The 56,008-nt window shown below is 56.6% G+C and carries 45 protein-coding genes, 1 tRNA gene and 2 pseudogenes (1 of these 48 only partly in view); 20 read left to right on the top strand and 28 right to left on the bottom strand.

Annotated features, from left to right (window positions below; all coding sequences use genetic code 11):
* A protein-coding gene (locus tag GHN86_RS06690) for a SpvB/TcaC N-terminal domain-containing protein (RefSeq protein ID WP_153386276.1) crosses the window boundary here: on the top strand, positions 1-885 show its end. It extends 3,606 nt beyond the left edge of the window; only the last 885 of its 4,491 coding nucleotides appear in the window; the start codon falls outside the window, past its left edge; the stop codon is at positions 883-885.
* 87 nt (positions 886-972) lie between these two features.
* Here GHN86_RS06690 and GHN86_RS06695 read toward each other — a convergent pair whose 3' ends face one another.
* Complete coding sequence (locus GHN86_RS06695) at positions 973-3,819, bottom strand: RHS repeat-associated core domain-containing protein (RefSeq protein ID WP_323369958.1); 2,847 nt, start codon at positions 3,817-3,819, stop codon at positions 973-975.
* A 342-nt stretch (positions 3,820-4,161) separates the two neighbouring features.
* Between GHN86_RS06695 and mexE the strand changes: the two genes are divergently transcribed.
* The 4 genes from mexE to GHN86_RS06715 all read left to right on the top strand — a co-directional run bounded on the left by mexE (position 4,162) and on the right by GHN86_RS06715 (position 11,248).
* Positions 4,162-5,406, top strand: a complete 1,245-nt coding sequence (mexE, locus tag GHN86_RS06700) for a multidrug efflux RND transporter periplasmic adaptor subunit MexE (protein ID WP_153378276.1) — start codon at positions 4,162-4,164, stop codon at positions 5,404-5,406.
* A 15-nt stretch (positions 5,407-5,421) separates the two neighbouring features.
* Positions 5,422-8,601 (top strand): efflux RND transporter permease subunit, encoded by a 3,180-nt coding sequence (locus GHN86_RS06705; protein ID WP_153378277.1) that lies wholly within the window; start codon positions 5,422-5,424, stop codon positions 8,599-8,601.
* Positions 8,598-10,007: an efflux transporter outer membrane subunit gene (locus tag GHN86_RS06710; protein ID WP_153378278.1), complete on the top strand. Its 1,410-nt coding sequence runs from the start codon at positions 8,598-8,600 to the stop codon at positions 10,005-10,007. Before GHN86_RS06705 ends, GHN86_RS06710 begins: the two co-directional genes overlap by 4 nt.
* 185 nt (positions 10,008-10,192) lie before the next feature.
* Positions 10,193-11,248 (top strand): tetratricopeptide repeat protein, encoded by a 1,056-nt coding sequence (locus GHN86_RS06715; protein WP_153378279.1) that lies wholly within the window; start codon positions 10,193-10,195, stop codon positions 11,246-11,248.
* Positions 11,249-11,282: 34 nt separating this feature from the next.
* Here GHN86_RS06715 and GHN86_RS06720 read toward each other — a convergent pair whose 3' ends face one another.
* The 5 genes from GHN86_RS06720 to GHN86_RS06740 form a co-directional block, all read right to left on the bottom strand.
* Positions 11,283-12,431, bottom strand: coding sequence for a PQQ-dependent sugar dehydrogenase (locus GHN86_RS06720; protein WP_153378280.1), 1,149 nt, complete (start codon positions 12,429-12,431; stop codon positions 11,283-11,285).
* Between the two features lie 18 nt (positions 12,432-12,449).
* A complete protein-coding gene (locus GHN86_RS06725) occupies positions 12,450-12,794 on the bottom strand; it encodes a hypothetical protein (protein ID WP_153378281.1) in 345 nt (114 codons plus the stop codon).
* 303 nt (positions 12,795-13,097) lie between these two features.
* Positions 13,098-13,610: a hypothetical protein gene (locus GHN86_RS06730; protein ID WP_122785950.1), complete on the bottom strand. Its 513-nt coding sequence runs from the start codon at positions 13,608-13,610 to the stop codon at positions 13,098-13,100.
* Between the two features lie 188 nt (positions 13,611-13,798).
* Positions 13,799-14,113 carry an acid-activated periplasmic chaperone HdeA gene (gene hdeA, locus GHN86_RS06735; RefSeq protein ID WP_153378282.1) on the bottom strand — a complete coding sequence of 105 codons (315 nt, stop codon included), beginning with the start codon at positions 14,111-14,113 and terminating at the stop codon, positions 13,799-13,801.
* Between the two features lie 260 nt (positions 14,114-14,373).
* Positions 14,374-15,411, bottom strand: coding sequence for a zinc-dependent alcohol dehydrogenase family protein (locus tag GHN86_RS06740; protein WP_153378283.1), 1,038 nt, complete (start codon positions 15,409-15,411; stop codon positions 14,374-14,376).
* A gap of 446 nt (positions 15,412-15,857) precedes the next feature.
* Between GHN86_RS06740 and GHN86_RS06745 the strand changes: the two genes are divergently transcribed.
* The 3 genes from GHN86_RS06745 to GHN86_RS06755 all read left to right on the top strand — a co-directional run bounded on the left by GHN86_RS06745 (position 15,858) and on the right by GHN86_RS06755 (position 19,413).
* On the top strand, positions 15,858-17,444 hold the full coding sequence (locus GHN86_RS06745; RefSeq protein ID WP_153378284.1) for an ABC-F family ATPase: 1,587 nt from the start codon (positions 15,858-15,860) through the stop codon (positions 17,442-17,444).
* A 161-nt stretch (positions 17,445-17,605) separates the two neighbouring features.
* Entirely contained in the window at positions 17,606-18,793 is a 1,188-nt protein-coding gene (locus GHN86_RS06750) for an MFS transporter (protein ID WP_153378285.1), read from the top strand.
* A gap of 224 nt (positions 18,794-19,017) precedes the next feature.
* Positions 19,018-19,413 (top strand): tail fiber domain-containing protein, encoded by a 396-nt coding sequence (locus GHN86_RS06755; protein ID WP_153378286.1) that lies wholly within the window; start codon positions 19,018-19,020, stop codon positions 19,411-19,413.
* Between the two features lie 33 nt (positions 19,414-19,446).
* On the opposite strand, the gene GHN86_RS06760 is transcribed toward GHN86_RS06755, so the two are convergent.
* Together GHN86_RS06760 and GHN86_RS06765 are read right to left on the bottom strand one after the other, a co-directional pair.
* A complete protein-coding gene (locus GHN86_RS06760) occupies positions 19,447-20,478 on the bottom strand; it encodes an alpha/beta hydrolase family protein (protein WP_153386280.1) in 1,032 nt (343 codons plus the stop codon).
* 162 nt (positions 20,479-20,640) lie between these two features.
* Positions 20,641-21,252, bottom strand: coding sequence for an FMN-dependent NADH-azoreductase (locus tag GHN86_RS06765; protein ID WP_153378288.1), 612 nt, complete (start codon positions 21,250-21,252; stop codon positions 20,641-20,643).
* 126 nt (positions 21,253-21,378) lie between these two features.
* Between GHN86_RS06765 and GHN86_RS06770 the strand changes: the two genes are divergently transcribed.
* Both GHN86_RS06770 and GHN86_RS06775 read left to right on the top strand, forming a co-directional pair.
* The gene (locus GHN86_RS06770) at positions 21,379-22,287 is read left to right on the top strand and encodes a LysR substrate-binding domain-containing protein (protein WP_153378289.1); all 909 of its coding nucleotides are present in this window, start codon (positions 21,379-21,381) and stop codon (positions 22,285-22,287) included.
* A 14-nt stretch (positions 22,288-22,301) separates the two neighbouring features.
* Positions 22,302-22,646: pseudogene (locus GHN86_RS06775) on the top strand (MmcQ/YjbR family DNA-binding protein).
* Positions 22,647-22,649: 3 nt separating this feature from the next.
* Here the strand turns inward: GHN86_RS06775 and GHN86_RS06780 are convergent.
* Positions 22,650-23,009, bottom strand: coding sequence for a DUF1294 domain-containing protein (locus GHN86_RS06780; RefSeq protein ID WP_153378290.1), 360 nt, complete (start codon positions 23,007-23,009; stop codon positions 22,650-22,652).
* Between the two features lie 68 nt (positions 23,010-23,077).
* Positions 23,078-23,908 carry an undecaprenyl-diphosphate phosphatase gene (locus GHN86_RS06785; RefSeq protein WP_153378291.1) on the bottom strand — a complete coding sequence of 277 codons (831 nt, stop codon included), beginning with the start codon at positions 23,906-23,908 and terminating at the stop codon, positions 23,078-23,080.
* A 358-nt stretch (positions 23,909-24,266) separates the two neighbouring features.
* Here GHN86_RS06785 and GHN86_RS24015 point away from each other — a divergent pair.
* Positions 24,267-24,953: pseudogene (locus tag GHN86_RS24015) on the top strand (cache domain-containing protein); the annotation flags it as partial.
* A 123-nt stretch (positions 24,954-25,076) separates the two neighbouring features.
* Positions 25,077-25,811 (top strand): methyl-accepting chemotaxis protein, encoded by a 735-nt coding sequence (locus GHN86_RS24020; protein WP_397462824.1) that lies wholly within the window; start codon positions 25,077-25,079, stop codon positions 25,809-25,811.
* A gap of 38 nt (positions 25,812-25,849) precedes the next feature.
* Here GHN86_RS24020 and GHN86_RS06795 read toward each other — a convergent pair whose 3' ends face one another.
* The 4 genes from GHN86_RS06795 to GHN86_RS06810 all read right to left on the bottom strand — a co-directional run bounded on the left by GHN86_RS06795 (position 25,850) and on the right by GHN86_RS06810 (position 29,728).
* Positions 25,850-27,034, bottom strand: coding sequence for a sugar transporter (locus GHN86_RS06795; protein WP_153378293.1), 1,185 nt, complete (start codon positions 27,032-27,034; stop codon positions 25,850-25,852).
* A 332-nt stretch (positions 27,035-27,366) separates the two neighbouring features.
* A complete protein-coding gene (locus GHN86_RS06800; RefSeq protein WP_153378319.1) occupies positions 27,367-27,903 on the bottom strand; it encodes a DUF4174 domain-containing protein in 537 nt (178 codons plus the stop codon).
* A 183-nt stretch (positions 27,904-28,086) separates the two neighbouring features.
* Positions 28,087-28,653 carry a DedA family protein gene (locus GHN86_RS06805; RefSeq protein WP_153378294.1) on the bottom strand — a complete coding sequence of 189 codons (567 nt, stop codon included), beginning with the start codon at positions 28,651-28,653 and terminating at the stop codon, positions 28,087-28,089.
* A gap of 28 nt (positions 28,654-28,681) precedes the next feature.
* A complete protein-coding gene (locus tag GHN86_RS06810; RefSeq protein ID WP_153378295.1) occupies positions 28,682-29,728 on the bottom strand; it encodes a DMT family transporter in 1,047 nt (348 codons plus the stop codon).
* A 320-nt stretch (positions 29,729-30,048) separates the two neighbouring features.
* On the opposite strand from GHN86_RS06810, the gene GHN86_RS06815 reads away from it, so the two are divergent.
* A tRNA-Leu gene (locus tag GHN86_RS06815) sits at positions 30,049-30,135 on the top strand.
* A 186-nt stretch (positions 30,136-30,321) separates the two neighbouring features.
* Here the strand turns inward: GHN86_RS06815 and GHN86_RS06820 are convergent.
* From GHN86_RS06820 to GHN86_RS06865, 10 genes are all read right to left on the bottom strand, one after another.
* The gene (locus GHN86_RS06820) at positions 30,322-30,624 is read right to left on the bottom strand and encodes a Dabb family protein (RefSeq protein WP_153378296.1); all 303 of its coding nucleotides are present in this window, start codon (positions 30,622-30,624) and stop codon (positions 30,322-30,324) included.
* Between the two features lie 36 nt (positions 30,625-30,660).
* Entirely contained in the window at positions 30,661-31,851 is a 1,191-nt protein-coding gene (gene mmsB, locus GHN86_RS06825) for a multiple monosaccharide ABC transporter permease (protein ID WP_153378297.1), read from the bottom strand.
* Complete coding sequence (gene mmsA / locus GHN86_RS06830; RefSeq protein ID WP_153378298.1) at positions 31,848-33,383, bottom strand: multiple monosaccharide ABC transporter ATP-binding protein; 1,536 nt, start codon at positions 33,381-33,383, stop codon at positions 31,848-31,850. The genes mmsB and mmsA overlap by 4 nt, the downstream gene beginning before the upstream one ends.
* 53 nt (positions 33,384-33,436) lie before the next feature.
* Positions 33,437-34,507 carry a multiple monosaccharide ABC transporter substrate-binding protein gene (chvE, locus tag GHN86_RS06835; RefSeq protein WP_153386284.1) on the bottom strand — a complete coding sequence of 357 codons (1,071 nt, stop codon included), beginning with the start codon at positions 34,505-34,507 and terminating at the stop codon, positions 33,437-33,439.
* Positions 34,508-34,611: 104 nt separating this feature from the next.
* Complete coding sequence (locus GHN86_RS06840; RefSeq protein WP_153386286.1) at positions 34,612-35,703, bottom strand: Gfo/Idh/MocA family protein; 1,092 nt, start codon at positions 35,701-35,703, stop codon at positions 34,612-34,614.
* A 50-nt stretch (positions 35,704-35,753) separates the two neighbouring features.
* A complete protein-coding gene (gene iolG / locus GHN86_RS06845) occupies positions 35,754-36,749 on the bottom strand; it encodes an inositol 2-dehydrogenase (RefSeq protein ID WP_153378301.1) in 996 nt (331 codons plus the stop codon).
* Between the two features lie 70 nt (positions 36,750-36,819).
* Positions 36,820-37,461, bottom strand: coding sequence for a sugar phosphate isomerase/epimerase family protein (locus GHN86_RS06850; protein ID WP_228389599.1), 642 nt, complete (start codon positions 37,459-37,461; stop codon positions 36,820-36,822).
* A 272-nt stretch (positions 37,462-37,733) separates the two neighbouring features.
* Positions 37,734-38,630, bottom strand: coding sequence for an intradiol ring-cleavage dioxygenase (locus tag GHN86_RS06855; RefSeq protein WP_153378303.1), 897 nt, complete (start codon positions 38,628-38,630; stop codon positions 37,734-37,736).
* A 56-nt stretch (positions 38,631-38,686) separates the two neighbouring features.
* Positions 38,687-40,120, bottom strand: coding sequence for a sugar porter family MFS transporter (locus GHN86_RS06860; RefSeq protein WP_153378304.1), 1,434 nt, complete (start codon positions 40,118-40,120; stop codon positions 38,687-38,689).
* A gap of 223 nt (positions 40,121-40,343) precedes the next feature.
* Complete coding sequence (locus GHN86_RS06865; protein ID WP_153378305.1) at positions 40,344-41,258, bottom strand: LysR family transcriptional regulator; 915 nt, start codon at positions 41,256-41,258, stop codon at positions 40,344-40,346.
* 171 nt (positions 41,259-41,429) lie between these two features.
* On the opposite strand from GHN86_RS06865, the gene GHN86_RS06870 reads away from it, so the two are divergent.
* The 3 genes from GHN86_RS06870 to GHN86_RS06880 are packed head-to-tail and all read left to right on the top strand — an operon-like array spanning position 41,430 to position 43,794.
* Entirely contained in the window at positions 41,430-42,263 is an 834-nt protein-coding gene (locus tag GHN86_RS06870; RefSeq protein WP_153386288.1) for a dioxygenase, read from the top strand.
* Between the two features lie 39 nt (positions 42,264-42,302).
* Positions 42,303-42,752: a nuclear transport factor 2 family protein gene (locus GHN86_RS06875; RefSeq protein ID WP_153378307.1), complete on the top strand. Its 450-nt coding sequence runs from the start codon at positions 42,303-42,305 to the stop codon at positions 42,750-42,752.
* The gene (locus GHN86_RS06880; RefSeq protein ID WP_153378308.1) at positions 42,727-43,794 is read left to right on the top strand and encodes a maleylacetate reductase; all 1,068 of its coding nucleotides are present in this window, start codon (positions 42,727-42,729) and stop codon (positions 43,792-43,794) included. Before GHN86_RS06875 ends, GHN86_RS06880 begins: the two co-directional genes overlap by 26 nt.
* 86 nt (positions 43,795-43,880) lie before the next feature.
* Here the strand turns inward: GHN86_RS06880 and GHN86_RS06885 are convergent, their stop codons facing one another.
* The 4 genes from GHN86_RS06885 to GHN86_RS06895 all read right to left on the bottom strand — a co-directional run bounded on the left by GHN86_RS06885 (position 43,881) and on the right by GHN86_RS06895 (position 49,065).
* Positions 43,881-46,157, bottom strand: coding sequence for a membrane-bound PQQ-dependent dehydrogenase, glucose/quinate/shikimate family (locus GHN86_RS06885; protein WP_228384928.1), 2,277 nt, complete (start codon positions 46,155-46,157; stop codon positions 43,881-43,883).
* A complete protein-coding gene (locus GHN86_RS23855; protein ID WP_267129103.1) occupies positions 46,158-46,289 on the bottom strand; it encodes a hypothetical protein in 132 nt (43 codons plus the stop codon). It lies immediately after the preceding gene.
* A 277-nt stretch (positions 46,290-46,566) separates the two neighbouring features.
* Entirely contained in the window at positions 46,567-47,580 is a 1,014-nt protein-coding gene (locus GHN86_RS06890; protein WP_153378309.1) for a LacI family DNA-binding transcriptional regulator, read from the bottom strand.
* Positions 47,581-47,724: 144 nt separating this feature from the next.
* On the bottom strand, positions 47,725-49,065 hold the full coding sequence (locus tag GHN86_RS06895; RefSeq protein ID WP_194286541.1) for an MFS transporter: 1,341 nt from the start codon (positions 49,063-49,065) through the stop codon (positions 47,725-47,727).
* Between the two features lie 164 nt (positions 49,066-49,229).
* Between GHN86_RS06895 and GHN86_RS06900 the strand changes: the two genes are divergently transcribed.
* The 4 genes from GHN86_RS06900 to GHN86_RS06915 form a co-directional block, all read left to right on the top strand.
* Positions 49,230-49,817, top strand: coding sequence for a flavin reductase family protein (locus GHN86_RS06900; RefSeq protein ID WP_153378311.1), 588 nt, complete (start codon positions 49,230-49,232; stop codon positions 49,815-49,817).
* Positions 49,818-50,033: 216 nt separating this feature from the next.
* Positions 50,034-52,067, top strand: coding sequence for a type VI secretion system tip protein VgrG (locus tag GHN86_RS06905; protein WP_153386292.1), 2,034 nt, complete (start codon positions 50,034-50,036; stop codon positions 52,065-52,067).
* The gene (locus GHN86_RS06910) at positions 52,057-52,797 is read left to right on the top strand and encodes a DUF4123 domain-containing protein (RefSeq protein WP_323369243.1); all 741 of its coding nucleotides are present in this window, start codon (positions 52,057-52,059) and stop codon (positions 52,795-52,797) included. Before GHN86_RS06905 ends, GHN86_RS06910 begins: the two co-directional genes overlap by 11 nt.
* Positions 52,794-56,008, top strand: a 3,215-nt coding sequence (locus GHN86_RS06915) for a DUF6531 domain-containing protein (RefSeq protein WP_194286542.1), incomplete at its 3' end; no start/stop codon positions are given. The genes GHN86_RS06910 and GHN86_RS06915, both read left to right, overlap by 4 nt.

Here is a 56,008-nt window from a genome sequence, read left to right on the forward strand (position 1 = left end):
TACAGATTATTGCTGCCCATCAAGATTATCGATCCTCAGGGCAGCATTCAGCAGGCGCTATATGACGCATTCGGGCAGCTGCAGGCGACCAGCATTTACGGGCATGAACGCGGTAAGCCCACGGGGTTCGCCCCTCTTACGCAGTACAGGCGTCCTGCTGATGACAGCCCGCCAGCAGCTATCCAGGCTCCTGAAGCAGCGCTGTTAAATGCAGCCAGCGCTTGTTTCTATTCCCCCTTTAGCTGGATGGGGCAAATTCCTGTATCCCCTCAACGTGCGCAATGGATAGCAGAGGGCTATTTAACCCCTGAGGGACATATCCGAGCCAGCGGGCGCACACGTGTGGCCACACTGGACTTAATGCAGCCCGATAACCGTTTGTTCAGCGAGCAGATCCGCCTCGCGCGTCGAGAGCCGGTTTACAGTGCTGTATTACAGGCAGATACCTACACCACCAGCGACCCGGATATTACCCGACACATCCATATCAACCTGACGTGTAGCGATGGTTTTGGCCGAGTTTTACAAACCAAACAAAAAACCTCCGCAGGAATGGCCTACGTGGTCGACTCATCGGGACGACTGAGTCAGGACAGCCAAGCGAAGCCCCTGAGTCAACACAGCGAAAAACGATGGCGCGTCAGCGGCCGGGTTGAATACAACAACAAAGGCCTGGCTATACGTAGCTACCGACCTTACTTCGCAGATCAGTACGGATACATCGAAGACGATGCATTACGAAAAAACGGACTCAGCGATCAATTGTTTTATGACCCGCTCGGACGCCTGACGAGCAAAATTAACGCCAAGGGTGATTTAAGTCGTCAGACTTATCACACTTGGTACACCGTCAGTGAAGATGAAAACGATACCTTTGAGGAATAAGCAGTACGCTTGCACGTAACAGAAGCTGAGCGAGCCTGCATCTATAGCAGGCTCGCACTGCTCCGGGGCAACGGGCGCAAATTGCTCTCAATGTGGATCGCGTATGCCGGCAACTCGGTAGGTACGAGCACCGAGGTGCTCAAACATCAATCGATATGCACTGCGCCGTTTCCCGGCACCTGGAAACCCATGAAGATCCGCAGACCACAAGTCACCGTCGTCGCGGTGTTTGTGCCAATGCACCGCAGCCATCCGGCCTTCATTCAGATGACCCAGCGTGATTGCGATGCTGCGACCCTCACGACCACTCATAAGATGCGCGACCTCAGATGTATCAACACTGAAAGCCGATGTACTTGAGCCCGTAGCAAGGGCCTGCTTGCGGGTGCTCGCAGGAGCACTTTCACCTTTCACCACTTTTCGCTTGGCCAGCGGCGTGGAACCCTGGACGTCGAATCGGCTAAGCCCGCTTGTAGCTGAGCTTTGGGCCACCACCTCTCGAGCAGGTTCGCGTAGCAAAATATGGCTATAGCCCAGCTGACGCAGCTCTTTGCCCATTGGCCTATCAAGCTCAATCAACTGGTTCAAGCGCTCTTGAGAGGTCGCTGGTCCAATAAAAGCATAAATTTTGCCTTCCGCTGTCGTGTGTGACTGAATCGAAAGCTTTTCGTCATCATGTTGTTGTTGATAAAAAAAATTGACCAGCCGATTCGTCTCTTCGTGGGTCAGGCCCCGAGACTCGGCAATGTATACAGCACATTCAGACAGCCACTTAGCTACTGTTCTTTGCCTGTGGTCCGGGGAGTTAAGCAAGGCACGCCTGCTTTCTCTCTGATAGCCTTCATGAAGCAACAAAGCCAAAATGCTCACTCCGAGCAAGGCACCCAGGCTTGCTCCAATGGCGGGTTCACCTGCCACTGCCCAGCCCAAGCCCGCCCCCAGTCCTGCGAGTATCGGAATAAAAGCAAGCCCCAAGAGCACGCGTTGAGTCATTCCAACCCCCTGACGCCCGTCCATATCACGCAAGGTCATCGGATTGTTGTTCACCATCCTGTAAAGATTAAGCCCATTGATATCGTAGCCGGGGTCAGGGCTTATCCAGCGCTGCAACCAAGGCGCGTAATATCTCAAACCGTAGTAGTAGAGCCCCGTTGCGTCCCGCTCTTTACCCGAATAGCGAAAGGTCTTGAACGTCACCTCAATTGAATTTTTCGCTGCACACCATGCAGTGGCCCCATAGGGGTAATACCCTTCCTGACTGAGAAGCGCGGCTTGCTCATCAAGTTCCAGCGAACAACTGCCAAGGGGATCCGACAGGCAGAATCGAAGTTGCTCGTCATCTACCGCTCGGGGTCTGCCCTTCTCCCATAGCAATGCCTTGACCGTCGCACGCCCGGTGTCGACTGACACGACCGTGAACCACTGACCCAGCGCATGGTCACGGCGTAACTCGAGCCCTGGCAAATAGATAACTTCACGCGTATGGGTCAGGCTCATGGCTTTGCTCGACCGGCATTTGAGAACACGCATCCCGCCCGCATCGTATGTATAGGTCTCCATGTCGTCTTCAGCGTCGTCGCGAAGGACTTGGTTAACCCGAGTCAGTTGGTTGCGCACGTTCCACTCCATGCTCTGGCTCTGTGCCAACATTTGCTGGTTGCCACAACGGTCAAAACTACTGTCCGCGAACGGGCTCTTTGCGTAGAGGATGCTTCGATTACTGTTTAGCGCCACATGCATGCGCTGGGTGTAACCCTGTCCTGACGAGGGTACATGCCGCATTTGTAATAGATTACCGCCCGCATCGTACTGATACTGGCGAGTGTAGTTACGCCACAGATTACTTTGGGGAGCACCGAACATCACCCATCCCGGCAATGCCGGACCACCGTTGTGCTGCGCATTTTCGCGCCCGGTGGCGTGGATCAACTGGTAGAGGGTGTCGTACTCATACAGGCTTATGGCATTGACCTTCGCATTGCTGGTCCAGGTGGTGGGCTGTGCAGCATCATTGATGCTGCATACATTGCCCACCCGGTCATAGCCATATGTGAGGTCCTGGAGTGCATGCTCCCGGCGCTCGGAACGGTAGCTTGCCAGCCGCTGTAAGCTGCCATCAGCCTCGTTGTAACTGACCTCAGTAATCATGCCGTTGCCTGCGCGCTCCTTGATCACAAGTCCCATTGCGTTATAGATCCTGTGGTCCAGCACAACTTTGCGCTTACCACTATTTAACAGCAGTGAAACCTGTGTCAGTTCACCTTCCGGGCCGTATTGCGAGAGATGACGATTACCTTTGGCGTCGATCTGCTCACGCACAGCGCCCAATGCAGTGTATTGCCAGCTACTGCTAAAGCGCTCGGAACGCAACGCTGACTCGCGAAGGCTCTGCACCACAGACCAATTGATTTCACCGGGCACCAGCGCAAAACGGCGGGACTCACCGCTAATGCTCCCCATGAGTGCGTAATGATCGTAGTTCACGCATCCCGCTGTATCGTCATGACGCGTCAGCCGACCACAACAATTATTCTCAGCCAGTTCAGAGGTCACAGCACCGTAGGTTAAACGCTCAACGCAACGCTCCTGTTGGTCGTTACTGGCCTGTTCAAATAGCGCAATGGGCCTGAGCAATGAATCATATTCATGGCGTGTTCTGGCACCGCGACCGTCCCAGCGCTGAATGGGCTGCCCGCCACTGCCAAACAGCGCCACGCTGCGCCCGGCATCAATGGAATCGGTGCTCAATGCCAGTCCCGATAGACTGTAACGGTGGCTAATATTAGGAAGTACAGAAGGATCGCCCAGCTGCAGTGCATAAAAGCGCGGATCCCATTGTTCAAGCAAGTATCCGGATGCACTCCACACATTGCGGGTGATGCGTGCCTTGGGCGTATCCCCGCTGCGCAGCCGGTGGTAAGCCACCGAACGCACTACGGCTCTCCGGGGGTCTATAGCAATGAGTGAAGGTGTATGACGGTGTAGGGAAGGCATAAATAACTGACCTGCTTGGCACAATAATTGGTCCAAACTAAACAGTCACTCTGCTTCTTGCGGGGTATTTATTCGTTGTTTTTTGCGCCGGCATTAGCGTGTATCGAACGCTTTAACTTCAGCCATTTATTGATAGCATGCTAATAAAAACCGCAAGCTAGACAGCTCGCTTCGACTTTCTATCATTCCCAGTGATAGTAACCTTTGCTGGGTTCGATTCGTTTGCCAGTACGCGCGCCAGCATTATCCGCCCATCTCAACAAATTGGCGGATACACCCCTCATGGAACAGTCACTGAAACATTTGCGCTTCCCACTGGCGGCTTTGGCCATCGTGGTGATGAGTGCATGCGGAAAAACGCCACAAGCGACTGCTCCTGCTCCCGCAGCAAAAGTCAGTGTGGCCAAAGTGCTGGAACAGCCGGTCAACGAATGGGACGAATTCACCGGGCGCCTTGAAGCGCCAGAAACGGTTGAAATACGTCCGCGCGTGTCGGGCCAGATTGATCAGGTCGCCTTTACCGAGGGCGCCCTGGTGAAAAAGGGCGACTTGCTGTTCCAGATTGACCCGCGTCCGTTCCAGGCCGCCGTACGCCAGCTCGAAGCACAAGTGCAACAAGCTCGTGCCAACGCCAGCCGTACTGAAAACGAAGCTCAACGCGGTGAGCGTCTGCGCCAGAGCAATGCCATTTCTGCAGAACTGGCGGACTCGCGCACCACCGCAGCACAGGAAGCTCGCGCCGGTGTCGCGGCAATTCAGGCGCAACTGGATCTGGCCAAGCTCAACCTGAGCTTTACCCGTGTTACATCGCCCATCAGTGGCCGTGTCAGCCGTGCTGAAATCACCGCTGGCAACATCGTCACCGCTGATGTCACCCCCCTGACCAGCGTGGTTTCGACAGACAAGGTATACGCCTACTTCGACGCCGACGAACGCGTATTCCTCAAGTATTCGCAACTGGCCCGTCAGGGGCAGCGCGGCCAGACCACCCCGGTCTATCTCGGCCTGTCCAACGAAGAAGGTAATCCTCATCTCGGTCAGATGAACTTCGTCGATAACCGGGTTAATCCGCAAACCGGCACCATCCGCGGTCGCGCGGTATTCGACAACGCCGATGGCAGCTTCACGCCCGGCCTGTATGCACGCCTGAAGTTAGTGGGCAGCGGCACCTACTCTGCGGTACTGATCAATGAAGAGGCGGTCGGGACTGATCTGGGCAAGAAATTTGTACTGGTGATGGATGCGGACAACAAAACCACCTACCGCACGGTTGATCTGGGGCCAAAAATCGAGGGCTTGCGCATCGTTCGCAGCGGCCTGAACAAGGACGACACCATCATCGTCAAAGGCTTGCAGAAAGTACGTCCCGGTTCGCCGGTAGCACCTGAAGTGATCCCGATGGCCAACGAACAAACCCTCGCCGCACTGGCACAACAACGACAAGCTCTGGAAGCCAGCAACCTGCCACAGGTGAAGCCCGCCGCCAGCGCGCCGAAGCTGGCCAGCGTTGCGACTCCGCGCGGTTAAGGGACGATAACTCCGATGAATTTTTCCCAGTTCTTTATTCAGCGGCCGATTTTCGCGGCTGTGCTTTCCTTGCTGATTCTGATTGCGGGCGGCATTTCGCTGTTCCAATTGCCTATCAGTGAATACCCCGAAGTCGTGCCGCCAACCGTAGTGGTGCGTGCCAGCTTCCCCGGTGCTAACCCTAAAGTGATTGGCGATACCGTTGCCGCTCCACTGGAGCAAGCCATTACCGGCGTGGAAAACATGCTGTACATGTCTTCGCAATCCACCGCCGACGGCAAAATCACCCTGACCATTACGTTTGCACTGGGCACTAATCTGGACACCGCCCAGGTGCAGGTGCAGAACCGCGTGACGCGGACGCAGCCCAAGCTGCCCGAAGAAGTGACGCGTATCGGTATCACGGTGGACAAGGCCTCGCCCGACCTGACCATGGTTGTGCACTTGACCTCGCCGGATCAGCGTTACGACATGCTCTACCTGTCCAACTACGCCATTCTCAATATCAAGGACGAACTGGCGCGTCTGGACGGTATCGGTGATGTACAGATGTTCGGCATGGGCGACTACTCACTGCGGGTATGGCTCGATCCCAACAAAACCGCATCGCGCAACCTGACCGCGACGGACGTGGTCACGGCTATCCGTGAGCAAAACCGTCAGGTCGCCGCCGGTGCTCTGGGCTCACCGCCTGCACCCAACGCGTCCAGCTTCCAGCTGTCGGTTAACACCCAAGGCCGTCTGGTCACAGAAGAAGAGTTCGAAAACATCATCATTCGCTCCGGCGATGATGGCCAGATCACGCGCCTCAAAGACATCGCCAGGGTTGAGCTGGGTTCCAGCCAGTACGCGTTGCGTTCGTTGCTGGACAACCAGCCGGCTGTGGCACTTCCCATTTTCCAGCGCCCCGGCTCCAATGCAATCCAGATCTCGAACGACGTTCGCGCCAAAATGGCCGAACTGAAGAAGAGCTTCCCGCAGGGCATGGACTACCAAATTGCCTACGACCCGACCATCTTCGTCCGTGGCTCGATTGAAGCGGTGGTTCATACCCTGTTTGAAGCCCTGATTCTGGTTGTACTGGTCGTCATCCTGTTTCTGCAAACCTGGCGCGCCTCGATTATTCCGCTGGTGGCCGTTCCCGTATCGCTGATCGGTACGTTTGCAGTGATGCATATGTTCGGCTTCTCGCTCAACGCCCTGTCGCTGTTCGGCCTGGTTTTGGCCATCGGTATCGTGGTGGACGATGCGATCGTGGTGGTGGAAAACGTCGAGCGGAATATCGAACTGGGGCTCAACCCCGTCGATGCGACCAAGCGGGCGATGCGTGAAGTGACCGGGCCGATCATTGCCACGGCATTGGTGCTGTGTGCGGTGTTCATCCCGGCCGCCTTTATTTCCGGCCTGACAGGCCAGTTCTATAAGCAGTTCGCGTTGACCATTGCCATCTCGACAGTGATCTCTGCCTTCAACTCGCTGACGTTGTCGCCTGCGCTGGCAGCGGTATTGCTTAAAGGCCATCACGCACCCAAAGATCGTTTCACCCGACTTTTGGACCGTCTGTTTGGTGGATGGCTGTTTGCTCCATTCAACCGTTTCTTCGTCAAAGCCAGTAACGGCTATGTCGGTACGGTGCGTCGGATCATTCGTGGCAGCGGGATAGCCATGTTGATTTACGCTGGCCTGATGGTGTTGACGTGGGCCGGATTTGCTCACACACCGACCGGCTTTGTACCGCCGCAAGACAAGCAATACCTGGTGGCCTTTGCTCAACTTCCGGATGCGGCCAGTCTGGATCGCACTGAAAGCGTGATCAAGCGCATGTCCGAGTTGGCCCTCAAGCAGCCAGGTGTGGCCAATTCGATAGCCTTCCCCGGACTGTCGATCAACGGCTTCACCAATAGCCCCAACAGCGGCATTGTGTTTGTCGCACTGAAATCGTTTGACGAGCGTAAAGACCCTAGCCAGTCCGCTGCTGCTATTGCCGCCACACTCAATGGTGAGTTCGCCGATATTCAAGAAGCCTATATCGCTATCTTCCCGCCGCCGCCGGTACAAGGTCTGGGCACCATTGGCGGGTTCCGCCTGCAAGTCGAGGACCGTGGCGGTCTGGGTTACGACGAGTTGTACAAGGAAGTGCAGAACGTCATCGCCAAAAGCCATGACGTGCCGGAACTGGCCGGCCTGTTCACCAGCTATCAGGTCAACGTTCCGCAAGTCGATGCCGCGATTGACCGTGAAAAGGCTAAAACCCACGGCGTGGCGATCAGCGACATCTTCGACACCTTGCAGATCTATCTAGGTTCGCTGTATGCCAACGATTTCAACCGCTTCGGACGTACTTATCAGGTAAACGTTCAAGCTGAGCAGCAGTTCCGTCTGGAGCCTGAGCAGATTGGCCAATTGAAAGTGCGTAATAACAAAGGCGAGATGATCCCGCTGGCGACCTTTATCAAGGTCAGCGATACCGCAGGCCCTGACCGCGTCATGCATTACAACGGTTTTGTCACTGCTGAAATCAACGGCGGCGCAGCACCGGGTTACAGTTCGGGTCAGGCCGAAGCAGCAATGGAAAAACTGCTTAAAGAAGAACTGCCTAACGGCATGACCTACGAATGGACTGAGCTGACCTTCCAGCAAATCCTCTCGGGCAATACCGCACTGTTTGTCTTCCCGCTCTGCGTACTGTTGGCGTTCCTGGTACTGGCCGCTCAATACGAAAGCTGGAGCCTGCCACTGGCAGTGATCCTGATCGTCCCGATGACGCTGCTATCAGCCATTACCGGGGTGATTCTCTCAGGCGGTGACAACAACATCTTCACTCAGATTGGCTTGATCGTTCTGGTGGGGTTGGCGTGCAAGAACGCCATTCTGATTGTCGAGTTCGCCAAGGATAAACAGGCAGAAGGGCTCGACCCGCTGGCTGCGGTACTGGAAGCTTGCCGCTTGCGTCTGCGGCCGATTCTGATGACTTCGTTCGCCTTCATCATGGGTGTGGTGCCTTTGGTACTTTCCAGCGGTGCCGGTTCAGAGATGCGCCACGCCATGGGTGTTGCGGTGTTCTCCGGAATGCTCGGGGTGACCTTCTTCGGCCTGCTGCTGACACCGGTGTTCTATGTATTGATTCGCCGCTATGTGGAGCGCAGTGAAGCACGCAAAGCCGCAAAACACCTGAAGTTGGAGTCGCAGCAATGAGCTTGAAAGTCTTTATGCCGAGCCTGTTGATGTTGGCCTTGAGTGCTTGCGCCGTTGGCCCGGACTTTAAAACCCCGGACACGGCACCAGCACAGATCAATGCCGACTATTTGAAGGGGTTTGACCGCGCCCACTTTGAAGGCATCTGGTGGCAGCAGTTTGACGACCCGACGCTGAATCAGTTGGTGACGCAATCACTTGACGGCAACCGCGAGTTGCGTGTGGCATTTGCCCGCCTACGGGCAGCGCGGGCCATTCGCGATGACGTCAGTAACGACGCCATGCCAACCATTACCAGCCGAGCCAGCAGTGATGTAGGCAAAGGACAAATACCGGGTCAGACCGAAAAGCGGGTCAACAGTGAACGCTACGATCTGGGTCTGGATATGGCCTGGGAAATCGACCTGTTTGGTCGTATTCAACGCGAACTGGAAGCCAGCGACGCTGACGAACAGGCTGCCGCGGCTGATCTTTACCAACTGCAAGTCACCATGATTGCTGAATTGGTGTATGCCTACGGCGAGCTGCGCGGCGCACAACTGCGTGAGCGCATCGCCCTGGACAACCTGAAAAACCAGCAAGACTCCAAGGCCATCACTGAAAGCCTGCGCGATGCGGGCGTGGGCGATCAATTGGACGTGGTGCGTGCGGACGCTCGCTTGGCTTCTGTTGAAGCCAGCGTCCCGCAGCTGCAAGCCGAGCAAGTGCGCGAGCGCAATCGTATCGCCACCTTATTGGGGCAACGGCCTGAGCAATTGAGCGTCGATTTGAGCCCTAAACAACTGCCGGCGATTGCCAAGGCATTGAACATCGGCAATCCCGGCGATCTGTTACAGCGCCGGCCGGACATCATGAGCGCCGAACGCAAACTGGCAGCCGCCACGGCTCGTATTGGCGTGGCCAAAGCCGATTTGTTCCCACGGGTCAGTCTGAGCGGATTCCTGGGATTTACCGCCGGGCGCGGGTCACAAATTGGCTCGGCGGCAGCCAATGCTTGGGCACTGGGCCCTCGTATTACTTGGCCGGCATTTGATCTGGGCAGTGTACGCGCCCGTTTGCGTGGCGCTGATGCCGAAGCTGAAGGCGCGTTGGCCAGTTACGAGCAGCAAGTTTTGTTAGCACTTGAGGAGTCAGACAACGCCTTCAGTGACTATGGCAAACGCCAGCAACGTCTGGTGTCGTTGATTCGTCAAAGTGAATCGAGCCGCACCGCCGCAGATTTGGCAGCGATACGCTATCGCGAAGGCACAGTGGACTTTTTAGTCCTGCTCGATGCCCAGCGCGAGCGTTTGGCCGCTGAAGACAGCCAGGCGCAGGCCGAGGTAGAACTTTATCGCGGCGTAGTGGCCATTTACAAAGCGTTGGGTGGCGGCTGGCAACCTGAGACCCTGGCCCGCGCGCACTGATTTAACGGCTGTACCCAAGAGCTCCTTTGGTTGGCCGCAACCAACCAATTTTTAGCCCTGCGCTCATTCGGTCGCGGGGCTTTTTTTTGGGTCCGAATCCGCCCGCTGTCGCCCCCGCCGTTTGACTCCAGCGCCAGACTGTCCCAATCTTGCAGCTCATACGCTCGCTTGTTTCTGGATATTGCATGGTTCAGCCTCGCCGTTACCTGTTTATCAGTTTGGTGTCTGCACTGATCGCAGGCGGTCTCTGGTATGGGATGCGCACCGTTCCTACGGTAGCTCCCGCCACCACTAGCCACAGTTACTCCGCTGCGCTCGAACAAGCTCATAACGGGCAGCCCGGTGCTGCGCGGGTTTTGTATCAGCAACTGGCCCGCACCGACCTCTCCGATATACGTCGTGCTAGCTTGCATGCCGAACTGCCTAACTATCCAAGCCCTCAAGCCTTGAAACTGGCAGATGCCGATCTGCTCAACTCCTCGCCTTTAGTGCGTCAGGCGGCGATCCAAAGCATTGTCGGCCTGGTGCCCAACGCTCAACGCACACTGCTGCTTGGCCCGTTACTGGACGACCCTGAACAAAGCGTACGGTTTGCGGCAGCCAATGCTTTGCTGGGTTTGTCGGCGGATGAACAAGGTCTGTACTTCGGACCGTTGCAACAAGTCATCGACGAGTATGAACGCGACCTCATGACTCGACCTGACGACGCGCAAGCACAAGGTCAGCTCGCTCGGTTGTACCTGCATGAAGGGCAATTGGATCAGGCTCAGGCAGCGCTTGAGAAAGTCACGGCCCTGGAGCCCGATAACCTGCGCGCGGTAGTCGCACAAGTAGAGTTGCTGGAGAAGCGCGGGCACGCTGATCAAGCACGGCAACTGTTGGCCAAGCAACTGCAAGCGCACCCGGACTCGGCTTACCTGCAACATGCCCTTGGGGTATGGCTGCTCAACCACGGCCAGACAGAATACGCATTGCTCGGCCTGGCTAAAGCCGTGGAGCTGGAACCTGATAACAGTGACTACCGGTACAAACTGGCGGTTGCCCTGCACGACCTTGAACAACTGGAAGCGGCGCAACGCCAACTTGAAGAACTGTTGCAGCGCCAACCCGCCAATCGCAAGGCCCGCATCCTGTTGATCCGCTACTGGAAGGAAACCGGGCAGCTACAGAACGTGCAGGTGTTACTGGCACAGCTTGAACAAATGAACCCCGATGATCCGGCTTTGCAGCAGGGACTTTAAAAGGGACTCACGGTTAGCACAAGCAGGCTGCCCGCTACTTCAGGCCCACGCGATAAAGCGCGCCATTCTCATCATCGGTCAAGACATACACATACCCGTCAGGCCCCTGGCGAACGTCGCGAATACGCGCGTTCAAGTCACCTAACAAGCGCTCCTCATGCACCACCTTGTCGCCATCGAGCTGTAGCCGTATCAAACCTTTATCTGCCAGCGCGCCAATAAACAAGCTGTGTTGCCAGGGCTTGAAGCGGTCTGCGTCGTAGAACGCCATGCCGCTGATGCCCGGCGATTTCTCCCAGACGTGATGAGGAACAACGGTGCCATCCAGCGTCTTGCCCTTGGCCTCGGGGATTGGCTGGGATGAATAATCAATGCCATGGGTCGCCAACGGCCAGCCATAGTTTTTGCCGGGCTCAATTACGTTGATTTCATCCCCGCCTTTGGGGCCATGTTCATGGGTCCAGAGCGCGCCCGACCATGGATTAAGTGCCGCCCCCTGTTGATTGCGATGACCGTAGGACCAGATTTCCGGCCGCACGCCTGACTCTTTCACAAAAGGGTTGTCGGTCGGGATTTTTCCGTCGGGGAAGATGCGCACAATTTTGCCTTGCAACTTGTCGAGATCCTGGGACGTGGGCCGCTGATTATTCTCGCCAAGCGCGATAAACAGATACCCATCGCCGTCGAAGACCAGTCGAGAACCAAAGTGATTACCCGTGGAGAGTTTGGGTGTTTGTCGAAAAATCACCTCAAAATTGTCCAGCTCGGTCAAATCATCCGATAAACGAGCGCGGCCAACCGCAGTACCTGCTTTACCTTCGTCGCCACCCTCTGCATACGACAAATACACCAGCCGGTCTTTAGCAAAAGTCGGCGACAGGACGACATCAAGCAATCCACCCTGCCCCTTGGCCCACACTTGCGGAACGCCTGACAGCGGCGCCGAGAGTTTGCCTTCAGGGCTTACTACCCGCAATTGTCCTGGTCGCTCGGTAATCAACATACCTTTATTGTTCGGCAGAAAAGCCACAGCCCAGGGATGATCCAGGCCTTGCACCACGGGTGTGACTGTCACGGTTCCCGCTTCGGAAGAAAAGCTCTTCTGCTCGTCGGCATGAACCGATAGTGCAACATTGAGCATTGACGAGGCGCACACAACAGCCAAAAGCGTTTTTCTCAACATGAGCTATTCCTTATTCGATTAACGGTTGTCTCGCGGTTGCAGCGACGGTGCTGTCGGCTTGACGGTCGCGGGCAACGACGGATTACGCGGATAGCCATTGCCCACTCCGCCATTTTCAAGGGTCGGGTTTTTCACCCTGGGCATGGTCGAAGGGCCTCTCGGCACTGGCGTGGAAGGAACGCTGCCTTGGCGGCTATTAGGATTGATACGCCGGATTGTGTTGTTGGTGCTGCCGGGCTGGGAGCCTTGTGCGATCCACTGGCTGCCGGGCGAGTCGGTAGCCGGAAACGGGTGTGCATTCGCGCACGTGACCGTGGCAAACCCTAATAGCAACAAGACGAGTTTGGATCGACAACTGTTCATCACGTTCTCCTTCTCTGCGCACCCTATATCTTTGAGGGACTCTTGGGCTGCAGGTTCGGTTTAAAACGTTAATACGCTCAATTTAAAGAGTCAAAATGTCACTCAATGTTGCTACGGGGCAGCGATAGCCTGGGAGCTTGCTGGGCGCTGATCACCCCGCAATCGGTGCATGTAGGCGTCTCAGCCATAGGCATCTGCTATGACGGACGCAAGCACTCTGAAGGCAGGGTGAAACCGATCTGGATGGCCACGCCGTCGGTTAGCACTGGAGGCGGGAGTCGCGGGATACACATGAGCGTGTAATCAAGGATAAGGATCAGGCCCGATTTCTATCACGGTCGATTCGCGAGCCTCTGCAATCAGCGCTTCGCGGCAGACCTGGTAGCAGTCCTCGATATGGCCGTTACCCACCATTTTCATCACGCCAAAGCTGATGGTGGCGGCCACTGCCTGACCGACAAAAGGCACAAACCGAATGACCGATTTGGTGGCTACCTTGGTGCCCATTTTGCGAACCAGCGACATGACTAACGTCCGACTGATGAATTTGCCGATGACTTCACTGCCAATGCCTGACACTGCGACCACGATGAGACGTCTGGATCGCGTGTCCATTTGTTCAATCTGTTGAGGAGTCAAACCGAATTTACTGTTGATTGCCGGCAGCATTTCAACCAGCAGCGCCACATCCGTTCCAATGTCCAGCCCTGGTATCGGAATGGCCGCTGCGCCAGCCGATACGGCAGAACGCTTGGTGACCATGGCTTTACATTCGTCACGAATGCGATCCAGCTCAGCTAATGATCTGATTAACATAGGATTCCCCGACTCAATAATAAATCCGACGCAGTCTACTACGCCCTTCAGCCACTCATGTCTGGCTTGCTTTAAATGTAGAGGGGATACGAGGCAAGAAATTCAGAAGAAGTATGAAATTTAGCCGCATGCGGGCTTTGGCGGGAGGGAAATCAGCCTGTACTCGCCAGGAGTACAGGCTTGGGGTGTTACACGTCTTTTTTAACTTTTGTCCACTCGGACTTGATTTTCTGAACGAAGGAATCTTTCGGCGCTTCTTTACAGGCGGTAATCACCAGAGGAGTGAGGGTTTCAACACCGTCGACGTCCAGCACAGCGTCTTCTACCTTGCCGCTTTTGTTAACGGCTTCACCCAGACCCACAGCAGTCGGCTGGAAGGTGTCTTTGACTGCCAGAAAGTCTTCGCACGTCCATTTCGAAACGGGCTTGGCATCAGCGGCCTGAGCCATTGAAGTCATGGCCACCAAACTTGCTGCGCCAATCATCAGGATGTACTTCTTCATATCAATATTTCCCTATTATCGAAAGAATGTGAGTGACATTGGTTATACCGCCAAGAACATAGTTGCCAAAACCGACCCTGTCAAAGAAGTAACGAAGGCGCTTCAGCCTGTGAACACGCTGTTGTAGATATCCAAAAGGCACACGAAATCATGGGACGAATTGATCTGTAAATCCGACCCTGTCTCTGTCGTCTCAGTTACCTCAAAGTGCCTGGAAAGCGTTCTTCCTGGCACTTGTAGCCGTCAGTTGGCCAATCTGATCATTGCGAAAGAATCACTTTCATCGCCTTCTCTTTAGCCGCATTACCGAATACTTCGTACGCTTCAAGAATGTCATTCAGGGCAAAGCGGTGAGTGATCAATTGACCGGCGTCAACTTTGCCGGACTGCACCGTTTTCATCAGCATGGGAGTGGTATTGGTATTCACCAGCCCGGTTGAAATCGTGACGTTCTGGATCCACAGTTTTTCCAGATGCAACTCAACACTTTTACCGTGTACGCCTACGTTGGCGATACTGCCGCCGGGGGCAACCACCGACTGGCAGGTGTCAAATGACGCAGGAATGCCCACAGCCTCAATAGCCACGTCCACCCCTACCCCTTGGGTCAGCTCAAAAATTCGCTCAACAGCATTTTGCGTGTTGATGTCGATTACGTGGGTTGCGCCAAACCGTTGAGCCACTTCCAGTCGGTTGGTATCACCATCGACCACGATCAACATGGCGGGTGAATAAAACTGAGCCGTCAGGAGCGCAGCCATACCGACAGGCCCAGCGCCTACAATCACGACACTGTCTCCCGGCTTGACCTTGCCTGCCAGCACGCCGATCTCAAAACCAGTGGGTAAAATATCGCTCAGCATCACCAGCGCTTCCTCGTCCGCTCCGGCGGGAACGGGATAAAGGCTGTTGTCGGCATGGGGAATACGCACATATTCAGCTTGGGTACCGTCAATCAGGTGCCCCAGAATCCAACCGCCGTCAGCACAATGGGAATACATCTGGCGGCGACAGTTCGGGCAACTGCCGCAGGACGTTATGCAAGAGATCAAGACATGATCACCCGGTTTGAAGTTGCGTACAGCCGAACCTACCGACTCAATCACGCCCACGCCTTCATGGCCCAATACGGTACCTTTAGCAACTTCCGGGACATCGCCCTTGAGGATATGCAGGTCCGTGCCACAGATGGTCGTGTGGAGGATACGAACGATAGCATCGGTCGGTTTATCGACGACCGGTGTTGGAACCTCGGCCCAGCTCTTTTCGCCCGGCCCCTGATAGGTGAGTGCTTTCATGATGGCTTTCCTTTCTCCGATCAGAATCAACAGCGATTGGCGCGCCATGCCTCTGCAACGCCCCCCTAAAGTCGTTCGATGGAGTAAAGCAGCCTTTGACCAATGCGCATTGCCGCAGGTCATAAAACCCGATGACTGCGTTCTTGCGCTCAAGGCGTATCGGAATCAACCGCGCCCGCTCCCGCGAATCAAACCCAAATCACCTGTTTTATCGCCTAGCAGACTTGAATCAGACGCTCTGCGGCGTACACCTGTTGTCACACCTATGCGACAATGCCCGCCATATCCGGCATGATTCCCGCCTTTTTTGCTCAGCAACCTGGACAAAACGTCCACGGGTTGCTCTCTACAAATGCGCGCTGGGTCAACTCACGCTCAGACTGGAGAGTCTTCGAATGGGCCCAAGCCCAAATCCGCGCTCTCTAAGCTATTGATAGGTAAAGTAATTGATCTCCACAGCTAACATCACCATGCAGTTCGGCGCAAAGCCGCTCTTTGAGAACGTTTCAGTAAAATTCGGCGCGGGTAACCGTTATGGCTTGATCGGCGCTAACGGTTGCGGCAAATCCACCTTCATGAAAATCCTCGGCGGCGACCTTGAGTCCTCCGGCGGTCAGGTCATGCTGGAGCCGAACGTGCGCCTGGGTAAGCTGCGCCAGGACCAGTTCGCGTACGAAGAATTCACCGTGATCGACACGGTGATCATGGGTCATGAAGAGCTGTGGAAGGTCAAGGCTGAGCGTGATCGCATCTACTCGATGCCCGAAATGACCGAAGCCCATGGCATGGCCGTCGCAGAGCTTGAAACAGAATTTGCTGAAATGGACGGCTACACCGCCGAGTCCCGTGCCGGCGAGTTGCTGCTGGGCCTGGGTATCGGCATTGAGCAACACAACGGCCCGATGAGCGAAGTCTCTCCGGGCTGGAAGCTGCGCGTATTGCTGGCTCAGGCACTGTTCTCCGATCCTGAAGTGCTGCTGCTCGACGAACCTACCAACCACTTGGATATCAACACCATCCGCTGGCTGGAAAACATTCTGACTCAGCGTAACAGTCTGATGATCATCATCTCTCACGACCGTCACTTCCTGAACAGCGTGTGCACCCACATGGCTGACCTGGACTACGGCGAGCTACGTCTGTTCCCGGGCAACTATGACGAATACATGACAGTCGCCACTCAGTCGCGCGAGCAACTGCTGTCGGAAAACGCCAAGAAGAAAGCACAGATCAACGAACTGCAATCGTTCGTCAGCCGTTTCTCGGCCAACGCCTCGAAATCCAAGCAGGCCAGCTCCCGTGCCAAGGCGATCGACAAGATCACCCTGGCCGAGGTCAAGCCTTCGAGCCGCGTCAGCCCGTTTATCCGTTTCGAGCAGACCAAAAAACTGCACCGTCAGGCGGTTATCGTCGATCAGATGGCCAAAGGCTTCGACGGCAAAACGCTGTTCAAGGATTTCAGCTTCACTGTTGAGGCGGGCGAGCGCGTAGCGATCATTGGCCCGAACGGTATCGGTAAAACCACCCTGCTGCGTACGCTGGTCAATGAACTGACGCCGGACGCCGGTACGGTCAAGTGGACAGAAGCCGCTGAGTTGGGCTATTACGCCCAGGATCATGCTCACGACTTTGAAGACGACATGACCCTGTTCGACTGGATGGGCCAGTGGACTCAAGGCGAGCAAATGGTGCGTGGCACCTTGGGCCGCATGCTGTTCTCCAACGATGACATCCTGAAGTCGGTGAAGGTGATTTCCGGTGGTGAGCAAGGCCGTATGTTGTTCGGCAAGCTGATCCTGCAAAAACCGAACGTACTGATCATGGACGAACCGACCAACCACTTGGACATGGAGTCTATCGAAGCGTTGAACCTGGCGCTCGAGAACTACCCTGGCACCTTGGTCTTCGTGAGTCATGACCGTGAGTTCGTGTCTTCGCTGGCCACTCGTATCATCGAGTTGAGCCCAAGCGGTGTAATCGACTTCAGCGGCACTTACGACGACTACCTGCGCAGCCAAGGCGTCGTGTTCTGATATCAGACACCGTCAATGACAAGCCAAGTGTCATAACAAATACCCCGTCCCGTTGACGGGGTTTTTTGTTTCAATGTCTGGACTTAAATAGTTAGCCTGCTTTCATTTATCCCCTCGTCACGCCATCATGCATGCCTCGACCGCCATTCGGACCGCTTGTCATGCCTGCGCAACACCCCTCGCCTGCTCATTCGCGGTCGGTCATGCTGCAAATTCTTTCAATCGTGATGTATACCTTCATCGCATTCATCTGCATCGGTTTACCGATTGCCGTATTGCCCGGCTATGTCAATGACCACCTGGGCTTCAGCGCAGTCGTAGCGGGGCTGACAATCGCTTCGCAATACCTTGCGACCTTGTTAAGCCGACCTTCTGCCGGGCGTCTGGTAGACAGCGTCGGAACCAAACCCGCCATTGTCTATGGATTAATCGGCATTGCCGTCAGCGGCGTTCTCACATCACTGGCAGTGTTGCTGGAGAACTGGCCATTACTCAGCCTGGCTGTGTTGCTGGTCGGTCGGGTGTTTCTGGGCGTTGCCCAAGGGCTAATCGGTGTCGGGACCATTAGCTGGGGGATTGCTCAGGTCGGCTCGCAACATACAGCGCGTGCCATCGGTTGGAACGGTATAGCCTCTTACGGTGCTATTGCTTTAGGCGCACCGCTGGGCGTGGTGATGATTGACGTTGCCGGTTTTTTCAGCCTGGGTATTGCCCTGCTGGGGTTGGCGTTATTGGCCTTAGTGCTGATCCGCAATAAACCCTCCATCCCGGTCATTCGAGGCGTGCGCATGCCCTTCTGGTCGGTGTTCGGCTTGATTGCACCTTTTGGCATCAGCTTGACGCTCGCTTCTATCGGCTACGGCACACTCACCACCTTCGTGACGCTCTTTTATATTGACCGTGGGTGGAACGGAGCGGCGTATTGCCTCTCCGTTTTTGGTGTTTGCTTTATTCTGGCCCGACTGATCTTCACCAATAGCATCAACCGTTTTGGTGGCTACAGCGTGGCGATAGCCTGCATAACCATCGAAACCTGCGGCCTGATATTACTTTGGTTGGCCCCTTCGGCTGTGTATGCCTTGATCGGCGCAGGCATGACCGGTTTTGGCCTGTCACTGGTGTACCCGGCCCTGGGTGTGGAAGCTGTGAAGCAAGTGCCCATCTCGAGCCGAGGGGCAGGCCTTAGCGCATATGCCGTATTTTTCGATCTGGCACTGGCTATCGCGGGTCCGGTCATGGGCGCTATTGCCTTGAATATGGGTTACCCGTCGATATTCTTCAGTGCTGCGGCATTGAGTGTGCTTGGAGTGCTAATTGTTGTAGGGCTTTCCTTACGCAAAACAGCTTAGTTACTAAAAAACACAACTAAAAACACATACACAACTTTCTTTCCAGGCCATGCAAAGCGGCATTTATCATGCATGGCTTATCACCTTGCAACATCAAGCATTAAAGGTGCCCTAAAGCCATTATTGCGCATTAATTATTTTTAGCCAGTATACGCCGCGCCGACCAGACTCGGTACCAAGTGCCCGATACCTACAATTGAAAGTTCTGACTGAGTAATAATAAAATGCGCTTCTTGATCAAAGCTTTGACCCTGCCCGTTTTAATCATCGGCCTGCAAAACGTTGCATTGGCAGATTACAAAATTGATTCCGGCCCTCCTGGCGGCTGGCCATGCTGCCCTTTCAGTGATGCCATGCTGAAAACCGATGTGCTGCCGATTACCAACGCCACTCAAAAACTACTGCAAATACAGGGGGTCACGTTTAACTGGAAAGAAGGAAATCGCGCCGATGTTGGCGTTATTGCGCAAGATGTACAAAAGGTTTACCCGCAATTAGTCCGACAGGACAAACAGTACCTTCGCGTGGACTACGAAAAGTTGGTGGGCCCGCTGATTGAGTCCGTTCGAGAAATGGACGCCCGCATCAAACAACTCGAAGCAGTCCAAAAGACTCATTAAATTCGACATCTATATAACGGTCATTTGCACAGACTACTGGCCGTTGTATACAGTTCTTGTATTGAATACTGACTTTAACGTCTGATTAAAAAAACGCCCCGCTTCACTGATCAGACTTCGATGTATATCCTCTCGATCAACGCCTTGCGCATCGGTACACACTTCAGGCATCAGCGCCTTTTGTTCATCATTACAAGGCGCCATAAATACAAAATGCCCTGCACCGGTAATCACGTTGAACTCAGGTTCTACCGGTAACTTACGTGCCAGCGCATCGGCGTTTTTGTCAGGGGCAACCAACTGATCCTTCTCACCGCTATACAGCAATACCGGCACATGCACCTCGGCCAGGGTCTGACGGCCAAACATCAAACCCAGCGGTGCCATTAATAAAAGCGCTCCGACCCGCGGGTCGGCTATTGGCACAAGATCATCTCGATCGGCAATCAGCTCGCCCTGGTTGTTACACGCGTCTCGGTCATCCGGACGTTCCTGGCAATAATTGCGCAATCGCTGCAGGTCGGGTTGGGCACCCGCTAAAATCAAGGCCGTTTCACCACCGGCCGAATAGCCGATAACCCCTACTTGATCGTCATGCACATACGCCGATAAACGTGGGTCAGCCAAGGTTGCAGTGATGGCTGCTGAAATCTGCATCGGTCGTCCGTACAAGTTACTCAACGTACCCAGACGGCTGTGGTCTTTGTAGTTATCGCCGGGATGTAGAACCGCCACCACCACAAAACCCTCGCGCGCCAACGAAGTTGCCAGATCATGCAACGCCATCGGCGTGCCTGTATTGCCATGAGACAGCATCAACATCGGGAAATGACCCAAGGCAATCTTTGCCTCTTCAGTGGCTTGAACGGTGTAGTTGCCCAAGTGAGTCACCCCGTCCGGATCACTGGAGGGATAGAAGGCGATAGCGTGCATCGGCTGATCATCCAGGGGGTCGAGAAAACTCAGACGATGAAAGCCCGCGCTCCAATGATGGGCAGGCTCGGCTTGCACCATGAAGGGGCACCCAGCCAATAAAAGGATAAAGACAGCGCACAGTCGCGTCATGGGTGCCCACCTTTTTATGCACACAACGTGAAAATAACGTCACTGCATCTTTTAGGCCCGGTTTGCGGGCAGTGGCATTGTTGATATACAGAGCAGACGAAAAAAACTCCGTATCCCGGCGTTGTAGAACGCCAGCATACAGAGCTTAATTCGTGAGGTTGCTTACGCTGCGCTGAACAACTCCTGATTGATCTGCGCGTGAGCATCATTCATGGCTTTACTGCGCAGTTCATCCCCATACGCCAAACCGTGGGCACGAACAAACTCAACATCAGTGATGCCCAAAAAGCCCAGCACTACCTTCAAGTAATCCTCATGAGCCACACCGGTAGCCTGGCCGGAGTGCAGGCCGCCCGAGGTCGATACCACGATGACTTTCTTGCCGCCGCAAAGGCCTTCAGGGCCGTTTTCGGTGTAACGGAAGGTCTGACCTGCTACCGCAATGCGGTCAATCCAGGCCTTGAGCTGAGTTGGAATGGTGAAGTTGTACATCGGTGCGCCAATCACCACCGCGTCGGCAGCCATGAATTGGGCCAATGTGTCCGCACTCAGTTGTGCTTCGTGCTTCTGTGCAGCGTCACGCAATTCAGCAGGCGTGCCCGCAGCCACTAGAGTCGCCGCCGAGAAATGCTCGATGGCTTCAGCCGCTACGTCGCGATAGCTGACGTCCAGGCCTGAATCTGCGGCCTGCCAGGCTTTAACCACTTCACCGCTCAGCTGACGCGAAGCCGAGTTGTCGCCCAGAATGCTCGAATCGATGTGCAAAAGTTTCATGCTGTTCTCCAGTGAGGACCGCTGCGGGGCGATCTGATGGCAGCGATACTACGGGTGAAAGCAATCGACGATAAGTCCGCTCTCGTGCGATAGTTCGTTCTACTTGTAGGACAGTGAGACTTCAGCATGCAGGATCTTAACGATCTCTATTATTTCGCCAAGGTTGTCGAAGCCGGTGGGTTCGCGGCCGCCGGTCGCCTGCTGGGCATTCCCAAATCGCGCCTGTCACGACGGGTCGCTGAACTTGAGGAGCGCCTTGGCGCTCGCCTTCTGCAACGTACCACGCGGCAACTTAAGCTGACCGCCGTCGGTGAGCGCTATCTGAGCCACTGCCAGGCCATGCTCTTGCAAGCCGAAATGGCCGATGAAGCGGTGGCCAGCATGTCCAGTGAGCCCCGTGGCCGCCTGCGTGTTTCTTGTCCTGTAGGGCTGGCCCATGAATTTATGCCCGAGGTGATCAGCTCATTTTTACGCGCCTATCCCCATGTTCAACTGGAAGTCATCCTGCTCAATCGCCGTGTCGATTTGATCACCGAAGGTATTGATGTGGCCTTGCGCGTACGCGAGAAAGGCGATGAAGACCCGTTGCTCGCCACCCGCTGGTTGCGCCAGGCGCGGACAGCGATGGTGGCCAGCCCTGAGTTCGCCCGGCAATGGCCGATCAATAGCCCCGAAGACTTGAAAAACGTGCCGTTGCTGGGTGCGCTGGAGCCTGATCGCATGGTGCATTTGCGCATGCTCGATGCACAGGGCAAAGCCTGTGAACTGACAATGGAGGCACGGTTGGGCATCGATGACTTTGTGGTGCGCAAGGCCTGTACGCTCTCGGGGCTGGGCTTTACCGTGCTGCCCATGATGTATTGCGAGCAGGAACTGGAAAGTGGTCAGCTAGTGCAAATCCTGCCTGACTGGTCATTGCCTGGGGGCTGGTTGCATGCCGTGTATCCGCATCGACGCGGAGTGATGCCAGCCGTGCGGGCCTGGATTGAACACTTGGTTGAAACCTTTGAACGATGTGGGGACAAGGTGCTATGAACCAGAACAACACCATGACCAAACACCAGGTCGCCGCGTTCTGTCGCAGCCTGCCGGGGGTGAAAGAAGACGTGAAATGGGGCGGGGTCGAAGTGTTCTACATCGACCAGAACAAGATGTTTGCCCTGTTTAACCTGAACAGCAACGGCCTTTCGTTCAAAGTCGAAAAAGACCTGTTCCTGGGCTATATCGATCGCCCCGGCATACGCCCGTCGCCATATCTGGCGCGTGCGTAATGGATCAATATGCAAGCGCCCTACCCGATGGGCGCTGACGAACTGCAAGACTTGCTGCGACGTTCCCACCAACTGGTAGTCAACAAACTGCCGAAAAAGCGCCAAATCGGCTTGCTGCTTTAACGTTTAGAACTTGAAGTATTTCAGGTACAGCACGTCTATCCACAGCGCTTGATGCACGGCCACGATCAACCAGAACCACAGTTGATACGACAGCTTGCGAGTTTTATGGCGAAACACCTGCTGGGCCAGCAACGCGCCCGGCCAACCACCCAGCAGCTCAATGGCATGCAGAACCTTTTCGGGGATTCGCCACTCGCCCGCTTTTGCCTGTCGTTTGTCGTAGCCATACATCCCGAACGCCAACCCACTGGCGAGTACATACGCCAGTAGTGGCAAGCCTGTCGAACCCGACACATACAGGTTCAGTGCCCCACCCAGCGGCAAGGCGCAAAGCAGCACAAAGATAAGGAGCTTGCGTTTCATGCCACGAATCGGCGCATCCGCCAGCCCTGCCCCATCCTTTGCCGTACGCCGTGGCTGTGCGTTTTTTTTCACGCTGAGGCCGCAGACCAGTCAATCCAGCCAAACTGCCAGGTCGCCAGAATTAACAGACCAAAAGCAATGCGATACCAAGCAAACGCGGCGTAGCTGTGGTTGGAAATAAACTTGAGTAATGCCCGCACGGCAATCATCGCGAAGATAAACGAGGTGATGAAACCGATGGCAAACACCGGCAAATCATCCGGCTGGAATAGATGACGGTATTTGTAACCCGAGTATACCGCCGCGCCCACCATGGTCGGCATTGCCAGAAAGAATGAAAACTCAGTGGCGGCTTTGCGCGACAAGCCAAACAGCAGCCCACCAATAATGGTTGAGCCGGAGCGCGACGTGCCGGGGATCATGGCCAGACACTGGGCAAAACCGATCTTCACCGCGTCTTTCCAAGTCATGTCGTCCACAGTTTCTGCGCGAATCACATGTTGGCGGCGCTCTGCCCACAGCATAATCACACCGCCCACCACCAACGCTGCGGCAACGGTAATCGGGTTGAACAGGTATTCGTGGATCACATCCGCAAAAATCACCCCCAGCACCACGGCCGGCAGTACCGCGATAATCAAGTTGGCGGTGAACCAACGCGCCTGGGGTTGTGTGGGCAAGCCGATGACCACGTCGAGGATCTTGCGACGGAATTCCCAGACAACAGCCAGAATGGCGCCCAGCTGAATAATGATGTTGAACGCCATGGCGCGCTCGCCACCGAAATTCAACAAGTCCGCGACAATGATTTGGTGACCGGTGCTGGAAATCGGCAAGAATTCCGTCAGGCCTTCCACTACACCGAGTATCAACGCCTGTGCGGCAGTCCAAAGATCCATCATTCCCCCATAAAGCTCTGCCTCATGCAGAGCGGATTAGTCTCAATTAAATGTGTGCAACTGGATGAGTGACAAACAGGTCTTGCTCCTGTGACGGCGCTTAAAACCTGTTCTGTATCAATAAAGATTCAGCTTTGCCAATTGCGGCCGAGATCCTATCAGACACGTTCGTCTTTCGCTGCTATGTCTGCGCAGTCTTCATCTTGTCTACATAGCCAGGACGCAGTGGGTTGAACTACCAGAAGAATAAAAAAGGAGTTTTGCTTTTATGAATACCTTACGCAGGTTATCCATCAGCCGACGTTTAGGGCTGATTTTGGTTGTATCAATGGCCATGTTGCTGGCATTGGGCATGTTGATGTTGAAGCAGATACATGACGACTTGTATGACGGTAAAGCGCAAAAAACCCGCCATGTCGTGCAAGCCGTCAGCGGTGTTCTCGCCTATTACCACGGTCTGGAAACTGCGGGCACATTGTCTAAAACAGTCGCGCAGCAACAGGCACTCACCGTGATCAGCCAGCTGCGCTATGACCATGACGACTACTTCTGGATCAACGACCTGCGGCCTTTTATGGTCATGCACCCCACCAATCCCAAGCTCGATGGCAAAGACGTGTCGTCCATCAAAGATCCCGACGGTGTCGCGCTGTTCAGTGAGATGGCTGCTGTCGCTAAAACCAAAGGCCAGGGCGTCGTCGATTACCGTTGGCCAAAACCGGGGGCACAGGAACCGGTGCAAAAGACTTCTTATGTGCAATTGTTCGAGCCGTGGGGGTGGGTCATTGGCTCCGGGATTTATATCGACGACATGCAGGCCGAGTTTGCGGCGCAAGCCTGGAAAGCTACGTGGGCAGGCCTTTGTATTGCACTGGTGATGGCGGCGCTGGTGATTCTGATAGCCCGCAGTATCGTTCGCCCTTTGCGAGAAGCCGTACTGGCCATGGCCAATATTGCCAGTGGTGAAAGCGATCTGACCCGTCGCCTAGACACCCATGGCCGCGATGAAATTACCCAGTTGGGCCAGCATTTCAACGCCTTTACCCACAAACTGCGTACGGTGATCAGCCACTTGCAAGGCACAGCCACAGCGCTCGAACAGTCCTCTACAGCGCTGGGCAACGATGCCAGCGAGGCGCAACAGCGCTGTCAGCATCAAGCCCTGCAAATGGAGCAAGTGGCGACCGCCATTAACGAAGTCACCTACGCCGTGCAGGAAGTGGCTAAAAATGCCGAACACGCGGCCAGTGAAATGAGCGGCGCGCGGGGACAGGCACAGCTGGGGCAACAGAACATCGACAGCAGCCTGCAACAGATTGGCCAACTGTCAGACACCATCAATGAAGCGGTTGAAGTCATTCGCACCCTCGCCACACAGAGTGACGAGATCGGCAGCGTGCTTGAAGTGATCCGTTCCATCGCTGAGCAAACCAACTTGTTGGCTCTCAATGCCGCCATTGAAGCGGCACGCGCAGGCGAGCAAGGCCGGGGATTTGCAGTGGTGGCGGATGAAGTGCGCTTACTGGCGCAACGCACGCAAAAATCCACCGCCCAGATACAGACCATGATCGAAGGACTGCAGGCCCACTCCGAAGCGGCGGTCACGGTAATCGGCAGCAGCCGACGGGCCTCGCAGTTGACTATTGAGCAAGCGACTGAGGCGGGGCAAAGTCTGATCAGCATTGGTCAGGCGTTGAACACCCTCAATACACTCAACACCACCATTGCCAGCGCCACCCTGCAACAGGCTCACGCAGTGGAAGACATCAACCAGAATGTCACCAAGGCCGCCGGCCTGTCGCACAGCACCGCCCAGGCAGCGGAAAAATCGAGCGAGGCCAGCGTGCATTTGAAGACGCTGAGCGCTCAACTCAACAGCTTGCTGCGTCAATTCAAACTGTAAACAACCCTCATGCCGGGCCTGAAAAGGCCCGTGTCATGTCAGCTCGGCTCTCCTGCTCGCTGCAAGCGATACATCGTCCAGCCATACGCAGCTAGCGCCACGCCAGCCAGACCGCCACCTACCAGACCGATCCAGGCAAAACCAAAATGGCTGCCCACCGCGCTGCCCAACAGCGCCCCGCCACCAATACCAATGTTGTAAATGCCGGAGAACATGGCCATTGCTACATCGGTCGCGTCGGGTGCCAGACTCAACACTTTGGATTGCAGCGCCAAGCCGAAAGCCATGATTGCCATGCCCCAAATAACACTCAGAACCCCCAGAGACTCGACCCACCCGCTGGCCGGCAACAGCAGCAACAGGCACAGAGCCAGCAACCCTACGGCGGTGAGTAAAAAACCCTGCGGGCTGTACTTGTGGAACCAGCTGAAGCACAGCGAGCCGATAATGCCTGCACCGCCAAACAGCAGCAGGATCAATGTCACCGTACTGCCGCTCATACCCGCCACGCCTTGTACGAACGGCTCGATGTAACTGTAAGCCGTGAACTGCGCCGTGATAATCACCGCTGTCAGCACGTACACCGCCACCAGCGCGGGCCGCTTGAATAACACTGGCAGGCTTCTGAGTGAGCCAGAATTTTGGCTAGGCAATAAGGGCAGCGTGCGGGCCAGCCAGAACACCAGCACAGCCGCCAGACCGGCAATCACCAGAAAAGTGGTGCGCCACCCCATCGCCTCACCCAGCAAACGACCCAGCGGCACACCCAACACCATTGCCAGCGATGTGCCGGTGGCCAGCAAACCCAATGCCTGTACCTGCTTGCCTTCCGGGGCCAGACGCACCGCGAGCGAAGCGGTTATTGACCAAAACAGCGCATGGGACAACGCGACCCCGATGCGACTGACCAATAAAAGCCCAAAACTGTTCGCCAGGCTCGACACCACATGACTGGCGATAAAGAGTCCGAACAGAACCAGCAGCAGCTTGCGTCGCTCGACATTACGGGTGACCAACATGATGGGTAGTGAGGCCAGGGACACCACCCAAGCATAAATAGTCAGCATGAGCCCGACATTGGCGGTACTCATGTCAAAACTGGCGCCAATCGCGCTCAGCAGCCCAACAGGCACAAACTCAGTGGTGTTGAATACAAAAGCGGCCAGCGCCAGTGCGATGACCGGCTGCCAATTGGCCTTGGGTGTAGAAATGGAGTCACTCATTTAAGGGGTGCACTGCTCGCTATCGATGATCTGACAGGCCCATGACTCGATTTCTCCAGCCAGAACCACATGTGACGGCATTCTATAGAGAACTCTGAAACCTGTTGGTGAACATCTGTACAACGTTCGAGGCATTTTGCCGCACCCCCAATCACGGCACTGTTGACGCTCGTCATAACAGCGCCGCAGGCAAGCCTGCATTCGAAACGTTGCGTTTTGACGACACGCTTTTCACGCCACGTTCACATCAATGGGTCTAAGTTGAGCTCACTCCTTTAGTGAATCCCATTTGGCCTGCCCCCCGCAGGCCTTTTTTTTGCTCGCCACTGTCGTTAATCACTTAAAGGGACAGGTGCTTTGGCTGGTTTTACAGGTTTAGTGGCCTTGCTGGCAGGTGTTTTGGTCTCAGGTGTCACAACGTCAACTTTCGCCTGCGCTTCTTTCTCGGCCATTGGCATCGCATCAACGACCTTGAACAGCTCCTTGAGGTCGACATCCCCCTCTTGCTCTACCTTCTTTTCGCCGTCTTTACCGATCAAAATGACTTTGGCCTTGTCTCTGATCATCCCGGGCTTGAGCCCGCGAAGAAGCGACATGGTGCTTTGAGGTTCAAGGCCTTTATCGTCACGTTTGCCATCAATATTGACAATCGTATAGAGCACCATGTCGCGCTCGGTAAACGCTTGCTTTGTAGCCGGGTCTGCCAGCTCTTTGGTAATTGCCTGCAAGGTGGGATCGGCCGTTGAACGGGCAAAAATCACCAAGGGCCGGAATTTTCCTCGGTCTTGCTCCAGAGGGCTTGCTACTTCAACGGCTTGCACTGCGCCAGACACAAGCAAGCTCGCTAGGATCCACAAACGGATAAACATCCTGACCTCCATTGAGTATCGGGCGGGCTTCATGGGTGGTAGTACCGACAACCGCTCGAACACCTGATACTGCCGAGCTATCAAGAGCTTAGGCCAAGTGATTGAACACGCAACCGGTTCCCGGACTTTGCCTTTCATGTAGACGCTTTGCAACCGCAGACGAACGCTGCATGAAGGTGGTGATTATTTTTTAGCCCGGTAATGCCGGACCACCGCAATCACGGCCATTAACCCGACAACCCCTACCGCAATGGGCAGGCGGTAGGCTTTAAGGTCACCTAAAATCCGCTCCAGAAACTCCCCGGCGCCATAGCCAACACTGGCAAACAATGTGGCCCACACCAACGCCCCCAACAGATTGATGCAGGTGAATTTGACCGGCGACACCCTGCTTGCACCAATCACTAACGGCCCGACCAGACGCATGCCATACAGAAACCGCACTGAGAAAATCGACACGAGCGGATATGTGTTGATCAACTGCGTGACCTTGTCGATCATCGCTTGCTGCTTATGCAGGCGCGGCAACAAGCGAGCACCAAAATAGCGACCGATCCAGAACAGCAATTGATCGCCCAGCATCCCGGCCAGGCTGGCATACCCAATCACCGGCAATAACTTGAGTACATGCTGGTGGGCGGCCATGCCTCCCAATATCAAGATGGTTTCGCCTTCGAGCAGGCAGCCTACAAAAATCGCCAGATACCCATACGTTGCCAACAAATAACTGAAATCAATGTGCTCAAACATGCGCGCGCTTTAACTCCCAGGCTGATGATCAGTGCCGGTGACGATGATGAATATCAGGAAAGTGTGGGTGGTTATGCCTGATCGCCTGATGCACATGAGGGTGAGTGTGAGACTCATTGGCCCCCACCTCCTGCCCGTGCTCATGCTGGTGGTGCTCATCATGGCTATGCCGATGAGTGTGTGCGTGTTCTATGTGCTGATGGCTATGATCATGACGCTCGGTAAGGTGCAACCACACCCCCGCCACCATGAACGCAGCGGCCAGCCAGAACAGCCATGACACCGACTCGCCCAGCAGCACAATCGACACGGCAGCCCCCAGAAAGGGCGCTGTCGAAAAATAAGCGCCAGTGCGGGCGGCGCCCAGGCCTCGCAACGCCAGCACAAACAGAACCAGACTGACCCCGTAACCTAGAAAACCAATCAACAACGTCGGGCTTAACACGCCAAGGACTGGCACCTGCGCGCCCAGAGTCAGTGCAATTGCACAGTTCACCAACCCGGCGAACAAACCCTTGGCCCCGGCGATATACAGCGCATCCGACGCCGATACTTTTCTCGTCAGGTTGTTGTCTACCGCCCAACAAAAGCACGCCAAGGCAACGGCCACCGGCCCAAACCATGAATGCCCCCCCGATGCTGCGGGCCCGGTTGGCCAGGACAGGACAATACCACCGACAATAATGGCGAGCATGCCTGCCACCACCCTACGGTCGGCATTTTCCTTGAACACCACCCAGGCCAGGAGTGCCGTCAGCACGGGCTCAAGATTCAGCATCAACGAGGCCGTGGCACCGCTGGTGCGGGTCAAACCAAACATCAGCGCGACAGGCCCCAGAATGCCACCGAACAGAATGGCGCCCACTAGCCAGGGCCACTCACGGGCAGTAAGTCCCGACCTTGACCAGCCACGGTCCCGTAAAACACGCACCCCTAAAAGGCCCAGCCCACTGCCCAGGTACAACAGACCCGCCAACATGACGGGTTGAATCTGCGTCCCCAACACTTTGGCCAGCGGCGTGCTGGCCCCAAACAGCGCAGCCGCTGCCAAGGCGTACATCACACTTGTATTCATCTCGGCCACTTTTGTTCAGACGTGCAAGCAGACTAGCCTAACAATCGAAGGGCGAACTATCCGACGGCAAACAATGCCGTGTTCGATTTTTTAAACGTGCCTACACGCTCGTATTCAAGGCCGAATACAACCCCTGTTACATAGCCCTATGATTTTTCGACGGTTTTCAGCCTGCTTCGCACAAAAAAAACTCCGATTAACGCGTTCAATAACTTGCCTCCTTGGCGCGGGGTCTATATATTCGTCCACCTGTCACGCAGGCTCTTGAGTACTTTGTCTTTTAAAGCACCTTCCTTCCTGACCCGCTTTACAGCGCTACCGCCCGAATGGCGAAATTGGTAGACGCATGGGACTTAAAATCCCCCGTTCGAAAGGACGTGCCGGTTCGATTCCGGCTTCGGGCACCAAACAAATCAAGGGCTTGTATGAGATTCTTCATGCAGGCCTTTTGTTTTTTGGCTCGGCAAAACCTGCGCCGTTGAGCTGCTCTGCTTTTGCGCCCCCAGGCTTCATCGCGGCCCTGATCTTGAATGCGGTGTGATCACTCACCGATTTTTTAAAGGGCCCAATCAACCGGTTGGATAACTGTTGGCCTATGACGCAACGTAGTCCACCTGATACCTGGCAATCCGTGAGTCACCCAGCTCCCGGCGTACCCGCAGGTGCTCAGGATGAGTGGCGTAGGCGGCCAATGCCTCGTGTGAGTCGAACTCACTGTAGAGCACCACATCACAGGCATAGTCGATCCGACTGACATCCACCCCGACCTCGATTTTCAGCAAGCCCGGTATCAGTCCTGCAAGCCCCTCAAAGCGCTCCTTGAGCAACAGGCAAGCCTGTCGATTTCTTTCCAGCGTGTCCCCGGCAAGGTTCCACATCACAATATGTTTGATCATTGCAGTCTCCCTGCGGTGTCATCCAGGCCTGGCATATCAACCCTTGTTTTTCTGGTAAACGTCCACAAACACCGCTGCAAGCAATACAGCGCCCTTAATCATTTGCTGGTAATCGATGCCGATGCCCATGATCGACATTCCGTTGTTCAGCACACCCATGATGAACGCGCCGATCACCACGCCCACCACCTTGCCCACACCGCCGGAGGCCGAGGCGCCGCCGATGAACACGGCAGCGATCACATCCAGCTCAAAGCCAGTGCCGCCGCGCGGGGTCGCACTGTTGAGACGGGAGACGAATATCAGCCCGGCCACGGCAGCCAGAACCCCCATGTTGACGAAGGCAAAGAATGTTACCCGCGAGGTATTGATGCCGGAGAGTTTGGCGGCCTTGAGGTTGCCGCCGACCGCATAGATCCAACGGCCGATAACCGTGCGATTCATGATGAAGGTGTACACCGCGATCAGCACACTCATGATCACCAGTACCGTGGGGATGCCGCGGTAGGTCGAGAGCAGGTAGCAGAAGTACACGAGAAGCCCTGCCACTACACCGTTCTTCAGCGCAAACATGGCCATGGGCGATACGCTGCCGCCGCTTTTTTGAATGCGCGCACGGCTTCGGTACTCGATTACCCAGAAGATCACGGCTACGGCAATACCCAGCAGTAACGAGGTAAGGCGCAGCTGTTCATGGGCAAAAAAGTCAGGAATAAACCCCGAGCTGATCGCCGAAAATGCGGGAGGAAAAGGCCCTATTGACTGCCCCTGAGAAATGGCAATCGTGGCGCCCCGAAAGATCAGCATGCCTGCCAAGGTCACGATGAAGGATGGCATGCCCCAGACTGCGACCCAGTAACCTTGCGCCGCACCAATCAGGGCGCCAGTCAGCAGACAAATCAGGGTGACCGTGAAGAAATCCAGGCGATATTCGACCATCAGCACAGCGGCGATTGAACCTATCACACCCACCACCGAGCCGACCGACAGGTCGATATGCCCACACACAATGACCATCAACATGCCCAATGCCATGACTACGATGTAGCTGTTTTGCAGCAGCAGGTTGGTCAGGTTGAGCGGCTGCATCAGCGCCCCGCCAGTGGCGACCTGAAAGAACAGCATGATCACGATCAGGGACAACAGCAGACCGTATTCACGGGCGCCGCGCTTGAACGAGGCCAGAACATTGGGTTTGGATGAGAGAGGCATACTGACTTCGCTCATTGGATCACCTCATTTTTCATGATTGCGTGCATGATTTTTTCCTGGGATGCTTCGGCGATCGGAAACTCGCCAACGAAGCGGCCTTCGTTCATCACATAGATACGGTCGCAGGTGCCGAGCAATTCAGGCATTTCCGAGGAAATCATCACCACGCCCCGCCCTTCGCTGACCACCTGATTGATCACCCCGTAGATCTCGTATTTGGCGCCGACGTCGATACCCCGGGTTGGCTCATCCAGGATCAAGACCTTGGGGTCGCAAAACAGCCATTTGCTCAGTACGACTTTCTGCTGGTTGCCGCCGGACAGCTTTTCCACTGACTGGGTCACATCCGCACTGCGAATACGCAGACGTGCGCGGTAGTCGACGGCAACCGCCAACTCCGCCAGCTCGTTCATCACCCAGCGCCTGGACACTGCGGCCAGGTTGGCCATCGAGGTGTTGCGCGTGATGCTCTCTCCCAGCACCAGCCCGGCACCTTTGCGGTCTTCGGTGGCATAAGCGAGGCCTTGATCGATGGCCTTGCGAACGCTGCTCAAATCCACCAAACGCCCTTCCAGTTGAGCCTTGCCACGGATGTTCACGCCGTAAGAGCGACCAAACACGCTCATTGCAAACTCGGTACGACCGGCCCCCATCAAGCCAGCGATACCCACGACTTCACCACGGCGCACATGGAAATTAATGTGACGAATGCGGTCGCGATCAGGACGCGCCGGGTCGCCCACTGACCAGTCCTGAACCTCGAACAGAATCTCGCCAATATCAGCCACCCGCGTGGGGTAACGATCCGACAATTCGCGACCGACCATGGAACGCACGACCCTGCCCTCATCGATGCCTGCGCCTCGGCAGTCGATGACATCGACCGTTGTGCCGTCACGAATGACGGTTATTTCATCGGCGACCCGACCAATTTCGTTGAGCTTATGGGAGATGATGATCGAGGTAATGCCACGGCTCTTGAGTTCCAGCATCAGCGTCAGCAACGTATCGCTGTCCTTTTCATTCAGGCTCGCCGTCGGCTCATCAAGAATCAGCAAGCGCACATCCTTGGCCAACGCCTTGGCGATCTCCACCAATTGCTGCTGGCCGATGCCCAGATTGCCCACCCGCGTTTGCGGCGCAACATCGAGGCCGACCCGAGCCAGCAAATCAGCCGCTCGCTGGTGTGCCTGATACCAGTCGATCACCCCAAAACGGGAGATCTCGTTACCCAGAAACAGGTTTTCGGTAATCGACAGCATCGGGACCAGCGCCAGCTCCTGATGAATAATGCAGATCCCCAGTGCCTCACTGTCGCGCAACCCCTGGAAGGTTCGGGCCGAACCGTCGAAGTCAATTTCACCTTCAAAACTGCCATGGGGATAAACGCCGCTGAGGATTTTCATCAAGGTGGATTTACCCGCCCCGTTCTCCCCGCAGATCGCGTGAATGTCCCCGTCACCCACTTTCAGGCTCACTCCGCTCAAGGCTTTGACCGGGCCGAAGCACTTGCGGATGTTGCGCATGTCGAGAATCGTCCTGCTCATTTTTTCTCTCCTGCCCGGCGGGTGCCAACATTCACCGCCGACGGCGCAAGCCACTAGTGCAATTGTTCAAGGGTGTAAAAGCGCGTGTCATCCACCAGCACTTTTTGCCAATTTTTGCTATCCACCAGTTGTGGGGTCAGCAATTGGGTCGGCACGATCATCGAACCGTTGTCATAGGATGTGGTGTCATTGACCGTCACTGTTTTGCCGCTCAGTTCGGCATCAATCATCTGTGCCGCTGCTTCGGCCAACGCGCGGGTGTCCTTGAAAATCGTCGAGGTCTGGGCGCCGTGAATAATCGATTTGATGCTGGAGATCTCCGCATCCTGGCCGGTGACAATCGGCATGGCCGATCTCCCGTTGCCGTAGCCCACGCCGCGCAGAGAGGACACCACGCCATTGGCGATCTGGTCGTTCATGGCCAGCACCGCATCCAAGTGGGCACTGCTGTAAAACGCGCTCAGCAAGTTGTCCATGCGTGCTTGAGCAAGGCCACCGTCCCAGTTGAGGGTGGCGACTTTGTCCATGGCTTGCTGACCACTGCGCACTACCAGTTTGCCGCTGTCGATGTACGGCTTGATTTGCGACATCACGCCCGAATACACCACGTGAGCGTTATTGTCGTCGGTTGAGCCGGCAAATATCTCAAGGTTGAACGGGCCTTTGCCCTGCTTCAGTTGCAGTGCGTCAACGATCGACTCACCTTGCAAAACCCCGGTGCGGTAGTTGTCGAACGTGACGTAGTAATCGAAGTCTTTGGAATTGCGAATCAAGCGGTCGTAGGAGATCACCTTGATCCCCTTCTCCCGGGCTTGTTTGAGCACATCGGCCATCGTGGTGCCGTCGATGGGCGCGATGATCAGGCCCTTGACGCCCTTGACCATCATGTTTTCGATTTGCGAAAGCTGGGTCGGGGCTTCGTACTGCGCATATTGCAGATCCGTGTCATAACCCAGTTTTTTCAACGCATCGACGATATTGCTGCCATCGGAAACCCAACGAGCCTCGGCTTTGGAGGGCATGGCGATACCGATGGTGCCCTTTTCACTGCTCTCGTTCTTGGAGCAGGCACCAATGGCCAACCCCATTACGACGGCTGCGGCAAACTTGATAATGGTGTGCATAACGCCCTCTCTGTTTTTGTTGTTGTCTTTTTCAGGGACGCAGCGTCCCTCCCGACTCAAAAATGAGCCGGTCAGGGCACTTCACGTACCGGTACTGCAGGTATTTATGACGCTAGAAGAACTTCCTGGCCGTTCGCATCGGCGGACTCGAACAGAGCTTCAAGAATGACGTTGATGTCATGCGCTTGCGTGGCGGGCACGGTCGAAGCGCTACCGGTGCGCAGCGAATGGGTAAACGCTGCCGCTTCACGGTCGAAATACACCGGGTTGCCGATCTCGGCAATTTCCGGGGAATACACCGTTTTGCGCACCGCCCAGATTTCCGGAAAGCTGTTCTCGTTCCAGTGAGTCCAACCTTGCTGGTGGCCATTTTTGCCGTCGTGATAAAGCTTGTACGAGGCTGGCATCGGCGTGGAATGCATCACCCCATGAGTGCCGTAGGCCGTGATGTCCCAGCTCTCGGTCCACGGCATGGGGTCCCAGGACATGAAATCAATGGTGATCAGCTTGTCGTCGTAATTGAGCACCGCCCCCACCGCATCCTCGCGGGCCGTTTCGCTCATCTGCCCGGCGAACTTGCTGATCCGGGCATTGACCGAACGCGGTTTGCCGAAGTGCAGGAGGATCCGGTCGATGGTATGGCAACCAATTACATAGAAGGCTCCGCCACGATCACCGGGCTGCTTCATGTGGTTGGTGTCGGCTTCATCGTGGGAGCAACCGGCGTGGGCGCGCACTTGCAGTACTTTGCCGATTTCACCGCTTTGCAGGACCTGTTGCATCTTTTCTACCGACGGCGCGTAACGCCAGCAGTAGCCAACCTGAAACAAGCCACCGGTGCGCTCGACCGCGTCAACGATACGTTGGGTGTCTTGCGTGCCCCGGCCCGCGGGCTTTTCACACAGCACCGCTTTGCCGGCTTCCAGCGCTGCAATCGTCCACTCGGCCATCAGGTAGCTTTTGGGGTGTACCAGCACCACGTGTACCTTGGGGTCCGCCAGGATTTCTTCCATGCTGCGGGCTTGCAGGCCCAGTGCATCGCAGAACGGTGTGAGCAGCGGACTGTCGTCATAGGCGCCCAGAAACTGCACATCGTTCATGCGCTTGAACGCTTTAACCCGGCCCGACGTGTGCGGGTGAGTGATGCCAAGGCAAGCGACGCCAATGGTGGTTCCACTCTCAAGTGGGTAGGACATAACGGTTCTCCTGGTGTTCTGGTCCAAACATCCGAATCAACGACCTAGCATCAGAGGCTGACCGCACGCCCGGTCTTGACTGACTCCACGGCTGCATCAGCCAATTGCAGTGCCTTGAGCCCGTCCTGTACGGTGATTGGCATCGGCTTTTTATGAACCAGTGCGTCGATATAAGCATCCAGCTCGGACTTGTAAGCTTGCTGGTAGCGTTCCAGGAAGAAGTTCAGCAAAGGCTCGCGCGCATCGGTCACTTCCTGGCTCCAGCGACGAATCGTGGTCGGACGCAAGTTGTCCATCTGCAACATGCCGGTAGAACCAAACACTTCGATGCGCTGGTCGTAGCCGTAAACCGCCTGACGGCAGTTGTTGATGTGGCACTGCTTGCCGGAGGCCGTTTGCATCTGCACCATCGCGGTGTCGTAGTCGTCGTATTTCTCCATCAGCGCCGGGTCAATCAGGCGGCTGCCGATGGCCGTCAGTTCGACCGGTTCTTCGCCCAACAGCCAACGGCCGATGTCCAAGTCGTGAATGGTCATGTCGCGGAAAATGCCGCCTGAGTGTTCGATGTAATCTTCTGGGGCCAAGCCAGGGTCGCGACTGGTGATAATCACCTGACGCACGTCGCCGATTTCACCCGCTTCAATCGCGGCGCGCATTTGCGCAAAAGTGCTTTCAAAGCGGCGATTGAACGCCAGCATCACGCGACCGTTCAGGCGTTCAACCTCTTCCACTGCCGCCAGACTCTTAGCCATGTCCAGGTCAATCGGCTTCTCGCACAACACGGCTTTGCCCTGACGCACTGCACGCAGCATGAGGTTGATGTGGGTGTGGGTCGGGGTGCCAATCACAATGGCGTCGACATCCGCACGATCAATCGCGGCTTCGCAATCGGTCATGGCCTCTGCCCCCAGCTCGTCAGCCAGTCTGGCGGCTGCATCGGCAAAGGGGTCGGCCACCACGACCAGTGTGGCGAACTTGCTGGCGGCCACATTGGCCGCGTGAATTTTGCCGATGCGACCGGCGCCAAGCACTGCGATACCTACCATGTTTATCTCTCCTGAAAGGACTATTGTTCGTTGTTGTAGCCAAGAAGAACGTAAAGGTTTAATGCGCGCATCAAGCCGGAAATTTGATGTTCTCAAACTGTGCCAGCGTGGTGTCGAAGGCTCGTTTGGCCGCGACCTCCAGCGGTAACTTGCGCAGGTCGGCGCTGATCAGCTCCACACCCCATGGCCCGCGATAACCGGCATTGACGACTTGCTGGATGAACTCGGGCACATTCAGATCGCCCTCCCCGCACAACTTGCGGTGATGGGTCGAGTCGTTGAACAGCGACTCGACGATGGTGTGGCTGGCATCATCCAACTCAATGGACTTGATCAGCTGCAGCGGAATTTTCGCGATCTCGTCGAAACTCATGCCACCACGCGCTACGTGCCAGGTGTCCACCAACAGGCCGCCGTTGGGGCGCACGCCGTCAGTCACAGCAATGGCGCGGTCAATGGTGTTAACACTGGAAAACGGCAGGAACTCAATCACCACATTGACGCCATAAGGCTGGGCGCGGTCGCACAGCGTGGCGAATGCCTCTCGCATGCGCGGCACATCAGGTGGACCGTCTTCAAACAAACCGCCCGCCACTTTCAGGCTGGAAGCGCCCAACTCGCCGGCGATCTCCAACAGGTCGTCGCGCAATTTATCCGAGGCCACACGTAACGGGCCGTCCAGGTGCCAGTCGGTCAGAAACTCAACTTCCAAGTGCTTGATGCCGTTGTCCCGAAAGATATTTCTAACCGTGCAAACCCTAGCTTGGCGATGCTGTGCTCAAGGTCCGCATGTAGCAAACCCATTCCGCGCCAACCGGCACGGGCCGCTGCTTCGGCCCGCGACTGCAACGAAAAGGAGCTGATCTCGCAGGGGGCGCCCGGGTAGGTGTCACCCGCAAGTGTCCAATAAGCAGCCAGCAGTTCAACAGATTTGTCGGGCATGACGATCACTTTTGTGTGTGTTGAAAACGAGGGTTCGAGGGATCAGGCCGGGGTCAGGACAAAGTCCCAGTTAACGGCCAAAAACGGTACCTGCAGGTCATAACGGCGGGCTGTCGACACGTCTGTTTGGTGGACGAACTGGGCAATCAGTTCTTTCTTCACGCCAAACACCGTGTCTTCATGCAAGTACGGGCAGTCGGGGGTAAAAATGTGGGTGATGACCTGTTCGAAGCCCGGTGCCGTGACGATAAAGTGCATGTGCGCTGCACGGTGGGGATGACGCCCCAGATCACCCAGCAGATTACCGACCGTGCCATCAGACGGAATCGGGTAATGACGGGGTTTTACCGTGCGAAAGGCGTAGTAACCCTCAGCATCGGAGGTAAATAGGCCGCGCAGGTTGTAGTCCGGCTGCACGCCTTTTTGCTGCACGTCATAGAAGCCATCGTCGTTGGTCTGCCAGACATCCAGGGTCGCGCCGGCGATCGGATGCCCATTGGTGTCGAGCACCCGCCCGCTGACCAACGTTGGCTCCCCTTTGCCATCCAGGCAGATACTGGCGCCATGCTCATAACGTGGCGCATCGGCCACGTAGAACGGCCCCAAAATGGTGTTCGGGGTTGCGCCCTTGGGACGTCGATGATTGATCGCATCCACCAGCATGGTCACCCCCAGCACATCCGACAGCAGGATGTATTCCTGACGCCAGTCCGAGCACATTTGACCGGTACGGGTCAGAAAATCGATGCCCTGTAGCCACTCATCGTGAGTGGGTTCGATTTCCTTGATCGCGGCGTGCAAATGCCGGGTCAGCACCTCCATCACCTCACGCAGTCGCGGGTTCGCCTGTTCACTGATACGGGCATTGACGATTTCGGCAGAGCGTTCTTCTTCGAAGAGCCCGCCAACCGGGATCTCGGTATCCGAGTACGCAGTCATGGCGTGATGTCCTTGAATATTATTATTAAAGTCAGTTGCAGGTGATGGCAGTCAGATCAGTAAGCGTTGACGCTGGCCGCTTTCCACCTGGGCCCGCTGAGACGTTGCTGCATATGCTGCTCAATTTGTTCCAGCGTCATGCCTTTGGTCTCTGGCAACCAGAGCGTGCAGAAGATGATCGAGCCGATATTGATCACTGCAAAGAGGAGGAACGTCATGCCCCCCATTTCGCTCAGCAACACCGGAAAAAGGAAGGCGACGATGGCGTTGAACACCCAGAACACACCCACCGCAATACCGTTCATCAAGCCGCGGACGTGGTTGGGAAACAGCTCTGACATCAGCAGCCAGTAGACCGGGCCGATGCACATCTGCATAAAGAACAGGAACACCAGCACACCCGACAAGGCCATGTAGCTCTGCAACAACGAGTGCGGCATGAAGTTGATCACCACCCCCAGGAACACCTGCGCCAGCACCACGACCGTCAAGCCCATCAGCAACATTGAGCGACGTCCCATACGGTTGATCAACCACATGCCTAGCAAGGCGGCAATCACCGAAACCACACCGTTGCCGATGGTGGCAATAAGAGCGGCGTGAGTGCCCATGCCGGTTTCCTTGAGAATCATCGGCGTGAAGTACACAAAGGCATTAACCCCGGTGAATTGCAGGACAAACCCCAACGCGATACCGATGCCCAGCAGTTTGAGCAGCCAGGGTTCCTTCAACGCGCGGAGTCCACCGCCATGGCGTTGCTCCCGTGCGCATTGCTCGACAATTTCTTTCAGCTCGTTGTTGACCTCGACCTGCGTATCACGGATGCCCTCAAGGATCACCCGGGCTTCATCAACCCGAGCTTTTGCGACCAGCCATCGGGGCGATGCCGGTACGTAGCGCATACCGACATACAGCAACAGCGCCGGGATCAACGAAATGGCCAGCATGAAACGCCACGTCAACGGGCTGTCGAACGCGTGCGCCAGACTCGCACTGGCGATATAGGCCAGACATTGCCCGGAAACGATCATGACTTCGCTCTGACACACCAGCCGCCCGCGATGACGTGGCGCCGCCAGCTCGGCGATCAATACCGGAACTGTCGATGACGCACCGCCGACAGCGATGCCCAGGATGAAACGGGTGGCAACCATCGCCCACAAGGTCGGTGCCAGGGCAGTGCCCAATGCCCCCAGCGCAAACAATACCGCCAGCGCCTTCAACACCCCCAAGCGGCCGTAGCGGTCAGACAAATGGCCGGCGAACAAGGCGCCAAAGGCCCCACCAAAAATCAGCGCCGAGGCCACGAGGCCTTCGGATACAGGATTCAATCCCAAGCCACCCTGACTGACATCGAGTGCCATGAACGGCAGCGCTCCGGAGATGACTCCCGTGTCATAACCGAACGCCAGCGAGCCCATGGTCGTGATGGCCGCAATACGCCACAGTATTTTCGACGACGCACGCGCCGCGGTTGGGTGATTCGACATGAGGTCAACCTTTATTAAATTTATGTGTTCGCTCAGTGGAAGTGAGACTACTGCGATTGAATCGGAAAACAAATCCTCGATTGGCAAATGTGTTTTCCGCCTGTTGGAAAACTGAAGATCCGGGTTACAGATGGGCACTGTCGAACGCAGTGCCCTTAAAGTCGCAAGGCGTTAACGCCGTTCATGTGTAAACAACGGTGGGAACAACGCGCAAATAAATGCGTTAACGCGTCCAGTAACGCTCGTGTTCATGAGTGTTGAAGTCTGCCAATAAAAACTCGATAAAAACACGCAACTTGGCGGGCATAAAACGACGGCTCTGAAAGGCCATGTTGATGGTCAGCCGCGGTAAATCCCAATCGTCCAATACCGGGATCAATCGCCCCGCCACCAAATCGGCATTGATGATGTACTTGGGCTGCACCAGAATCCCCCCACCCGCCAGTGCGGCGGCCCGCACAATCTGCCCATCGTTGGTTTCCAGAATGGGCTCCGCCTTGAAGGCTACTTCCTCTTTGTCTTTGGTGAAGCGCATGACCCTGGGCTGGTTGGCATGGCTGTAAATCAGCAAGTCATGGCGGGCCAGATCCTCAATGCTCCGGGGCGTGCCCATGCGTTGCAAATAGCCGGGGGACGCTGCAAGTACGCGGCGAGTCTCAGCCAGACGGCGAATGGTGATGTTGGAATCGGGCTCAAACTCTTTGGTTCGAATCGCCAGATCGATGTCGCTATCAATAATGTCGAAATAGCGGTTCTCGCCCAGCACTTTAAGGGTGATGTGCGGGTACATTTTGCGGAAAGCCGGAATCAGCGGCGCTATGTGCAGCATGCAAAACGAAATCGATGCCGTAATGGTCAGCGTGCCCACTGGCTGCACTAGCGACTCACTAAGCGAAGCTTCGGCTTCCTTGAGTTCGCCCAATAAACTTTTGCAACTGGCATAAAACTGATGCCCCAGGTTGGTCAGGGCCAGGCGTCGAGTATTACGGTCAATCAAACGCACATTGAGCCGTTGCTCCAGCGCAACCAAATGTCGACTGGCGGCGGCATTGGATAACCCCAGAAGTTCGGCTGCTTTGGTCAATGTCCCCACTTCGGCGGTTAATACAAAAAGTTCCAGTTCGGTCAGTCGATCCAAGGCGTACTCCCTTTTTGTTATTTCATATATGAAATAAAGAATTCCATATACGGCCTTTTCTTACATTCAGCGGAACTATAACGTGCGGCGCTATGGCATGAGAAGCCAACCCGCCGCCACTCCCAGAGTTGGCCAGGCCACAAACAGGGCGCAAATAGTCTTGGAGTCAACATGCGCAATTTGGACGAAATGACCATCACCCAAGCGGTGTTGGCAAAAAACAGCGGTATTGGCGATGCTCGTTTATGCGAAATCATGACCAGCCTGGTACAAAACCTCCACGCCTTCGCCCGCGAGATCAAACTGACCGAAACGGAATGGCAACGCGGCATCGACTTTCTTGCTCAGGCAGGTGCAGCCAATACGGCTGACCGCCAACAATTTGCGTTGATATCACATGTATTGGGGCTTTCCACTCTGGTGCTTGCGCAAAATGACAGAAAGCCCGTGGGCTGCACCGAGACGGCGGCGTTCCATGTTACGCCAGAGCAGGCGCCTGTCTTACTGGATGCCGGAGCGGATTTTGGCGCTGACTCGAACACTGCCAAGGGCTACCTGCAAGGTGCCGTACTGGATGTTCAAGGGCACGCCATCCCTCATGCAGTACTAGAAGTTCATCGGGCCTGCCCCCACGACAACGGCGCCATTGATCGAGCCCTTTTGCCCGTCGATGAAGGTGGGCGCTATCACTTGTGCACCGCCCTGCCCGACAACCAGCACATCCCCCATGACAGTCCGGCAGGCCAGTTACTGGCAGCGTTAAACCGCCCGCACTGGCGCCCTGCGCACTTCAAGTTCACGGTCGGCGCTACAGGCTATCAACGGTTGACCACCCACGTGTTTCGCGCAGGCGACCCTTATCTGGACGCGGATCCGTTATTTGGCGTGCGTTCTTCACTTATTACCGAATGGCAATGGCACTCCGGTGGGATGACCCCTGCCGGCACCGTCAGCAATGACCCGTTTTATACCTTGGCCTTCGATTTCGTTCTGGCGAAAGAATGAGCCGTTCCCCTGCACGGTTATTAACCGTTTGAGGTCTGCATGAACAACGATTTAGCCATTACCGCGTTGATCCGTTCATTGGAAAGCCAGCGTTATTTGGCGATGCAGCGAGGCGATCTTGAAACCTTTTATCGTTTAGCCCACCCCGAGCTGATTTATGTCCACTCCAACGGCGTCAAGGACGATCTCGCCAGCTATCTGAACAAGTGCCGCAACGGGCTTTACCGCTATGACCGCATTGATCATGCCGTGCACCACGTATTCGCCTGTGGCGACACGGCTTTAGCTTTCGGCCACCTGTCTGCCGACATTGTGTCCCATGGCGTTGCCAAAACACTCAATAACCAAACCCTGAGTGTCTGGCAGATGACAGCGGGCCAATGGCTGCTGATTGCCTATCAGCCCACGCCAATCACTCAACCTGCAACCACCCCTTTGACCTCTAGTCCCGGAGACCTGCCTCATGTCAACGCCGCCATTCATCTATAACGGTCAGCCATCACGCGTCATCTTTGGCAAGGGTTCACTGCAACAACTGGAAGCTGAAATCGACCGCTTGGGCGCCAGCCGGGCACTGGTTCTCTGCACCCCGGAACAACGCGTTCAAGCAGAACAGGTGGTGCAACTGCTCGGCAGTCGCGCCGCCGACATTTTTGACAAGGCGGTGATGCATGTTCCTGTGGAAACAGCGCGTGAAGCCCGCGAAGTGGCCCGCAAACTGGGTGCCGACTGTGCCATCGCCATCGGCGGCGGTTCTACCACCGGCCTGGGTAAAGCCATTGCAATGGACTCCGGTCTGCCGATTCTGGCGATCCCGACGACCTATGCCGGCTCTGAGATGACCCCCGTGTTCGGCCTCACCGAAAACGGCCTCAAACGCACCGGTAAAGACCCGCGCGTACTGCCAAGAACCGTGATTTACGACCCTGAGCTGACGGTCAGCCTGCCTGTTGAAATGTCGATCACCAGCGGTATGAATGCCATTGCCCACGCAGCGGAAGGCCTGTATGCCCAGGATGGCAACCCAGTTATGTCATTGATGGCCGAAGAAGGTATCCGAGCCTTGGCTCAAGGCATGAAAAACATCCGCCACCAACCCGCTGATCTCGATGCCCGTAGCGACTGTCTGTATGGCGCCTGGCTGTGCGGCACGGTATTGGGCAATGTGGGCATGGCCTTGCATCACAAGCTTTGCCACACCTTGGGCGGTAGCTTCAACCTGCCCCACGCCCAGACCCACACCATAGTGTTGCCACATGCCATTGCCTACAACCAATCGGCGGCACCCGGCCTGTCACGTATCTGTCGCGCCCTGAACGTCGAAAATTGCAGCCCTGCTGCGGCCTTGTTCGACCTTTCAAGCTCGCTGGGGGCACCTACCCGCCTCAAGGACTTGGGCCTGAGCGAAGCCGATTTGGACCGCGCTACCGATATTGCGTTGTCCAACCCGTACTGGAACCCGCGACCGATAGAAGCAGTGGCCATTCGACAACTGCTCCAGGACGCTTACGAGGGTGTTCGCCCACACTAATTTGCCACTGATGCCATTGCGCACCGCAACCAAAAAGCCCCCCACACTGCTCAGGTGTGGGGGGCTTTTAGTTCAACTCGTCCTTGTTACTTTGAAGCGTGCGGCAATGCGTAAGCGATGATGTAATCGCCGCGATTTTCATTGCTGCCGGTGCGTGTTGCTCCGCCAACCGTGATCACCACATATTGCTTGCCGTCACGACCGATGTAGGTCATCGGAGCACCTTGGCCGCCCATTGGCAGGCGACCGCGCCACAGCTCTTTGCCCGTGTCGTTGTCCAGGGCCCGGATGTAGTAATCCAGCGTACCGTGGAAGAACGTCAGACCACCCTTGGTCACCAATGGGCCGCCCATGGTGGGCATCCCCAGCGGCATCAGCACACCCGGCACGATACCGTGAACCGGTGCATCCTGAATGCTGCCCATAGGCACTTGCCATTTGGTCTTGCCTGTATTCAGGTCAATCGCGGTCATGGTCCCGAACGGTGGTTTGAAGCAAGGCACCCCCAGAGGCGAGACAAACATCGAGCGCTCTACACCCCACGGCGTTCCCAACTGCTCGGAGTATTCGCCTTCGGTGCTGGGTTTCAAACCTGTGCGCACAGCGTCTTCACGCTTGATAAAGCGGCCCCACTGCGCCATACGGATGTCGTTGACAATCAAGGTGCCGGTGGACGCATCAATCGCCCCGCCGCCCCAGTTGAAACCGCCGTAGTAGCCTGGGTAGATCAACGTGCGCTGACCTTCAACCAGCGGCGTAAACTCACCCGCCCAACGCATTTCCTTGAAGTCGATGCGGCACATCAGTTGGTCGAATACGGTCGCTCCCCACATGTCCGACTCTTTGAAGGCCTCTGTACCCACCGACAACTTCGAGTAAGGCTGAGTTGGCGAGATGCGCATCCCTGCAATCCCGTCAGTGGCCACTTGGCGCTGCTCAACATCAACAACCGGCGTGCCGTCGCGACGATCGAGCACAAAGATTTGCCCGCGCTTGGTCATGGCGATGACCACAGGCGTACTGCCACCCGCCTTGTTTGGCAGGTCGTAGAGGATAGGCTGCGCAGACACGTCGTAGTCGAACATGTCGTTGTTGGCCGTGCGGAAGTGCCATTTGTCGACACCGGTTTTTACGTCAATAGCAACGATAGAGTCGTTGTACTCGTCCGATCCAGCATGACGATCACCGTTCCAAAAGTCAGGTGTCTGGTTACCGGTCGGGATGTACGCCAAACCGAGTTTTGCATCGTACGACGCAGTGCCCCAGAAGTTGGGCGAATCCTTGGGATACAGCTCACCTTCGGGCAGCGGTACGCCACGCTTGGGATTCAGCGCTTCCCAGGCCCACAACAGCTCGCCGGTACGCACATCAAAACCGCGCGTCACGCCCGACGGTTCGCCGGTGGTCAGGTTGTCGTTGATCTTGCCGCCCACAATCACTACATCCCCGGCCACCAAAGGGGCCGACGTCAAGTAGTAAGAGCCGTCAGTGTTGGGCCCAATGCCTTTGAGCAGGTCCACAGTACCGTGGTCGCCGAAGCTGTCACAGGCCTTGCCGGTCTCGGCATTAAGTGCAATCAGACGCGCGTCAACGGTGGTGGTGATAATGCGACGACGGCACTCGGCCACAGGTGGTGTAGCGTCACTAACCCCGGCGTTCGGGGAAACGCCTGCGCTTGCGGTGGCCTTGTCAGCGTCGTAATAGCCGACACCACGGCAGCGCTTCCAGCCTTTGTTGGCTGGGGTTTCCTTGACTTGCGGGTCGAACTTCCATTTCTCGGCACCCGTCACCGGGTCAAGTGCAAACACCTTGTTCAGCGGCGTGCACAGGTACACCGTGTCATCGACCTTTAGGGGAGTGCCCTGATATTCGGCCCCGTCGATGGCCAGGTCACCGGTACGGAATGTCCAGGCTACTTGCAGGTCCTTGACGTTGGATTTGTTGATTTGCTCGAACTGGGCAAAGCGCTCGCCATGGGTGTTACGCCCATAGGCCGTCCAGTCGTCGCCATCAGACTCGCCAGCATCGGCAACCACCACCGGCGCGCTGCTGCCTTCTTTCGCAACCACCGTCGGGTGCGGCTGGAACATGCCGTAGGCAAAACCTGCAATGTTTGCAATCAACACAGCACAGAGGGCGGTCAACGGTGCTTTGCCCAGAAAGCGACGATCACCCTCAAGCAGCGGCACCATAAGCGTCAGTACCAGGGCGATAACGATAAAGGTCATCAGCCGGGGCACTAACTGCCAGAAATCGAAGCCCACTTCCCACAACGACCAGACCAGCGTGATCACCAGCAATGCCAGCGCTAGCCAGGTGGCTGCGATCTTGCGGCGAGCCAGTTGCACACCACTGGCAATCATCTAAGCACCCGCCAGCAGGTAGTACCAACTGCCCCCCAACGACGCCAGCTTCCCTCCTCCCAGTAATACGCCCAGCCCAAATACAGCCAATATGACGCCTATGACAACAGGCGCGATCCATTTGAGTCTCATATACGTTCCTACTGTGTTTTTAATGACGTCTGCACCCGTCGGATGCGCTCGCTGGCTTGGCCAACGAGATAACTTGCGCACGTTGCCTGTGCAACGCGAAAAAAACAGGGGGATCAAAGCACTTGATTAAAATGAGAGCGCTCTCATTCGTATGGCAAAAAAAAGCAGCTTGCCAGTGTCCGCACATCAAAGGCGGTCACTTGTCAGCTGCGCAATGGCGCGAATCTTAGGGGTAGCGGCCGTGTGCGTCAATCGGTCGCAGACGGTTTTGACCGCTTTATCTTGCGGCTTTGCAGGGAGATGAGGTGGTGCGGCGAACAATCAGTTCGACGGGCATGATGAGGCGCCGAACCTTCATGACGTTACCTTTGAGCATGGCTTCAAGTGCCGCGACAGCCGCCTGCGCCTGCGCTTGCGTGTCCTGACGCAGGGTCGAAAGCGAGAACACCTCGTTCTTAGCATCAGGAATGTCGTCAAAGCCGATCACCGCAACATCATCAGGCACGGACAAGCCCCTGCCCATCAGCCGGTCGAGTACGCCGACGGCAATACAATCGTTGGCAGCAAAAATAGCCGTGGGGCCATCACCGTCAGCGAACAGGGCATCCACTCCTTGCCGGCCGAAAGTGGCGGTGTGTGTGCCACGCAACACGATCGGTTCCAACCCGGCTTCATGCATGACCCGACAGAAAATGCGGGTGCGCTCACGGGCAGAAGGTTCATTGCCACCACCCAAATGCGCAATCCTGCGATGCCCCAACGAGAAAAGGTGAGCCATGGCCTGCCGCACCCCCGACTCGTCGTCGACCACAATGGACACCACCTGCGGATGACTGACCCGTTTGTTGCCCAGGAACACACAGGGGAGTTTCTCGGCGATTTGACCGATCACCTGCGAGGTGTGCGACGTACCGATCAGAATGACCCCGGCTGCGCGCAACCGCAGCAAGCGGTCCGAGTCCAGCAGCGCGGAACCGGTTTCCAGCGCGCGCAATGACGTCACCGGGTCAAACCCGCGAGCCAGCAGTTGCGCATCCAGAGATTGAGCAAGCTGAATATGGAAGGGGTTGTTCAAGTCGCCGATCACCAACCCTACGATGGATGACGTCGAAGACACCAGGCTGCGCGCGGCCAGATTGGGCTTGTAATTCATCTGCTCCGCAATCTCCTCGATACGCTTGCGAGTCTCGGGACGGACTCCCGGATCACAGCGCAGCGCCCGCGAAACTTGCGCACGCGACATACCTGCGACTTTCGCAACATCATCCAGGGTGGTGAAGGATTTGGTCATTGATAACGCAGCCTTTATCTAGAACCCTCGCAGGAAGGCGCACGAGCATAATATAGGGATGCCTCATCTGGGTAGAGATGACGTATGGGTCTGAATGACGCTTGCGCAAGGCAGATGAACTGGCCATTCATGAATGAGCCAGCGCTACAGCGCCGATTCCAGCAAGCCCACGCCCTCATCCCCTGCCGGCACCTCATGCAGAGAAATCCTTGACGTCTCCGGCAACGCCAATCCCCCCACCAACGCCAGTAGTGCGACCGCTATCAAATAAAACGCCGGTGACAGGTTGCTGCCCGTGGTGGTTATCAGCCATGTCGCCACCAGCTGTGCCGTGCCACCAAACAAGGTGTAGGCCATGTTGTAGGTGATGGCAGACGCGGTATAGCGCGTGCGTGTGGGAAAGGTTTCCGAAAGCAAGGCGGCCGTCACCACGCCACACAACACCGCGCCCGTCGCCAACAGCATCACGCCGATCACTGAGGCGGCAAACCCGCCGGAACTGGCCATCAGAAGCGACGGATAGACCGCCACCATTAACAGCACACACGCCGTGAACACGGTGACTCGACGCCCGACCCGATCCGAATACAGCCCGGCCAGCGGGCAGATCGCAGCGGCAAAAATAAGCGCGATCAATGACACCAACAACGCCGTGGCGCGGCTCAAGCCGCCAGCGACTTGCAGGTACGTCGCAAAGTAGGTGGTAAACATATAGAACGACAGCGCCGTCAGTGACACGAATGCGCCCAGGCAACAGATGGCCGCGCCGTGGTTGCGCAAGGTTTCCTTGAGCGGTGAATGTGCGACCGCGTGCTCCTGAGCCACCGCCTTGAACGCCGGGGTTTCATCCAGCTTGCTGCGCATGTACAGCCCCACCAACCCCAAAGGAGCCGCGATCAGAAACGGCAGCCGCCAACCCCAGTCCGCCATCGTCTGCGCTGACAATGAGGCTTCAAACGCGTAAGCCACCACGGCCGCTGCTGCGAACGCGCTAAAGGTCGACACGGGCAGAAAACTGCCATACCAGGCGCGTTTGTCGTGGGGTGCGTGCTCCATCAGGTAGGCGCAGGCCCCCGCGTATTCACCCCCGGCGGAAAAGCCCTGAGCACAACGGATCAACGTCAACAGAATCGGTGCCAATACCCCGATCGCCGCATACGTGGGCAACACACCGATCAAGGTGGTGGCCCCGGCCATCAACAAAATGGTCATTGCCAGTGTGCGTTTGCGGCCAATCCGGTCGCCCAGCATGCCGAAGAAAATCCCGCCCAGCGGCCTGAATGCAAAGGCCACGGCAAACACCGCGAAGGTTTTGAGCAAGGCTGCACTGGCATCGCCACTGGGGAAAAACTGTTGCGCAATGGTGGTGGCCAAAAAACCGTAAATCGCGAAATCAAACCACTCGACGAAATTGCCGATTGCGGCTGCAACAATCACTTTTCTCAGGGTTTTTGGACTGACTTCAAGGGCGTACGGACGGGTCATCGTGAACCTCGGCATTTGATCGCTAATCCACGGATTATCGGGGCAGCGACTAAAATGCCCTGCTCCAGACCTGTCATCGACTTAGTCAGCACCGACGTAGAGCGATTCAATTGAGTAACATCGTCAGCCCCCGCCTGACACCAAACCACCTCCAAGGAGCTCTTATGGACTCGCACATTGCAGCCGTCCCGTTGGACAAGGCTTACCGACTGATCAACCACGGCCCTACGATTCTGGTCTCGGCCCAACACAATGGCGTACAAAACGTCATGGCCGCGTCGTGGGCCTGTGCGCTGGATTTTTCCCCGCCCAAACTGACGGTGGTGCTCGACAAATCTGTCAAAACCCGCGAACTGATCGAGCAAAGCGCCAGGTTTGTCATTCAGGTGCCCACCGTGGCGCAACTTGAACTGACCAGCCGTGTGGGCAGCCTCAGCCTTTACAGCGACCCGGACAAACTCGCTCATTGCGGGGTCAACCTGTTCGAGATCGAAGGCCAGTCACTGCCCTTCGTGACCGGTTGCTCGGCCTGGCTGGCGTGCACGCTGATCCCCGAACCCCACAACCAGACCACTTACGACCTGTTTATCGGCGAAGTCACCGGTGCGTGGGCCGATACACGCGTGTTCAAGGACGGCCACTGGCAGTTTGAAACAGCCGACCCGGCCTGGCGCAGCCTGCACTACATAGCGGGCGGCCATTATTACGCCATTGGCGAAGCGCTGGACGTGAGCGAGAACACGCACTCCTGACCACGGAAATCCCGTCGCCGCGGTCTCATGAAATAAGAGCCGCGGCCGGCAACTCTCGCCCTAAAATAATTATTCCTACCTGATATTCGCCCTAATCCTCATACCTGAAAGATCCATCCTACATCCAACTCCAATACCGCCTTGCACACTTGCGCGACCTTAAAGAGTTCTGATGCCTACCAGCCTTCAGAACGTGCGCCGTGCAAGGAACCATAGATGTCACGTTCACTGTCCCAGTCTCGCTTCAGCCTGAGCATTGAAGGCTTTGGCGCCGATTTTCAGGTTGTCTCTTTCTCCGGCAATGAAGGCATTAGCACGCCTTATCGCTTCGATGTGGTACTGGTCAGCGAGCGTGCCGACTTAGACATTGAGCGTCTGTTGCATCAACCGGCCTTTCTGGCCTTTTCTGAAGGCGGCACGGGTGTCCACGGGCATATCACTGAAATAGCCCAAGGCGACAGCGGCAAACGCCTGACCCATTACACTCTGGCACTCGTGCCGCAGCTGGACGTCCTGCGCCACCGCACCAATCTGCGTATTTTCCAGCACCAAACCGTCGAGCAGATCATTGGTGTGATCCTCGAAGAACACGGCATTTTCAGTGACCGTTACCGGTTCATCCTTGAGACCCAGTACACGGCGCGCGACTACTGTGTGCAGTATCAGGAAAGTGACCTGCACTTTATCCAGCGCCTGTGCGAAGAAGAAGGCATTCACTACCACTTCCAGCACACCCCCAACAGCCACCACCTGTGGTTTGGCGACGGCCAGAGCCTATTTCAGAAAATCACTCCCGCCACGTCCTTCCACCCGGACAGCGGCCTTGTCGCGGGTACGCCGTCAGTCAACGCATTCCATGTCGGCCTGCAAACCTGCGTCACCCGCAGCACATTGCGCGATTACGACTTTCAAATGGCCAGTCGCCAACTGCTGGCCGACGCTGGCCCCGACCGCACCAAACCCCAACCGGACCTCGAAGACTACCGTTACCCCGGTCACTTCACTCACGAGCAGCGCGGCAAATTGCTCAGCCAGCGCGCCCTCGAACGGCACCGTAGCGAGTATCACCAGGCCAGCGGTAAAAGTGATCATCCGGCGCTGGTTTCCGGTCACTTTCTGGACTTGGCCGAGCACCCCCAAACGAGCTGGAATGACCTCTGGCTGCTGACCCGAATCACCCACGAAGGCAAACAACCGCAAGCCCTTGAAGAGTCCGCCGCACACCCGCCGGTCATACCTGCAGACGGATTCGTTCAGGGCTACCGCAATACCTTTTCTGCCACCCCTTGGGACGTGTTTTACCGCCCGGCCCTTGAGCACCCCAAACCTTGCGTATTGGGTGCCCAGACAGCCCGTGTGTGCGGCCCGACCAATGACGAAGTGCATTGCGACCCTTATGGCCGGGTCAAGGTGCAGTTTCATTGGGATCGCGAAGGCCAGAACGACGATCACAGCAGTTGCTGGGTGCGCGTCGCCTCCCGTTGGGCCGGGGACCGTTATGGCTCGGTCATGGTGCCGCGGGTGGGCATGGAAGTACTGGTGCATTTTTTGGAGGGTAATCCCGACCAACCGGTTCTTTCATCGTGCCTGCCAAACAGCCTCAACCCGACGCCCTGGCCATTGCCCGCGAACAAAACCCGCAGCGTTCTGCGCAGCCGCAGCACACCGGGCGGCGGCGGTTACAACGAGCTGCATATCGAGGACCGCAAAGGCGCCGAAGTGATCTACCTGCACGCCCAGCGCGACCTTGAGCAGCACATCAAAAACGACAGTCAGCTGCAAGTCGATGGCACACGCAAGGAACTCATCCATCGAGACCGTAACAGCGTGCTGATGGCCGAGGACCAGCGCACGGTCAGCGCAGACCGCAAGGTACAACTACTGGCCAATGACCATCGCGAGGTCGCTGTCAGCAGCCATACCCGGGTGGGTCAGGTCATGACCGTAGAGGCCGGACAAGAAGTTCACCTCAAAGCCGGGGCCAGCCTGACCCTGGCCGCAGGTGCCGGCATGAGCCTGATGGCCGGCGGTCAGCACGTGATCATCAACTCGGCGGGCATCTACGCCAGTTCACCGATTCTGCCAGGCGGTGCCCCGGTTCCAGGCACACCGGCCTTGCCCGCCAACACATCAGGCCTTGCCCCGCTGACCGCCGCCCTGCTGACCCCCAACCAAATCGACAACCTGTCGCGCAGCGCGCCTTTTTGCGAAGAGTGCGAGCGCTGCAAAGGAGGTGTCTGTGACATCTAAAGCGATCACCCCCCAGCAGTGGCTGGCCAAAAACCCGTTACGCCCCAGCGAGCACCTGTACGCCGTCATCAGCTCCACCAGCACAGCACAGCCGCTGGCGGCTTGGCGCAAATATGAGCCACAACCCGCCGAGCCCTTGTGGGCCAACACACCTTACGCTGACTGGCTGCCCGTGATGCCTTGGTTACTGAGCCTGACCGGCAAGGAAGATTTTCTGCATTGGGCGGCACGCACCGACGCGCAAGACTGGGGCTGGCTGGCTATTTCCAGCGCCCCGCCCGAACTGATTGCCGAGCACCTTCGCGGTCTGACCCAGGTATTTACAGCCCCGGGCGACGCTGTTTTTTTCCGCTTTTGGGATGGCCGGTATTTCCTCACTGTCCTCCAGCAACTTGGCGTAACCACCCCAGACGTACTGCCCGTGTTTGACCGTTACTGGGTCAACGGCCAGCCCGTGGTCGTGGGTCAGGGGGCAAACCGCCCGGCACAGGCGTTCCCTTGGTGGCAGGTGCCTGAAGACCTTCTGTACGCACTCGTAGAACAGGATTCCAGCAGCGTGACCGACAACCTGATGCAGTTGCTGAAAGAAACCGCTCCATTGCTCTACAACGCCACCGCCGAAAACCTCCTTCGGCAAAAAGTAGAGTCCTATCTGGCCGCCACCGACTCCGTCCTGAACTTCGACCACGCGCGTTTTACTGCCCACCTGCAACAGGAAATAGGCCAATGACTGACAGCATCCAGCCCGACGTACCGACCCTCCTGTTGCAACTCAGAGACTGCCTGGCCGAGTACCGCCTGCAAACTTCAAAGTGGTACGGCGGCCTTCTTGCCGCCGAACAAAAATTCAGTGCGGGCGATAGCGCCATCACCCGCAATATAGAGAGCAAAGGCCCGGCGATTCACTACGCCCAATGCAAGAAAGACGGCACGCTGACCTTGATTCATGCCTTTGAATCCGCGCACTTCGTGCCGATTGGCAACACCCCTGTGCGTCTGACGCCCCTGCGCTCTAAACCCCTGCGACCGGACAACTATGGCTTTGCCACCACCCTCGATACCGACGGCGAAGAACTCCACACCCACATCGACGACAGCGGCATAAAGCTTCTCGAAGGCTGCAAGCCCGATCAGCGCTACCGCGTCACCTTCTACCCCCAGACCACACCGCAACAAATCGACGCTTACTTCGACTCCTATCAAGGCCTGCTCAACGAACTTGGCGACTGGCTCTCGCAGCAATGGAACAACGAATTCCATCCGCTCTGGCGCGCCTATGACAACGCCACTAATGCAGAACAACTGCTGCTGCATGCGCAGAGCGCCCTCAAGGGGTTTGGCGACACGCTGATAGGACTTTGGGACAGCCTGGTTAAACTGTTCGATCTCATCACTCACCCAAAAAAGAATCTCGAAAAACTCGCTGAGTTCCTTAACCCGGAACAACTCGACAGCCTCTTGCAGGCCTCAGGCCAATCGCTGCAAGCCCTGTATTTAATCGCCAGTGACGAACCACTGCTGTGGGCGTATTTCTCCACCTTCCAAGCCTGGCTGCAATTACTGCCGCCACATCTGTGCACTGAAATAGTTACGCGCCTGACCAGCGAGGTGCTAATCGACATCCTGATCGGTGTGGTTCTGACCGGCGGGCTGGGGCTGGCGGTGAAATACACCGCCAAAGCTTTGCCAACGATGACCGTCACCGCCAAAGCCACTCACCTTTTGGACAGCTTTATCGACCTGCTGCTGCGCACCAGCAAAGCCCGCTCAACCCAACATACACAAATAAGCAAACCCATCCTGTTGCACGCCGACGCGCCGCTGAACACCGGCACAAAAGGCAAGGTCGACCTCACCCGCCAACCCGGCGACGGCCCCGATCAGTCGCTGCTCGACACCACCCTGATGGTGCGCGGCAAACCCCAGACCTACACCGAAATCGTGCAAGTCCAACACGTCGACGACGTCCCGGCGCAATCGAAAAACCTCAACGACCAGCCCGCCGAACCGGCTGACAAAACCTGCACCCAAGGCTGTCCGGTCTCGATGGTCACCGGCGAAGAACTGCTGACCCTCACCGATGCCGTGCTTGATGGCGTGCTGCCCTTCGAATGGACGCGCCTGTACCGCACCAGCGCCGTCGAAAACCCAAGCAGCCTGGGTTTTGGCTGGAGCCACAGCCTGAACCATCGCCTGCAAGAAGACGGCAACGAACTGCTGTGGACCGACCACGAAAACCGCCAGACCCGCTTTCCGATCCCCACCGCACAACGCCCGGCCATCACCAACAGCCTGGCCCGGGCCGCGATCTACCTGGGTGAAAAAGACGGCGAACTGGTCCTCGCCCAATCGGGCAAAACCCAGCGCTTCTACCACTTCAAGCACTTCAAACTGACCGCCATCAGCGATGCCTACGGCAACCGCCTGACCATCACCTATCGCGACGGCCGCCTGCACCGCATCGAAAACAAGTTTGAACGCGCCCTGATGCTGCGCTACCACAACGACCGGCTGTGCGCCGTCGACTACCAGTACTACGACCACAGCCGCGAATTCATCGAACGCTCCGACGAGCACTACGCCAGACACCGCGTGCGCCTTGAACGCTGGACCACCCTGCACACTGCCGTCACCTACACCTACAACGACGCGGGTCAACTGATCGGCGCCGCCAACCCCCTGCAAGAAACCGAGCACTACCGCTACGACGCCGACCACGTCATCCAGGAACGGCAACTGGCCGGCGGCGCGACGTTTTACTGGGAGTGGCAACACCGTGGCAAACAGGCGCGCTGCATCCGCCACTGGAACAACTTCGGGCAAATGCACGCCCGCTACGAGTGGGACGACGCCGGCACCGTCACCGTCCATCACCAGGACGGCAGCCGACAAATCTACGAGCACGACAGCAACGCCCGCCTCGTCAGCCAGACCGACCCGGACGGCGCCAACCATCAAAAAACCTACGACGAACAAGGCCGCCTGATCGCTGAAAAAGACCCCCTCGGCGCCGTCACTGAATACCAGTACAACGAAAGCGGGCACCTCACCGCCCTGATCCCGCCCGAGGACGAACCCACCTACTACAGCTACCTCGACGGCCACGTGCGCAAAATCCGGCGCGGCATGGCGCAGTGGTATTACGAGCGCAACGCCCAGGGCGACATCACCCGCCAGACCGACCCTGACGGCCACATCACCCGCTACACCTACAGCCCGCAGGGCAAAATCACCCTCATCCAGCACCCTGACGACAGCTACCACCAACTGACCTGGAACACCCACGGCCAACTGACCGGCGAACGACTGCCCGACGGCACCCAGCGCCATTACGCCTACGACGCCCAAGGCCGCAAAACCACCCAGCAGGAACCCGACGGCACCCAAACGCACTACAAATGGGACGCCGCAGGCCGCCTGAGTCAAATCACCCTGCCCGGCGGTAAAACCCGCGCCTGGAGCTACAACGCCTACGGCAAAGTCACCGCCGAACGCGACGAACGCGGCCACATCACCCGCTACGAATACGCCGACCACCTGCACCTCGTCAGCCGCCGCATCAACCCCGACGGCAGCCAGCTCAACTACCGCTACGACAACGCCCGCCTGCTGCTCACCGGCATCGAAAACGAACACAACGAGCACTACCAGCTCCACTACCACCCCAACGGCCTGCTGCGTCAGGAAATCGGCTTTGACGGCAGCAAAACCGCCTACGCCTACGACCTCAACGGCCACCTGCTGGAAAAAACCGAATACCCCGACACCCTGTCGTCCGACACCCCGCCGCTGAAAACCGCCTACCAGCGCGACAGTGCCGGACGCCTGCTGGTCAAAACCCTGCCCGACGGCAGTGAAATCACTTACACCTACGACAGCCTCGGCCGCCTCACCGCCGTCGACGACGGCCAATGGCCGCTGGCCTACGAATACGACCTGCA

It is taken from the genome of Pseudomonas helleri, assembly GCF_009600315.1.
GTDB classification, from domain to species: Bacteria; Pseudomonadota; Gammaproteobacteria; order Pseudomonadales; family Pseudomonadaceae; genus Aquipseudomonas; species Aquipseudomonas helleri_A.

Coding starts and splice junctions, on each gene's coding strand:
- mmsB (WP_153378297.1), bottom strand. CDS start 31,851: ATGAGCGAAGTCAGTATGCCTCTCTCATCCAAACCCAATGTTCTGGCC.
- GHN86_RS06715 (WP_153378279.1), top strand. CDS start 10,193: ATGGTTCAGCCTCGCCGTTACCTGTTTATCAGTTTGGTGTCTGCACTG.
- GHN86_RS06725 (WP_153378281.1), bottom strand. CDS start 12,794: ATGAACAGTTGTCGATCCAAACTCGTCTTGTTGCTATTAGGGTTTGCC.
- GHN86_RS06705 (WP_153378277.1), top strand. CDS start 5,422: ATGAATTTTTCCCAGTTCTTTATTCAGCGGCCGATTTTCGCGGCTGTG.
- GHN86_RS06780 (WP_153378290.1), bottom strand. CDS start 23,009: ATGAAACGCAAGCTCCTTATCTTTGTGCTGCTTTGCGCCTTGCCGCTG.
- GHN86_RS06895 (WP_194286541.1), bottom strand. CDS start 49,065: ATGACCCGTCCGTACGCCCTTGAAGTCAGTCCAAAAACCCTGAGAAAA.
- GHN86_RS06805 (WP_153378294.1), bottom strand. CDS start 28,653: ATGTTTGAGCACATTGATTTCAGTTATTTGTTGGCAACGTATGGGTAT.
- GHN86_RS06820 (WP_153378296.1), bottom strand. CDS start 30,624: ATGATCAAACATATTGTGATGTGGAACCTTGCCGGGGACACGCTGGAA.
- GHN86_RS06905 (WP_153386292.1), top strand. CDS start 50,034: ATGTCACGTTCACTGTCCCAGTCTCGCTTCAGCCTGAGCATTGAAGGC.
- iolG (WP_153378301.1), bottom strand. CDS start 36,749: ATGGTAGGTATCGCAGTGCTTGGCGCCGGTCGCATCGGCAAAATTCAC.
- GHN86_RS06720 (WP_153378280.1), bottom strand. CDS start 12,431: ATGTTGAGAAAAACGCTTTTGGCTGTTGTGTGCGCCTCGTCAATGCTC.
- GHN86_RS06740 (WP_153378283.1), bottom strand. CDS start 15,411: ATGAAAGCACTCACCTATCAGGGGCCGGGCGAAAAGAGCTGGGCCGAG.
- GHN86_RS24020 (WP_397462824.1), top strand. CDS start 25,077: ATGGAGCAAGTGGCGACCGCCATTAACGAAGTCACCTACGCCGTGCAG.
- GHN86_RS06840 (WP_153386286.1), bottom strand. CDS start 35,703: ATGTCCTACCCACTTGAGAGTGGAACCACCATTGGCGTCGCTTGCCTT.
- GHN86_RS06860 (WP_153378304.1), bottom strand. CDS start 40,120: ATGTCGAATCACCCAACCGCGGCGCGTGCGTCGTCGAAAATACTGTGG.
- GHN86_RS06870 (WP_153386288.1), top strand. CDS start 41,430: ATGCGCAATTTGGACGAAATGACCATCACCCAAGCGGTGTTGGCAAAA.
- GHN86_RS06875 (WP_153378307.1), top strand. CDS start 42,303: ATGAACAACGATTTAGCCATTACCGCGTTGATCCGTTCATTGGAAAGC.
- chvE (WP_153386284.1), bottom strand. CDS start 34,507: ATGCACACCATTATCAAGTTTGCCGCAGCCGTCGTAATGGGGTTGGCC.
- GHN86_RS06880 (WP_153378308.1), top strand. CDS start 42,727: ATGTCAACGCCGCCATTCATCTATAACGGTCAGCCATCACGCGTCATC.
- GHN86_RS06810 (WP_153378295.1), bottom strand. CDS start 29,728: ATGAATACAAGTGTGATGTACGCCTTGGCAGCGGCTGCGCTGTTTGGG.
- GHN86_RS06760 (WP_153386280.1), bottom strand. CDS start 20,478: ATGACGCGACTGTGCGCTGTCTTTATCCTTTTATTGGCTGGGTGCCCC.
- hdeA (WP_153378282.1), bottom strand. CDS start 14,113: ATGAAGAAGTACATCCTGATGATTGGCGCAGCAAGTTTGGTGGCCATG.
- GHN86_RS06755 (WP_153378286.1), top strand. CDS start 19,018: ATGCGCTTCTTGATCAAAGCTTTGACCCTGCCCGTTTTAATCATCGGC.
- GHN86_RS06710 (WP_153378278.1), top strand. CDS start 8,598: ATGAGCTTGAAAGTCTTTATGCCGAGCCTGTTGATGTTGGCCTTGAGT.
- GHN86_RS06890 (WP_153378309.1), bottom strand. CDS start 47,580: ATGACCAAATCCTTCACCACCCTGGATGATGTTGCGAAAGTCGCAGGT.
- GHN86_RS06855 (WP_153378303.1), bottom strand. CDS start 38,630: ATGACTGCGTACTCGGATACCGAGATCCCGGTTGGCGGGCTCTTCGAA.
- GHN86_RS06795 (WP_153378293.1), bottom strand. CDS start 27,034: ATGAGTGACTCCATTTCTACACCCAAGGCCAATTGGCAGCCGGTCATC.
- GHN86_RS06750 (WP_153378285.1), top strand. CDS start 17,606: ATGCCTGCGCAACACCCCTCGCCTGCTCATTCGCGGTCGGTCATGCTG.
- GHN86_RS06785 (WP_153378291.1), bottom strand. CDS start 23,908: ATGGATCTTTGGACTGCCGCACAGGCGTTGATACTCGGTGTAGTGGAA.
- mexE (WP_153378276.1), top strand. CDS start 4,162: ATGGAACAGTCACTGAAACATTTGCGCTTCCCACTGGCGGCTTTGGCC.
- GHN86_RS06900 (WP_153378311.1), top strand. CDS start 49,230: ATGGACTCGCACATTGCAGCCGTCCCGTTGGACAAGGCTTACCGACTG.
- GHN86_RS06765 (WP_153378288.1), bottom strand. CDS start 21,252: ATGAAACTTTTGCACATCGATTCGAGCATTCTGGGCGACAACTCGGCT.
- GHN86_RS06800 (WP_153378319.1), bottom strand. CDS start 27,903: ATGTTTATCCGTTTGTGGATCCTAGCGAGCTTGCTTGTGTCTGGCGCA.
- GHN86_RS06885 (WP_228384928.1), bottom strand. CDS start 46,157: ATGATTGCCAGTGGTGTGCAACTGGCTCGCCGCAAGATCGCAGCCACC.
- GHN86_RS06730 (WP_122785950.1), bottom strand. CDS start 13,610: ATGTTAATCAGATCATTAGCTGAGCTGGATCGCATTCGTGACGAATGT.
- GHN86_RS23855 (WP_267129103.1), bottom strand. CDS start 46,289: ATGAGACTCAAATGGATCGCGCCTGTTGTCATAGGCGTCATATTGGCT.
- mmsA (WP_153378298.1), bottom strand. CDS start 33,383: ATGAGCAGGACGATTCTCGACATGCGCAACATCCGCAAGTGCTTCGGC.
- GHN86_RS06770 (WP_153378289.1), top strand. CDS start 21,379: ATGCAGGATCTTAACGATCTCTATTATTTCGCCAAGGTTGTCGAAGCC.